38 protein-coding genes are annotated in these 40,836 nt (G+C 43.6%); 33 read left to right on the top strand and 5 right to left on the bottom strand.

Annotation, left to right across the window (positions count from 1 at the left end):
• Window positions 1-265: 265 nt before the first annotated feature.
• Complete coding sequence (locus LQ777_RS30190) at window positions 266-565, top strand: putative quinol monooxygenase (RefSeq protein ID WP_255720964.1); 300 nt, start codon at window positions 266-268, stop codon at window positions 563-565.
• A gap of 984 nt (window positions 566-1,549) precedes the next feature.
• On the opposite strand, the gene LQ777_RS30185 is transcribed toward LQ777_RS30190, so the two are convergent.
• On the bottom strand, window positions 1,550-1,993 hold the full coding sequence (locus LQ777_RS30185) for a hypothetical protein (protein ID WP_232564066.1): 444 nt from the start codon (window positions 1,991-1,993) through the stop codon (window positions 1,550-1,552).
• Between the two features lie 438 nt (window positions 1,994-2,431).
• Between LQ777_RS30185 and LQ777_RS30180 the strand changes: the two genes are divergently transcribed.
• Complete coding sequence (locus tag LQ777_RS30180; RefSeq protein ID WP_232564065.1) at window positions 2,432-2,968, top strand: hypothetical protein; 537 nt, start codon at window positions 2,432-2,434, stop codon at window positions 2,966-2,968.
• 340 nt (window positions 2,969-3,308) lie between these two features.
• On the opposite strand, the gene LQ777_RS30175 is transcribed toward LQ777_RS30180, so the two are convergent.
• Both LQ777_RS30175 and LQ777_RS30170 read right to left on the bottom strand, forming a co-directional pair.
• On the bottom strand, window positions 3,309-4,421 hold the full coding sequence (locus LQ777_RS30175) for an FAD-dependent monooxygenase (RefSeq protein WP_232564064.1): 1,113 nt from the start codon (window positions 4,419-4,421) through the stop codon (window positions 3,309-3,311).
• Window positions 4,422-4,500: 79 nt separating this feature from the next.
• Window positions 4,501-5,376 (bottom strand): helix-turn-helix domain-containing protein, encoded by an 876-nt coding sequence (locus LQ777_RS30170; protein ID WP_232564063.1) that lies wholly within the window; start codon window positions 5,374-5,376, stop codon window positions 4,501-4,503.
• Window positions 5,377-6,206: 830 nt separating this feature from the next.
• On the opposite strand from LQ777_RS30170, the gene LQ777_RS30165 reads away from it, so the two are divergent.
• Entirely contained in the window at window positions 6,207-6,404 is a 198-nt protein-coding gene (locus tag LQ777_RS30165) for a hypothetical protein (protein ID WP_232564062.1), read from the top strand.
• A gap of 530 nt (window positions 6,405-6,934) precedes the next feature.
• Window positions 6,935-7,399 carry a cold-shock protein gene (locus tag LQ777_RS30160; protein WP_232564061.1) on the top strand — a complete coding sequence of 155 codons (465 nt, stop codon included), beginning with the start codon at window positions 6,935-6,937 and terminating at the stop codon, window positions 7,397-7,399.
• 554 nt (window positions 7,400-7,953) lie between these two features.
• Here the strand turns inward: LQ777_RS30160 and LQ777_RS30155 are convergent.
• Window positions 7,954-8,196: a helix-turn-helix domain-containing protein gene (locus LQ777_RS30155; protein ID WP_232564060.1), complete on the bottom strand. Its 243-nt coding sequence runs from the start codon at window positions 8,194-8,196 to the stop codon at window positions 7,954-7,956.
• Window positions 8,197-8,367: 171 nt separating this feature from the next.
• Here LQ777_RS30155 and LQ777_RS30150 point away from each other — a divergent pair, with 171 nt between their 5' ends.
• The 29 genes from LQ777_RS30150 (at window position 8,368) to LQ777_RS30010 (ending at window position 38,984) form a co-directional block, all read left to right on the top strand.
• Window positions 8,368-9,180, top strand: coding sequence for a LytR/AlgR family response regulator transcription factor (locus LQ777_RS30150; RefSeq protein ID WP_232564059.1), 813 nt, complete (start codon window positions 8,368-8,370; stop codon window positions 9,178-9,180).
• 263 nt (window positions 9,181-9,443) lie between these two features.
• Window positions 9,444-10,355 carry a sensor histidine kinase gene (locus LQ777_RS30145; RefSeq protein WP_232564058.1) on the top strand — a complete coding sequence of 304 codons (912 nt, stop codon included), beginning with the start codon at window positions 9,444-9,446 and terminating at the stop codon, window positions 10,353-10,355.
• A gap of 283 nt (window positions 10,356-10,638) precedes the next feature.
• Window positions 10,639-11,004 carry a hypothetical protein gene (locus LQ777_RS30140; RefSeq protein ID WP_232564057.1) on the top strand — a complete coding sequence of 122 codons (366 nt, stop codon included), beginning with the start codon at window positions 10,639-10,641 and terminating at the stop codon, window positions 11,002-11,004.
• A 268-nt stretch (window positions 11,005-11,272) separates the two neighbouring features.
• A complete protein-coding gene (locus tag LQ777_RS30135; protein ID WP_232564056.1) occupies window positions 11,273-14,296 on the top strand; it encodes a lantibiotic dehydratase in 3,024 nt (1,007 codons plus the stop codon).
• Window positions 14,297-14,562: 266 nt separating this feature from the next.
• Window positions 14,563-14,724: a hypothetical protein gene (locus LQ777_RS30130; RefSeq protein WP_232564055.1), complete on the top strand. Its 162-nt coding sequence runs from the start codon at window positions 14,563-14,565 to the stop codon at window positions 14,722-14,724.
• 411 nt (window positions 14,725-15,135) lie between these two features.
• Window positions 15,136-15,303 carry a hypothetical protein gene (locus LQ777_RS30125; protein WP_232564054.1) on the top strand — a complete coding sequence of 56 codons (168 nt, stop codon included), beginning with the start codon at window positions 15,136-15,138 and terminating at the stop codon, window positions 15,301-15,303.
• Window positions 15,304-15,434: 131 nt separating this feature from the next.
• The gene (locus LQ777_RS30120) at window positions 15,435-17,288 is read left to right on the top strand and encodes an adenylate/guanylate cyclase domain-containing protein (protein WP_232564053.1); all 1,854 of its coding nucleotides are present in this window, start codon (window positions 15,435-15,437) and stop codon (window positions 17,286-17,288) included.
• A 28-nt stretch (window positions 17,289-17,316) separates the two neighbouring features.
• Entirely contained in the window at window positions 17,317-17,574 is a 258-nt protein-coding gene (locus LQ777_RS30115; protein ID WP_232564052.1) for a hypothetical protein, read from the top strand.
• 400 nt (window positions 17,575-17,974) lie between these two features.
• Window positions 17,975-18,304 (top strand): NHLP leader peptide family RiPP precursor, encoded by a 330-nt coding sequence (locus LQ777_RS30110; RefSeq protein WP_232564051.1) that lies wholly within the window; start codon window positions 17,975-17,977, stop codon window positions 18,302-18,304.
• A 29-nt stretch (window positions 18,305-18,333) separates the two neighbouring features.
• Entirely contained in the window at window positions 18,334-18,702 is a 369-nt protein-coding gene (locus tag LQ777_RS30105) for an NHLP leader peptide family RiPP precursor (protein WP_232564050.1), read from the top strand.
• A 58-nt stretch (window positions 18,703-18,760) separates the two neighbouring features.
• Window positions 18,761-18,997, top strand: coding sequence for a hypothetical protein (locus tag LQ777_RS30100; RefSeq protein WP_232564049.1), 237 nt, complete (start codon window positions 18,761-18,763; stop codon window positions 18,995-18,997).
• Window positions 18,998-19,169: 172 nt separating this feature from the next.
• Window positions 19,170-19,505 (top strand): NHLP leader peptide family RiPP precursor, encoded by a 336-nt coding sequence (locus tag LQ777_RS30095; RefSeq protein WP_232564048.1) that lies wholly within the window; start codon window positions 19,170-19,172, stop codon window positions 19,503-19,505.
• 38 nt (window positions 19,506-19,543) lie between these two features.
• The gene (locus tag LQ777_RS30090; RefSeq protein ID WP_232564047.1) at window positions 19,544-19,897 is read left to right on the top strand and encodes a TOMM propeptide domain-containing protein; all 354 of its coding nucleotides are present in this window, start codon (window positions 19,544-19,546) and stop codon (window positions 19,895-19,897) included.
• 552 nt (window positions 19,898-20,449) lie between these two features.
• A complete protein-coding gene (locus LQ777_RS30085) occupies window positions 20,450-21,640 on the top strand; it encodes a glycosyltransferase family protein (RefSeq protein WP_232564046.1) in 1,191 nt (396 codons plus the stop codon).
• Window positions 21,641-21,705: 65 nt separating this feature from the next.
• Entirely contained in the window at window positions 21,706-22,317 is a 612-nt protein-coding gene (locus LQ777_RS30080; RefSeq protein WP_232564045.1) for a class I SAM-dependent methyltransferase, read from the top strand.
• Between the two features lie 45 nt (window positions 22,318-22,362).
• The gene (locus tag LQ777_RS30075; RefSeq protein ID WP_232564044.1) at window positions 22,363-23,898 is read left to right on the top strand and encodes a type 2 lanthipeptide synthetase LanM; all 1,536 of its coding nucleotides are present in this window, start codon (window positions 22,363-22,365) and stop codon (window positions 23,896-23,898) included.
• A 175-nt stretch (window positions 23,899-24,073) separates the two neighbouring features.
• On the top strand, window positions 24,074-24,325 hold the full coding sequence (locus LQ777_RS30070) for a redox-active disulfide protein 2 (protein ID WP_232564043.1): 252 nt from the start codon (window positions 24,074-24,076) through the stop codon (window positions 24,323-24,325).
• Between the two features lie 210 nt (window positions 24,326-24,535).
• The gene (locus LQ777_RS30065; RefSeq protein ID WP_232564042.1) at window positions 24,536-25,189 is read left to right on the top strand and encodes a helix-turn-helix transcriptional regulator; all 654 of its coding nucleotides are present in this window, start codon (window positions 24,536-24,538) and stop codon (window positions 25,187-25,189) included.
• A 119-nt stretch (window positions 25,190-25,308) separates the two neighbouring features.
• On the top strand, window positions 25,309-25,830 hold the full coding sequence (locus LQ777_RS30060; RefSeq protein ID WP_232564041.1) for a cyclic nucleotide-binding domain-containing protein: 522 nt from the start codon (window positions 25,309-25,311) through the stop codon (window positions 25,828-25,830).
• 20 nt (window positions 25,831-25,850) lie between these two features.
• The gene (locus tag LQ777_RS30055; protein ID WP_232564040.1) at window positions 25,851-27,422 is read left to right on the top strand and encodes a TolC family protein; all 1,572 of its coding nucleotides are present in this window, start codon (window positions 25,851-25,853) and stop codon (window positions 27,420-27,422) included.
• Window positions 27,423-27,426: 4 nt separating this feature from the next.
• Window positions 27,427-28,689 (top strand): NHLP bacteriocin system secretion protein, encoded by a 1,263-nt coding sequence (locus LQ777_RS30050; protein WP_232564039.1) that lies wholly within the window; start codon window positions 27,427-27,429, stop codon window positions 28,687-28,689.
• Window positions 28,690-28,703: 14 nt separating this feature from the next.
• Complete coding sequence (locus LQ777_RS30045) at window positions 28,704-30,893, top strand: NHLP family bacteriocin export ABC transporter peptidase/permease/ATPase subunit (RefSeq protein WP_232564038.1); 2,190 nt, start codon at window positions 28,704-28,706, stop codon at window positions 30,891-30,893.
• 14 nt (window positions 30,894-30,907) lie between these two features.
• Entirely contained in the window at window positions 30,908-33,823 is a 2,916-nt protein-coding gene (locus tag LQ777_RS30040; protein ID WP_232564037.1) for an NHLP bacteriocin export ABC transporter permease/ATPase subunit, read from the top strand.
• Between the two features lie 3 nt (window positions 33,824-33,826).
• The gene (locus LQ777_RS30035; RefSeq protein WP_232564036.1) at window positions 33,827-34,981 is read left to right on the top strand and encodes a DUF7005 family protein; all 1,155 of its coding nucleotides are present in this window, start codon (window positions 33,827-33,829) and stop codon (window positions 34,979-34,981) included.
• A gap of 100 nt (window positions 34,982-35,081) precedes the next feature.
• On the top strand, window positions 35,082-35,312 hold the full coding sequence (locus LQ777_RS30030) for a hypothetical protein (RefSeq protein WP_232564035.1): 231 nt from the start codon (window positions 35,082-35,084) through the stop codon (window positions 35,310-35,312).
• Between the two features lie 40 nt (window positions 35,313-35,352).
• A complete protein-coding gene (locus tag LQ777_RS30025; protein ID WP_232564034.1) occupies window positions 35,353-35,748 on the top strand; it encodes a hypothetical protein in 396 nt (131 codons plus the stop codon).
• Between the two features lie 755 nt (window positions 35,749-36,503).
• Window positions 36,504-37,214 carry a glycosyltransferase family 2 protein gene (locus tag LQ777_RS30020; RefSeq protein ID WP_232564033.1) on the top strand — a complete coding sequence of 237 codons (711 nt, stop codon included), beginning with the start codon at window positions 36,504-36,506 and terminating at the stop codon, window positions 37,212-37,214.
• A 13-nt stretch (window positions 37,215-37,227) separates the two neighbouring features.
• Window positions 37,228-38,052 carry a glycosyltransferase gene (locus LQ777_RS30015; RefSeq protein WP_232564032.1) on the top strand — a complete coding sequence of 275 codons (825 nt, stop codon included), beginning with the start codon at window positions 37,228-37,230 and terminating at the stop codon, window positions 38,050-38,052.
• Between the two features lie 41 nt (window positions 38,053-38,093).
• Window positions 38,094-38,984 carry an SDR family oxidoreductase gene (locus LQ777_RS30010; RefSeq protein ID WP_232564031.1) on the top strand — a complete coding sequence of 297 codons (891 nt, stop codon included), beginning with the start codon at window positions 38,094-38,096 and terminating at the stop codon, window positions 38,982-38,984.
• Between the two features lie 929 nt (window positions 38,985-39,913).
• Here LQ777_RS30010 and LQ777_RS30005 read toward each other — a convergent pair.
• A complete protein-coding gene (locus LQ777_RS30005; protein WP_232564030.1) occupies window positions 39,914-40,783 on the bottom strand; it encodes a 3-keto-disaccharide hydrolase in 870 nt (289 codons plus the stop codon).
• Between the last annotated feature and the right edge of the window lie 53 nt (window positions 40,784-40,836).

Raw genomic sequence — 40,836 nt, 5'->3', positions numbered from 1 at the left:
TGGTTTATTCACACTCGTTAAACTTACAAGCTCAAATGGCGTAACAATTTTAAGTAGCTTAACATATTGTTTGGTTAGAAAATATGGAAGCTGCTTGAACCAACAGGCACAATTCTGTCTATGCTTTAAAATTGTCACTAGCCTAGAAACCTTGATCAGTTAGATAAAAACACGTATGATAGGGTCACTACCAACTAAAGCTGCTGCACTACTGTTGCTGTTAATCTGTTATAGCAATTCGTTTGCCCAGGACAAGAAACAGATTGTGCGATTAGCCAGGTTGGTCATTGATTCAACTCAATTGGAAAACTACAAAGCGTTGTTAAAAGAGGGAGCTGAAACAGCGGTACGTGTTGAGTCAGGTGTTTTGACCTTATATGCTGTTTCGGAAAAAGAACATCCTACTCACTTTACTATTTTAGAGATTTATGCTGATTCAACAGCGTACCGCGCACACCTACAAACACCCCATTTTATCAAATACAAAACGGCCACAAAAAACATGGTCAAATCGCTCGAACTAGTCGAAACCAATCCACTTATACCTTTTATGAAAATAAAATAATTCGGTGTTCTATGGCTTTACTTAATAGTACTGATATACCAGAATGGACATGAAAATTTTGCCTAATAAGCCGTATCTTATCAGCTGGTTGGCTATTCCTTTACTCGTCTTGGTTGGTCTCTTATTTAGAGAGCATACTTTGAATGTCCAGTTCTATGATACTTATTTCGTGATTGCTAACCTGCACGTTGCTTTAGCAGGATCAATATTATTGCTAGTCGTTGGAATGGGCTACTGGTTAATAGGCTTGAGTGGCAAAACGACCGACCCATTTGTTGCACGAAGTCATCTTTCTCTGACTATAGGTGGATTAGTTCTAGTTACTTCACCTCTATTCAGCAGTGATCGCTTGGCATGTACAGAGTGGCTTTTTTTAGTGCTATTAACACTTCTCCTGGCTCAGTGTGCCTATATAGTCAATAGTGTAGCGACTCTGTTACGAAAGTAAATTAGCGAGTCGCTACACTATATTCTAATCACACAATTCTTCCCGAAGACAGGCAAAATCTGAAGTTGTCTAAGCCTTATACTTGATGAAAAGCTCATTTATTTTGCGGTGTCATCTATGGTAAAGCTTAGCACTGTCTTGATTGCATTTACCATCATCTTCGGCTAGCATAACTTAATCCTAAAAACTCTTCCCGAATAACTACTGGCTGGGGTTATGCTTAGGAAAAAGCCAGTACCCCAGTGGTATGATCGCTCTGGGTTACGAGTTTATGAACAAACCAACTCTTGTCCCTGCCAGTTACAGCTTTAACGGTCAAATTCTTTCAGATGATGTGCTTGGTGTCATGGTAAGCGAGTTCGGTCTGCTGTATGGGCTTAAAAGTGGAAAATTCAGATTGTTGGTCGGTTTAAGTGGTGTTAGGGTCATTTGGAAAAGTCGATCTCAACGTGAGATAAAGGTCAGTTGAACATCTCATCCTGTGTAAAGAGACTTGTCTTAGAACCGTCCAAAGTGAATGCTATTCTATATACCGGCTACATACAAGAGAGAGAATCGATCAGGCTTACTGAATAGCCTTTTATGAGGTTGGTTCTGGTTCGGGTGGATGGTTTATTTTTGAATGTGCTCTCTCGAGCAACCATTGATAAAATAAATTGCTTTTGTGTCTTCAGATCGTCAATCACTAATTCGTCTCCGTGCTTACCAACCAAGTAGATATTCGCTCTGTCAATGTTGTGAGTGAGCAGTTTCTGCTGAGACTCCCGATCTAAAATGAATTCATATTGTAACGCTTGGCCTTGAAATACTTTGGCCCGAATACTACCGTGAGGTTCCAGCTTGATAATTACCTTTCCTCGTAGAGTCGTTACTACAACTTCGCGGTCAGCGCTGGAAGCTTTCTGATAGGAAGCCAGCAGTAAAAACGTAAGAAATGACAGAAAGAAAAATATATCGTTACGCAATCTTAATCGCTCCATGATTGATAGATTTAAGAAAATTAAGTTTCTGGACGTAAGATAAGCAACTCAGGTGTATAAACTACGTTTATAGTTAAAAGTTGTGTAAGTGGCTTCTGTTAGTCGGTTTTACCTGGAAACCACGTGTCTTCATGAGTTGCTCACCGTGACGAAATGTACAAAAGTGAACCACGTATTTCCTTCGTATTTCTGTTAGTTTGATTCGGTCATTGTAATTCTAATTCCCATGTGTACGGACGGTCTTTCTGATAACATAAGCCGTATCCTGAGTAGGTATTGATGGAAAAGCAATAGCTTTAAGATCACAATTCAACGTGTATTGACCCTGAGAGATTGAATTATCCAGAGCATGGATTCCACTAGTACAATGTATAGTCAATGCATGACGATCTACATAAAATAAACCTACACCTTCAACCAACCCAATGCCTTCAGCAGATGAAAAACAACTATAGCTTGATAACCGCTTTACTTTGTGGCTTGTATTCGACCAGCTTTGCCCAAACGGAAGACAAAAACAGCGACTGGCAGAAAATTTCTGTCTCTTATCACCAGCAGGGGAGATGGCTAGCTGGGGGAGGGCTAACTTTACTTGGATTTACCGCTAAAGTAGGCAAGTTTGTAGCCAACCGTAGCTGGGTTGGTGTAGAGAGCGAGGTGCATAATTTCTTTTCGCAACGGCAGGAAGCAGGACTTTTTGGCCGTTATTATTTGTGGAATGGCGGTTTTATATCCGGTTTTTCGGAGGCCGGACTTTCCTACGGTCGTTTCAAGGACTGGGTTTGGGAGGTTGAGCAGGGTCAGCAGCCACCTCAGCCCTTCTATAGTGCTAAGCTGAATGCGGGCTTCGGTCTTGAGTATCCCCTTCGAAAGCAACTGTCAATAGAAGGAGTCGTTAAAGTAGGTAAATTAACACAGGTCAACTGGTTTCAACCAAGTTTTCAAGGATCGGTTAACTTTTACTTTGGGCACTGAAGAAGACCAGTTTAAATGCCATAATACCGTACTATTGGCGGTTACTGCTTTGTTTATCAAGTCATAATCAGGCTGAACATAGCTAGTTTAACTAGCATCTTTCAGCCTTCCTGCAACAGCCATCGGCACCACATTAAGTTAAACGACTTGTAAAACAAAAAGCCCCTTCTTGCTTATGTTCTGATCGGGCTTACCAGATAAGTAAACTCCCCACCCCGGTTTAGACAACGATTATCTGAACCGGGGTTGGGGGGGTGCCCAGGAGGATGAACCGATGGTTATTAACAATTAGCTGTCTTTATGGGGAATAGAACGACCGAACCGATTGCTACATCAACTCCTAAAAAGGGTTTGTTTGGGCGTTACTTTGCTGAACACCTTCTTCGGTTTCGGGCAGGAACACCGTTTTTAGGTTTTGCCGGGCTTCGGCCTGTACGCGTTCGATAAACGGACGAAAGGTGTCATTATATTCCTCAAACGCCACCTCGAAGTTTCCAGCGTGTTTTTGTAACGCATCGGCCAGGGCCGCAGCCCCGCTCACCGCCAGGGAGCCACCCATACCCGCAGCCGGAGAAGCACAATAGCCCGCATCGCCTACCAGCGCCACCCGGCCTTTGGTCCAAGACGGCATATGGATCTGATAAAATTCAACCAGGTAAAAATTATCTGACTGCTGCATTTCGGCCAGGAGCTCGGCAGTTCGCCAGCCCTGCCCGGCAAACTGGTCAAGAATCAGCTGTCGTTGCTGCCCCTTGTTGCGATAATCATAATCGATTTCCGTGTCTGAAACAAAGCTGAAAATAACGTCTGTCTTAGTGCGATAGGCATTTAGGGTAATTGACTTGCCCGGCACCCGGAACAACTGCATCGTGCCTGGCCTGATCAGTAGTTTATCCAGAATGGTGAGCGAGCCGTAGGCGTTCATAAAGTGGGCGTACTCAGCCTCGTCCCCGAACCAAAGCCGTCTGACGCCCGAGTGTACCCCATCGCAGCCCAGCACCAGATGAAACAAGCGCTGGGCACCCTGCTTGAATTCAACAGCCATTCCGTCTTCGGTCGGATGAAGGGCGGTGATGCTGTCGTTAAACTGAAAAGTAACCTTGTCGATCAGGTTCTCCAGCAGGATATAAATAAAGGCTTCCCGTTCGATTTCCAGTTCGTCTGACTCGTTGTCCGCTGTCTGTACCGAACCAACCGTCAGATCATCCGTATTCTTAAATTCGACGCGGTCAACGTGTAAGCGGTGCTTTGTCAACTCGTCAAACAGACCCATGCGTTTAATAACCGCTATTGTATCGCCTTTCAAATCGATGGCGGCCCCATTGACACGCGGTTGCGGAGCCATCTCTACTACCGTTACCCGATAGCCCAATTGATTCATCCACCAGGCGGTGCTAAGCCCGGCAATGCTGGCCCCCGAAATCAGTACTTCTTTTCCTGTGATTGTGTCCATTGTGCAGGTGATTTTTTGCTGGCACAAAGCAACGTTGACGGATCGAAGCCGGAAAGGCCGGGGCAGGGTAGGTATTGGACTAATCGCGGTTTTTTGTTCGAAAGGCTAGTGCAGTCATGCCTGTCACTTTTGCAAAGAGCCGGGAAAAATACGGGTAATCGTCATAGCCTAGCTGAGCGGCAATTTCTTTCACCGAATGATTAGAGTGATACAGTAACCGTTTGGCTTCCAGAATAATGCGGTGCTGGATATGCCCGGAAACAGACTGACCGGTTGTGTGTTTGACGCATTCGTTGAGGTAAGGCGTTGACAAGTGTAGTTTCCGGGCGTAGTCTGCCGGACGTTTAATCGTTGCATAATGACGGTCCAGCTGTTCCCGAAAGGCTTTGGTTACCAGATCGAACCGTGAAAGTCGGCCCGTCGATTTTGTTTGCTCTACATAGGCCGAAAGAATCAAGGCAACCAGGGTGTTGCAGGCATCTTTCAGCAAGGAGTGATGTAATCTGTTTTCCCGGCGTTCGGACACATTTAGGCAAAGCGATACGGCATCGTCAAGGAGTGTCAGCGCGTCGGGCGCGACTGCCAGGGGTTTCACGGGAGTGAGGTTCTCCAGTAGGTTCAGGTATTCCGGATTTAGGTTTTCGTTGGTAATGGCCAGGCTGACAACGGTTACCTGATCAATGGCCGTTGTGCGATGCACTTGATCGGGATGAACGTAAATGACCGACGGCGACTCCATCGTGTAGTGTTCAAAATCGATGTCAATGTGAACGATTCCTTTCTGTAGCAGGTGAAATGTATGGGTGTTGTGGCGGTGTACCTCTCGATTGGCTTCGACGGTATTTCCGCTGCCAGGTGGCGGCAAACGGGAAAAAACGACTTTCTCTATGGCAATCCCGGCGTCCCGGTCGTCAGTCATGGTGTTGACCGGTATAGATGTTTTCTTTTTGCCCATTGGATGCGCTGTAGTTGCCGGGAGATTCAGCCGGGGAAGGTACTTACTTAATAGCGGTTGTTTCAGTACGGTGTGGAAACGCGTGTATATTCAGTGTTGAACTGAAAAGACAAAGTTGAGGATAAAAATCACACCCTGACCGCTTAGGGAGATTAATGTAGAAGAACAATTTGCTGATTATCAATTGATTATTGAATTGAGTTTAAATTGGCACGTTTTGGGTAAGGTATATCTATACAGACATTACTTTCCATCAGTTGTTCGCTACCCCGAGTAGCTTTGCTATAGATAGATTACTCATACTCAACGTTCAATCATTAAAAGTCCGGACACATGATGGCCCGGACTTTGCTTTTTATTGGCTGGCCTGATTGCTAAAACAGCGCGCAATGGCCATAGTTGATAATAGTAAGTTTTCACTGGTGTAAAAGCTGCTCTCTACGGTCAGAAGCTAGCGGTTAGGCTTCTTTGGATCGAATCCAAGTGTACGGGATCAAATAAGCCCGGGCGCAGGGCATCCGGGCTTACCAGTTCGATCATAACACATTAAACTAACTACGTGGCTCTATAACCCGCCGGGACAACCGGGGCGGTTAAGAGTGAGGCAGTGGCATAAAAAACGCAGTAAAGATCGTTGAGCGAACACCCGATCAGTAGTAAAAGCAGTATGGCTAGCTAACCGGAATCGATGGGGGACGAACCAGCGTGTTCTAAGCCGTTCTTCAAAATACAGCCAACAAACGCTACTAATCAACGTTATAAATAAATTCGTGTACTCGAACAATTAATAGGGGCGGTTACCGTTTAATAAAGAATAACAGAATAAGTCTATGGATTATCAGGTCCGTAAGAAGCTGTATCGACGTAAGTACATGCTTAAGAGTCAGTTATTGGAACATGATGCGGTGCTGGGGGCAATGAATAAAAGCCCGCTGCTGTTCATCGGTTTACTTAGTAGCCATTATCTGGTAGGTAGAGCTTTATCGGCTGAATACAATTTTGTCATTGATCAACTGAGCCAGCCATAACATCGGTTAGACCCATCTTTTTCGAAATGATGGGTCTGCTACGCGGGTTGGTTTAGATATGTTTGTCGTTCAGTCCTTGTCTGCACTATCGGATCTGCAAATTGGCGTTAAGGGCAGTGGAACAGGCACTAAAAATGAACAAGGGTACGTTGACAAGAAAAACCATTTCAGGCGCTCATCTGTCGGTGTGTTCGCGCAAAACAAATAATGCTTGGTAAACGCGGTTGCTCCGCATTCCATCCCAAGAAGCAGGCAAAACATAGCCATCCTCCCGGCCTGATAACCCACAACCCTCGTTTAGTAGAACTAAAGAATTAATTTGCCGGTTGTCGTTAAAGCGCTCATCCGGTAGTTCCTTCCTGATTTGTCCCAGTCGATGATCATAGGTCTTCATGCAGTCTACCGACGATAATCGTATCACTCCAGATTGTTTTTCGGAAACAGCCAAGAGCGACTGGTTGGCATGGAGTCGTACAAGCGTGCTGTCGGTTCGAACAGCTATTATTCACTACTAAACTAATTGACGGGCCATGGGAGCATCCAACGAAACCTTCAGTAAACGGGAAAAAGAAAAAGCCCGGCAAAAAAAGAAACAGGACAAGCAGGGAAAGCGCGACGATCGAAAAGCTAACCTCACGAAGGGGCAGAGCCTGGATCAGATGTTAGCGTATGTCGACGAAAATGGCAATCTGTCCACGACGCCACCCGACCCTAAAGGGTATAAATCTGTCGACCAGGAGGAAATTGTGATTGGGGTTGCCAAACGTGAGCCTGAACTGGTAGAGGTAGTCAGACGTGGCACCGTAACCATGTTCAATTCGGCAAAAGGCTTTGGTTTCATCCGGGATCAGCAAAATCAGCAAAGCGTTTTTGTGCATCAGAACGAACTAATCGATCCGATTCAAGAGAATGACCGGGTTACGTTCGAAATCAAAAATACGCCCAAAGGAGCCAGTGCCGTACAGGTCAGAAAGCTGGTCAAGACTTCAAATTAAGCGCCGATAGCCCCTGCCCCGTGTACAAGTTGACAAAAACGAGAGGTCTGACCCCGTTCATGTCAACTTTTTTGATTTGATGCCGTCAGCCCGATTAAAGATTCAATTATGGTGAAGGCCACCGTGGTGCGGGTATTATACTATGCGTTGATGACCTTCAGAATTAAGCTACCGCTTTCGGATTGATTTTGGAACTTAAGTCGCTTGACGCTTACATAAGCAAAGAGTCCGGTCAAAACAGGATTACCTCAGAATTAACAACTGGTACTGGAAGAAGACAACGATTGCTGCACATCGGCGAAGGTTGCGTTGGTCGACCTCTTAACGGTCTCTTACTTCTCATTATGGTCAGACTGAGCTATGCTTTGCGTTCGCCGGGTATTGGCATTGACTCTCGGAATGATCAACCGGGGGCAGTCAAGATAACTCAGCCTTTGGATGGGATAGCTACTCCTAGCTTAACTATTTACCCGTGGAGGGTGAACGGGAGTGCCTACTACCTACAATGGGTCTAAAACTGGTCAAGCTTTCTAGGAATATACGATCAATAAGCTCTACGAAACCTGCTGCTTCACGGCATGAACAATAAGATCCTGTAGTGTCAGACCAATGAGGTCTACAAGGCTGATACCGTAGAGGGTGGCCACCTGCTGTAAAACAGTTAGCGACAGTTCGGTGCGACCCGTTTCTTTTTTGCTGTAGGCGGCTTGGCTTACTCCCAACTGAAACGCAACATATTCTTGTGGGTAGTTGTGAATTTCGCGAAGCTTACGGATTTTGAGCGCAATTGGATTCATGTGAGTACAGCGTTTGGTTGTTTAATTTTGGGTTGCTTGGTGAATCGAAGTAAATGCTGTCAATGACATCGATCAACTTATTTCGGTCAACTGCGCATCCGTTTCGGTGAATCCATGTATTATTACGGTGTTTGAACTCATCGTTTACCTCCCTGTGATACAACCTTACCTATGCAGCCCATTATCCGTTGCTTTATTATAGACGATGAAGCTCCCGCTCATGTCTTGCTCGAAAGATACATTAAGCGCGTACCTTATCTGCTGGTCGTAGGGCAGACCTACAATGCTGTTGATGCCCTGTTTGAGATTGAACAGGCTAAACCCGACCTGATTTTTCTGGATATTGAGATGCCTGAGATGACGGGAATCGAATTTCTAAAAGCTTTACCGGCGAGTCGGCCCAATTTTCCACGTCCGGCGGTAGTAATGGTAACGGCCTACTCTGAATATGCCGTGCAGGGATACGAGCACGACGTACTAGACTATCTGCTCAAGCCGACTCCTTTTGAGCGGTTTATGCAAACGATTAACAAGTACAAAGCCCGTCAGGGAGTAAGTACCGCACCCGTAACCACTCCCGATAGCACACCCAACATACCGACCGCTGAGCCAGTGCCGGCACCTATCGCAGAATCAGAACTGACAGAGCCAGCGGGGCAAAAAGGGAATTTCTTTCTGGTAAAAGAAGATAAGAAGTTAATCCGGGTGGCTCCTTCCGATATACTCTTCGTGGAGAGCGACAGCGATTATCTGACCATTCATTTATCAGAACGTTCGATTCTGACCTACATGACAATGGGCAAGCTGGAGTCGATGCTGCCCGCGGATGAATTTCTACGGGTCAATCGCTCGTACCTAATCCGGTTGGGCGCTATAAAGGAAATAGATGGAAACCTGATTACAACATTAAACGGAAAGCGCGTACCCATTGGCGTTACGTACCGGGAGCGAGTAATGGACGTGTTGAAACGGATGATGCGGTAGGGAGCATGAAACAGCTAACAAAGAAGAAGTGCTTAAGAGTAGGATTGCATGTAGGATTGTGGATACTGTTTTATTTCTGCGTGGGGCGAGTAGTGACAAAGGCAGTCTACAGAGACAACGCATTGGTTATTAATGTTGTTAGTCTGATAGATTTGTTAATAAATATTACTCTATTTTATCTTACTTGTTATTTCATTTTTCCTAAATTTCTTTACAAAAAAAAGTTACTTGTTACACTAGGGTATCTGATAGGCGTTTTTTATGTGACTTACGCGATCAATTATTTGATGTTCAAGAGTTTATTGGATGTTACGGATGGATACATAGGTAAAGAAAAGACGTATATAACAATAGCCTGGGAGTTGTTTTTGAAGGACGGAGGCTGGTTGGGTTGTTTCAAGAGTGCACGCATAGCCACTTGGAATTACACCCTTGCCTTGTTTATACCAACCATAACCATATCGGTCAAATCAATACGTGATATCATTTTCATCCAAAAAAAGAACGCCAAGTTAGAGTTAGACAGGATCGTCTTGGAGCGGGATAAACTGACGCTGGAACGAGATAAACTGGCTTTAGAGCAGGAAAATCTTCAGCTTGAAATCAACTTTCTTAAATCGCAGATCAACCCACACTTTCTGTTCAATACGCTGAACAGTGTCTATGTCGATATCATGGATACGAATGAGCAAGCGGCTGAGCAGGTTTTGAAACTCGCCAGCTTAATGCGGTACGGGCTTTACGAGTCGAATCAAGGCCAGGCTGATTTAGCAAAAGAACTGGCTTACATTCAGAATTATCTGGATCTCGAACGTATCCGACATGGGCACCAAGTAACCATTACGTTTGACCAAAGGGGAAATCTCGCAGGGTATAAGATCGCCCCACTATTGCTAATTTCCTTTGTGGAGAACGCCTTCAAACATGGCGTGCGCAAAAGCAAGCAAGCAGCTTTTATTTATATACATGCCTCTATGCAGGACGGACTATTCACATTTATTGTCAAAAACAGCCTCGGCATCTCCGAGATAGATAAAACCGGGACAGAGCCGGGGGGGGTTGGTCTGGTGAATACGCGAAAGCGTCTGCAAATTCTGTATCCTGACCGGCACGAACTGGCTGTTAATACCGTAGCTGATACGTACCAGGTGACGCTCCAACTAAAGCTCGCCTAGATTCGGCGAATACATTCGCCGTGGTTTACCTGTTGTTTACCGAGCGTATCGGTCCTATTGAACGAAATACTTTTTTTATCGCTTTTCGCAGCCCTAGGTTTGTTTCATCAATCGCACAAAGAAACCCCGTAAACTGTGTTCTTCATGCAAACGCAACCCCAACCCCAACGTCTTGTTCTTGCTAAGGAGCGTATCTATAACCTCACCACGGATAACATCCAGAGTAAAACGCAAAAATCTAGCATTCCCTGTTTGATGACAATCTTTACTGTCCAGTAATCGAATGATTCCCAGTCTTCTCCTTTCTCATTATGGAGCTGGCGAATGTCTGCTCACTAAGTTTGTGAACCGCACCGGTTTCCTGGATATTGTCTGGACCGGTGCGTTCACGGATAAAGCAATTGAGCAACTTCTGAACACGGAAATTAAACTAACCTTGGCCTGTCTGCCGCCCCCCAATCAAGAAATCGAGAGTTCAGTGCTGGATGCGTTACGGAGGCAGGAAAAACTATTATTGACCTCAGTGTACCCCTTTCATCTGTACAGTAACTATAAACTTCACCCGACGGCTTTTATTAATGAGCCTTATTCGTTTGGTCAATTCCAAGTGGCCTTAGAGTCGTGCTTATCAGGGGAATTGAATGAATAAAACGGGAACTATTTTCGTGAGGGAAAAGACCTTTTTGGGTTGTCCACGGAATCCCTTACGCATTACTGTCTGGATGTGAAGCACAGGTCATCGAGAAACTCTACACTAGTTGCAACCTTCTGTTCACCCCTTAATAAAATTAGTTAGGTACACTGTGAATATATCGCAAAATTGGAAATAAGTGTCCTTCCCGTTTTGTAATATGTTCACATTGTACCCGTTTCTTGTTATACGTCGCCCGGTTTTCTCAATAAGTAAACTTAATGAGATGCAGGCCCGCCTACTTCATCATCCTCTGGACGGACTCCTCCACGAGTGGTACAGCGATCCGTTTGCTCAGGAAGCGATCTATCTGGCTTCGCCCACCCTTTATGAACGTTTCATGCGGTGGTTATCGGGAGAGCAGCTCTCCGACGTTCATAAACTGCTGCAAACGCTTTACAAATACGCCATCCGAATGAGTACCCGGTGTACGCCATACGGACTTTTCGCTGGCTGCTCGCTGGCTCTCCCTGCGGATTACACACGGCTGAGAAGGAAAAATCCCCAGCCCGTTCGTCGCCATAGTCGGCTTGATATCGAATGTCTGATGGCCGTCCGGGACTGGCTGCTGGCACAGCCGATCATCCGTAATCAGGTCTTATTTTACACGAACAACTCTTTGTATGCCGTTGGTGGCAATTTCCGGTATGTGGAAATGCAGCAAACCACAGCTAGCCGCCACTACTTTATTACAGCGCTTACGGGTGATCAGTTTCTGAAACGGTTGTTCGAGCAGGCCAGAACGGGCGCAACGGTACCCCAACTGGTCAACTACCTTGTGGAGATGAACATCGAAGAAGATGAAGCATGCGCTTTTGTCGAACAACTCATCGACGAGCAGTTGCTTAGTTGCGATCTTGACCCAGTGCTTATCGGTGAGTCCTATCTCGATGTACTAATTGCTAAAGTGGCTGCTCTGTCGGACACCGAGTTGATAACCCAGGATCTGATTCAATTAAAAGAATTGGTTGCTACGACCCCAAACGTTGTTGACCTTGGCAATCATATCGGCTCCTGGCTGGATGGGCGACAGCTTGACGCACCCATAGACCGGCTTCAGGTCGATTCGTTCTACGAGGAAGGGTCATTAACCGTCGGCCAGTCGGCAATGGAACACCTGCGTCAACAGATCGAACAGTTAGCCGTCCTCAATCAGCCCCACCATTGCCCGGACATGGACGATTTGAAGCGCCGTTTCTATGACCGCTACGAGCAGGAGGAAATTCCGCTGGCACTGGCGCTGGATAGTGAATACGGTATTGGCTACGGCGTTCAGTCGGGGTTGGGCGTTGGTTACGCGCCCATGATTGACGATCTGTCTTTACCTAACATCGAGGGCGTTTTGCAACCACCAACCTGGAACTGGTGGCAATCATTTGTCTTGAACAAGTACTCAGAGAGTCTTTATAGTCACCAGGCCGAGATTGAATTAAGCCAGGCCGACCTAGAGCACATTGCTAAACAGCGTCGCGATGGGCAGGCCTTACCCGAAAGCTTTTATGTATTTGGAAACTGGCTAGCAAAATCGGGGGAGGCTATCGACAAAAATGAGTATCGGTTTGTGATGCAAGCTTGCAAAGGACCGTCAGCCGCTACATTACTGAGCCGATTTTGTGAAGGTAGCTCTCCGTTGACCGAAGCGGTACAGAGCTGTGTCCGGGCTACGGAGCAACACCATCCTGATGTTATTTTTGCCGAAGTAGTTCACTTTCCAGAAAACCGGGCTGGCAATATACTGACCCGCCCCACGCTCTACCAGTACGAAATTCCTTATCTGGCGCAATCGTCGGTCGATCAGGAATACCAGATTCCTATAGATGATCTACTGATCTCGGTGCGAAATGGTCGGGTAGTGCTGCGCTCCCGTCGACTAAACAAACGGGTTATACCACGCCTGACCAACGCTCATAACTACCATCAGGGATTACCCACGTATCGTTTTCTGTGCGATCTGCAACATCAGGATAGTCATCTGGATGTGAAATGGAACTGGGGTGTATTGGCCGAACAGGCTTATTTGCCACGCGTTCGTTATAAAAATATTATTCTGAGCCGGGCTACCTGGCAGTTGCAGGCCAAGGATCTGCAGTTGGGAAATTTGTTTCAGCTGGCAATCCAGTTGAATGAGAAGGGCCTTCCCCAGGAGTTCGTCGTCGGTATGCACGACCACGAGTTGCTCGTGTGCCTACACAATCCGCAGTCGTTAAGCCTTTTGGTTGCTGAATTGCAGAAGCGAAACAGCGTCAGGATTTATGAGTACCTCGCCACCGCCGACAACTGCCCGGTATCGGTAGGAGGGCAGCCCTTTACAAATGAGGTAGTTATTCCGTTCCATAATCCGTCGGCTCCGAAATTATTCGGCCTGATGCCCAGTTTGAAAACCCTGCCTCAACGTCGTTTTTCGGTAGGTAGCGAATGGCTGTACCTGAAAATATATACTGGCGAAAAAACGTCGGACGACTTGCTGGCCACTGTATTATACCCGGTTGTGGAGCAACTGCTGGCGAAAGGAGTCATCAATCAGTTCTTTTTCATTCGGTATAAAGATGTTGACCCCCATCTCCGGTTGCGGTTCCGGGGAAACCCATACCTTGATTTTCACCATGTAGTCATGCGGAAGGTGGAAGAGGCTCTGCGCGACCGGGTCCACGAGGGCGTTGTTCACCGGGTTCAGATGGATACCTACGTCCGCGAAATCGAACGGTATGGCCATGAGCAAATCGAACTTTGTGAGGCCATTTTTCATTACGATAGTCTGTCAACACTTGCGTTTCTGGCCCAGCACAAAGCGGTTTTCGATGAGAGCAGTCGCTTTGCCTTTGCAGTCGCTAAGATCGATTGTCTGCTAACGGGGGTGGGGCTGCTTACTGGCGAGCGGAGCCAGCTAATGAATCAGATGAAAGACGGATTTTTCGCTGAGTTCAACGGCGACGTAAATCTGCGTCGGCAACAGAATGAAAAGTTCAGACATTACCGTCCGTTAATCGACCACGCGCTGAGCACAGCTTATCAAGGTGTTCCAAACCAAACTGTGCCGGATTGCATGACAGCGGAGCTAACGAACAAACTTCGCCTGGCATTTCCGGGACCACCGCAGCTTATGCCTATTCTGCAAAGCTTGATCCACATGATTATCAATCGTCTTTTCCCGGCTAAACAACGGGCCTACGAACTGGTGATCTATCACTGTTTGGCTAAGCATTATGATGCTCAGAAGGCTCGACAACCCGTTTGTGTAGAGGTAGATTAATATTTTTAAACGGCAGCGCTCGATTCAGTGAGCGCTGCTTTTAGTTGATGAAGCACTGGGTTGGGCGTTGCAATTTCAGGAGCATTACTCCACTGTAGCTGGCAATTTGCCGGCTTTTTTGCTTTATAACCTAACGGAATAATCTATACCCAAACAGATTACGATATAACCGATGATTATTGAAAACGGGGGGAAATACGACCAATTTTGAATCATCAAACGAAGACAAAAACAACCCGATAATGACTCTTTAAACAGACACGCTCATGAAAAAGCACATTGATACGGAGTTCTCTTTTGATAGCTGGATCAACAACGATGTGGACTCGACATCTGATGATTTTGGTCAGTTCGATGACAATTGGCTTATCTCAGCCGATGATTTGTTTAGCCATTTAGAGCAGACGCTTGATGAACCGGCTGGCTAAAATCAGAAAGTCACCTAAGGGTTTATAACCTAGGGGAATAAACTATAACCAGACGTTTTTGATCGCTTAGTAGTAAATACCCAACTTTGTAATACCAGAACGAAACAAAGAGCAGAGAATATAAAAAATATTCATATGCATTCTTTGAATAGATATAGCCGTAAGAGTCCCGTGTGTAGCGCCTTCGCTACGCCGGAAATCATAAAAAATGGTCTATACAAGTGGTATAAGCAGGCATAGAAACTCCCCCGAGCATAAAGGGGGAGTGTTATTGCCCGATTGAAACAGATCGTTAGTGCAAGTAGATTGTGATGTTGGTGCGTGTGTTCGTTTTGTCGGCTCTTTTGTCAGTTTTGTCATAAAATATGCGAGCAACTTTGCTCTGTAAAACGTATTTAAACAGACAAAGTCATGGAATTACAGAACGACAAGAAGACGATCATCGCAGCCCAAACGGAAGCTACTATCGGTCATACCAACCTGCCCACAGAGCCAGTGGAGGATATGGAACTGAACGATGAACAGCTGGATATAATATCTGGAGGAGGAGATGGCTCGGGTATAGTTGTCAGGTTATGATGAGACAGTGGATGTGCATGTGGCTGATACTTTGTCTGACAAACAGTCTAATAGGAAAGCTACATGCACATACCCCCTCAAGACAAAGGGTAGTATTGGCCGAGAACAAAGCATCAATCCATACTAGAAAGTTGGCCGATAGTCTTTTTAACTTAGGTATTCACTATCAGGATACTCAGGTCTATCAGCCGTCTTTGGTGCTGTTTGAAAGAAGCCAAAAACTTTATCGGCAGATCGGCGATTGGAAGAAAGTAGGTGATTGTTTCAACTGTAAAGCCATAACCTACTATTATATCAGTGATTTTTCGAAAGCAGTAGTTGCTTTTGAAGATGGCGCCGAAATCTTCAAAAAGATACACTATAAAAAAGGAGTAGCTTCAACGCTGAACAATGTAGGTAACATCTATAATAGTCAGGGAAACTATGCCAAGGCATTAGCGTATTTTCAGCAGGCTACGCTCATTTTTAAAGAGATTGGTGATATAGAGAACTGGGCTGCTGCAACCAACAATGTTGGTTTAATTTATGGTAAGGTAAAAGATTACAGCAATGCAATGAAGTATTTTACGCAGGCGTATGCTGTTTTTAAAAAAGAAAATAAACAGGAAAGGATTGCTCAGACACAAGATGCTATCGGCAATATTTATGTGAAACTGGGTAAGTACGATAAAGCATTTCAAAGTTTTAATGAATCACTACAGATTGCTGACAGAAGACAGGATAAGCAATTGCAAATAATGGCGCTAAATAGCCTCGGTGATTTATTCAATGAACAGTCAGCTTACGCACGAGCGTTACCTTATTATACTCGCTGTCTGACCTATGCCAACCAAATAGGAAGCCTTCATAGCCAAGCAGAAGCACAGATTGCGATAGGTACTATTATGTACCGGCTGGGGAAGAGCAAAGACGCAGTAAAAAAATGCCGGAATGGTTTGCAATTAGCCGAAAAAGTAGGGTCAGTTTCGATGAAGAAACGGGGGTGCGATTGCCTGTACCAGTCTTATAAAGCGTTCGGAAACACCGGCCAGGCCCTATACTACTTTGAGCAGGCTAACACGCTTGAAGACAGTTTAAATTTATCCGAAACGGCTAACCGGGTCATGAATATCGAGTTCCAGAAGCAGCAGTTGGTCGATAGTATTGCCTATGTGCAGAAAGAACACATCATTCAGCTGAAACATAAAGAGGAGGTAGAGCGGCAGGAAAAGCAGCGGAATATGAGTATCCTTTCGTTAGGCTTTATCCTTCTGGTAGCGGTAGGCTTATGGGCTCAACTCAACTACGTCAAGAAATCAAGAGCGGCTCTTAAAGTTGAAAAAGACCGCTCTGAAGCCCTACTGCTAAACATATTACCCGAAGAAATTGCTGAAGAACTAAAAGAAAAAGGGCATGTCGATGCCAGAGTGTTTAACCTAGTCTCGATCTTATTTACCGATTTTAAGTCTTTCACACAAACGGCCGAGCAGATGTCTCCGCAAAGCCTCGTAGAAGAAATACATACCTGCTTCAAGGCGTTTGATCTGATTGTAGAAAAGTACCAGATTGAAAAAATTAAAACGATTGGCGATGCATTTATGGCTGTTGGAGGTCTCTCGTATACAGATGACCGTTCGCTGAAAAATATTGTGCTGGCAGGTCTGGAAATGCAGGAATTCATGGTGAAACGGGCCGTTGAAAAACGAGTGGAGGGGTATCCCGCCTTCGAAATGCGCCTGGGCATACATACTGGGCCTATTGTGGCCGGCATCGTCGGTGTGAAAAAGTTTCAGTACGATGTATGGGGTGATACCGTAAACACCGCTAGTCGAATGGAAAGTAGTGGTATGGTCGGCAAAGTGAATATCAGTGAAACCCTATATGAATTCATAAAGCAGGAAGAGTGCTTTTCGTTCGAATACAGAGGTCAGGTTCACGCAAAAGGAAAAGGAAAGATGGGTATGTACTTCGTCAAGAAAAGTAATGTAGTTCAGTTAGTTGCTTAGTTAGCTAATACTTTAACCAAATTATATCATGACAAAAGATGAAGATTACTCAAAAATGACACTCGATGAGTTGGTGTCAGCGGAGAAAAAAGCGAACTCACAGAAAATCATAACTGCCGTACTGATAGGATTATTTGTTGGGGTAGCTATTTGGTCGGCTACACATGGGAGAGGTTTTATTCTTACTGTTGGGTTGCTAATTTTTTCTCTGGTGATAGGAAGTAGCTATGATAAAAAGAGAAAGATTATTCAGGCAGAAATTAACCGCCGAAACACTGGTGCCTGATTAATCTAAAGTCACAGAAGAAATATTGATAAGCAAAATCAAAAAGTAAAGAAAGAATACAAAGTCGAAGCACTGGTTTATTAAACGAAATTAATACTCGGCTCATATTGTGAAGAAATTCTGTCAAAGTCTCGACCGATATAAGATTTAGGGTTAGAGATTAACATCGACAGCATCTAACTAATTTGGGGGACGCTCTTGTTTATTGAAAAATAACCTGTGTAAACTATAATAACCTTCACACACAAGCTTCATTGAGCAGATAGTTTAAATAGTTTCGTCCCATTAAAACCACCGAGGTTGACTTACCACCTAATAAACATAATATAAAATTTGTATCAGTTGTTCTAGAAATTCACAAAAGAGGAGTAATCTGACTTTGTATTATATAAGTAAGGGAATGGAACAGAAAAAGCAAGAAATTATAGAAGCTGTTATATCAAAAGCTTGGGAGGACACGAGTTTTAGAACAGAGCTAATAGCTGACCCTGTAAAGTCAATCGAAAAACTGACTGGCATAAAAATAGTACTGCCGGAGGGAAAGAGTTTAGTGTTTTTAGACCAAACTGATAAGTCTAAGATTTACGTAAACATTCCCTCTGAACCTGAAGTCGAGAATATGGAACTGACTGAAGATCAACTTGAGGCTGTTGCAGGCGGTGGGCAAAGAATCTGGAGTGATTTTGTCAGCAATTTATTTCCTACGCTGAAAGACTGCATAACTCTGTAACCCTAATAAATATAAATAATAAAAAGTATATGGAATTCACAAAAGAGCAAAATCTATACGCTGAGATTGTACAAAAAGCTTGGGAGGATGACCAGTTTAAAAGCGAGTTGTTAGCCAATCCTATCCCGGCCATTGAGAAACTGACTGGTCAAAAACCTAGCCTTCCTCAAGGCAAAACGCTGGTAGTAAGAGATCAAACTGATGAATCTATAGTGTACATAAATATCCCGGCTAAATTTAACACAGAAGATGTAGAACTAAACGAAGACCAACTCGAAACAGTGGCAGGAGGGGCAAAAGGTATTTTTGGACCTAGTGACTGGACTGCGGGACCATTTATTGAACCACTGATTTTGCCTGGAAATACCCGCCCGGTAAATCCATCCAATTCCTTTTAAAGCAGCATTTCAATTACTTATACAATAATTTAGTTTAACTATTACACAATCAAACTACATGAATTTTCTACAAGATCAAAAGCTGTACGCAGAAATCGTACAAAAAGCCTGGGAAGATACCCAATTCAAAAGTGAGTTGATAGCTAACCCTACAGTAGCTATCGAAAAACTGACGGGTCAGAAGCTAAATCTGCCTCAAGGCAAAACGCTGGTGGTACGTGACCAGACCGACGAGTCTGCGGTGTACATTAACCTTCCAAGCAAGCCTAAAATGGAAGATGTAGAATTAAACTAAAATTAGCTAGGAGCTATAGGGATGATACTATCTGGCCTTTTATTGGCATAGACGTTTCTGGATGATATAATTCAGTAACGCACCCCCTACCTATTTCAGAGTCTCAAAAAGAATGTTTTACTAAAAGAGTTTAAGACAACTAGAATAGTTATAAATTAAATAACCAGAACAAATGGAATTTATACAAGAACAAAATTTGAATGCTCAAGTCATTCAGAAGGCTTGGGAAGATACTCAGTTTAAGAGTGAATTGATGACAAATCCAGTGGGAGCGATGGAAAGGCTCACGGGTCATAAAATTAATTTGCCCGAAGGTAAAAAACTGGTAGTAGTGGACCAAACAGACAATTCTACGGTTTACTTTAACATTCCTACCCAAGTAGATACTAATAATTTAGAATTAAATGAAGAGCAACTGGAAATGGTTGCAGGTGGCTCGACCCCCTTTTGTGCGATAGGTTACGGGTTTGTAGTTGGGATAGCTCTTTGGTCAGCAACTCACGAATAACTCACGAATAACTAAAATAATATAAAAAATTAAAAATTATGAATAATACAATAGAACAACAAGAAACAGGTATAGAGCTAATGAAAACTTTGGCTCAGAAAGCTTGGGAAAGTTCAGCTTTCAAAGAGCAATTAATAAAAAATCCTGTGGCGACAATCGAGCAAGTTACTGGGAAAAACGTAACGATGCTTGTTGATAAAAGAATTGTCGTAGAAGATCAAACGGATGAGTCTCTGGTTTATTTCAACATTCCAGCAAAACCCAACTTTGATGATCTAGTATTAACTGAAGAGCAGTTAGAAACAATTTCTGGAGGAACTTCTATGGTGTGTGGTGCATATGTGCTTGGCGTTGCCATTGGGTATGCAGTATGTTGGGCTCTTTCTGATTAATCTTATAGCTACAAAAAGCCTTGAATTATCAAACAGCCATTCTTTATGAATGGCTGTTTGATGTCTTATTACAGAAATGTTAATAAGTATAAACGATGAAACTGGAAGCTAAACAAAATTTAGTTTTTATTTAGTATAGATAATGAATATTTATCAATAGTTCAGTTATTTATATATTTCAATTAATAATTTAAATTCGAAAAGTCTTATCTGAATATTTATATTTCATGGTTTTTGTATATTCCAATTATAGTTCATTACGATTGAAATGATTATCTGACGCAAAAATAGAAGAAATCGTATTAAAAGTTTCTTATAATAAATAGCTTTATAAAGTTATTTATTATGTTTATTATTCTTAATATTTACTTAGTACGTATGCTTAAACTATATATTTGATTAAAGATACTTTGTAAAATGTTTAGCTTTTAAAAGTAGTTCTGACGCGTATTAAACGCTTCTTGTACGAAACTGAAAAAAGAATGTGACAATAAGTTTATTAGATGAGACAGCTTTATTTTAATTTTTAGCTCCTAAAATAATTTTATCTTGATGAATATTTTAACTATTCCTTATGTTGTTGGTGGGCTTTCACACTTTATTCCTTTGTATGTTCTTCAGCAGAGGTATATGAGGAGAAATGCCGAATTTAAAAACGTTTTTTTAGTTAATAGTAGTATACAAAAGTTTCTCATGATGCAGGGAGTGCAGTCTGTGCCAATAAATTATGATTATGCTATTGAAGATACTTCCCTCTCCTTTGAAAATGTTTCAAATATGAGGGAGTGTCTTATAGAAATGGAAAAGGAAGCTTACGATAAAGTTAAGCCATCTCTTATAATTGAGGATAATTCTTTTTTATCTCCGCTGATTGCTGAAAAAAATGACATACCTCGAATTTCAATTCAACGAACTGGTACTTTTAGATCGATTGATGAACGTTTTAGAAAAAGTAATCATGTTCATTCAATTCAAAAAGGGCATTATAATGAAAAGTCTAGATTTATATTAAATCTAAGTGATGTAGGATTATCTAATATCAATGATAATCCTGATTTCTACTTTTTGCAACAATACGTGAAACCGAAAGTCAAGATTATCCCCGGGATACCAACAATTGAGAGTTTACCGGAAAACGTAGCAGACAGAGATTCATATTTTTATTCTGGACCACTTCTTATAATGGATAAACCCTCAAAAGATTTATCCAGCAGATTGGATGAATTTTTGAGTAACAATAAAGAAAAACCTGTAGTTTTTATCACAACTGGTACAATAGATAGAACTCCCATAGAAAATTTCCTGAAGTTCTTTGTAGACCGCAACTACGCTGTTATAACTACTTGTGATTGTAAATTAAATGAGGTATACAAACAAGAGATTTTCTATAATAAACTACTTCCCTTAAATCACATCTGTGGAATCTCAAACTTAGTGATCCATCAATGCGGTTCAGGTATGTACCATTATCCAATTATGAACAAAGTACCTTCTCTTACAATGGGTACTCTCTGCTATGATCGAGAAGATATTGCGCAAAGATTACAAGAACTTGGCGTTTCAGGTCATATACCTCACCCAGACGATAACCCCAACTATTGGGATATCTTTCTTGAAATGATCAACAGGTTCGAAAAAAATACGTTGATAGATTTCGACATGATGAATAGACTGAGGCTTGAAATTAATGAGACATCATTAAATTTTCAAATGGAGGAAGTTGTTCAATATGCATTAGCTTGAAAGAACGCGTTTCCAAATAATTATAAAAGTTGTCATAAATATTATATAATTAATTTTAAAAGAATATGTTACAAGAAACAGCTGTAAATATACCCGTTTCAAGTACACACATGCCTATCTATAAGCCAGTTAGTAAGAAGAAACCTGAAAGAATGATAAATATTATGTCTGCTTGGAGAGGATTGGAATTAATAATTGAAGATATACTAATTCGGTTCAATTTGAATAGAACATCTTGTATTGAATTTGGCGTTGAGTTTGGTTATTCAACAGTGGCTTTGTCTAATTATTTTGATAAAGTTATAGGTGTGGATACCTTTGAGGGTGATAAGCATACATTTAACAAAAAAGAGCATTTTGATAAAACAAGAGCCAGGCTTTCCGTTTATGAAAATATAGATTTAATTAAGTCGGATTATCAAAGTTGGATACCAAATGATAAAAACTATTATGATTTCGCCCATGTTGATATTGTTCATAGTTATAAAGAAACTTATGAATGCGGACTCTGGGCAGCTCAAAATAGTGATTGTGTGATTTTTCACGATACTGAAAGTTTTCTAGAGGTTAGACGTGCTGTCATAGATATTTCAAAGGATACAGGCTATGATATGTATAATTATCCCTATCACTTTGGTCTTGGGATTTTAGTGAATCCTAATGTAAAAAATCGATAGTAAGGTTAGTTTTGTCTGTGTTTATTCTAAATAAGTAAATAGAAAATGATTAGACAATCTTTTTATATTGTTAAAGAAAGTTTTAAAACAATTCCATTTGTTGAGGTTATTTTTCATTATACAGAAAACTTTACAAATAGTTTTGATTTAGGATTAACACAGCTTGTAAAAGATAAATTAGAGTATAAATTATTAGAAGAGTTAAGCTCTGTCGCTGAGGTTACACTACAATCAGAATTAGATGATTTTATCGATAAAGGGGGTTCTGATTTTGATGAGTTTATAGAGAGAATAAATTTGTCTTTAGCAATAATTTATCCTGTTTTAGATAAATTATTGAAACTGAAGGTTACTAATTTTTTAAATCATATTTGTAATATTATTAGCCGTTTTAAAGAAGATTCTGAAAGTATAAAAGCAACATTTAATATAGATAGTAGTAAAATTATAGATATTGATGTATGCCTTGGTGATGGCCATAATGGTGAAGGTACAGCCTTAGTATATTTATCAAATGGTACAAAATTAATATATAAACCAAGAAATATAGGTATAACAAATTCTTATAATTTTTTTATTGAATGGGTTAATTTTAAGCTAAAAACAAACATAAAAACTTTTAAAGTATTAGATTGTAAAAGTTATGGTTGGATAGAATTCGTTAATTATGAACAAGTAAATTCGGAAGATGATTTACAAGAATACTATTATAAAGCAGGGATATTATTAGCGGTTACTTTGCTGTTGGGTAGTAAGGATTGCCATCATGAAAATGTAATCGCATCAGGGAGTAATCCTTTCATGATTGATCATGAAACTATTATTCAACCTTTTTTCAATGACCAATCTTTTCGGACGTGGGACGTTCAACATCAAATACCTCCTTTTTCTGTGTTAGAAAGTTTTTTGATCGTAAACCAAAACACTGGGTTACCTTCAGACATTGTAGGGTATGGAGTAAATGGAAATATTGAAGTCATAGATTTAGAAAAAAAAGTAATAAATCCTAATACCATAAATTCTAAAAGAACTACTCGTTTTGCTACGAGAAAAATAGTGGATAAAAATATTCCAAAATTAAATGGCACGTATACTTTCGCAAATGATTACAAAGAGCATTTTATTTGCGGCTTTACTAAAGCGTATGATATGTTTTTAGGTTCGAAGAATGAGTTAAAATCTGATAGCTCTCCTCTTCAACTATTTAAGAAGAATGAAGTGCGATATGTATGGAGGCCCACTTTTGTGTATTTTAAAATTTTGAAATATATGAGATCAGCTTCTTTTATGTCAAGCCATGAAGTATATCAGTCTAAGCTATACGACTTGTTGTCAAAGGCCTTTAAAGGAGAAAATAGACAAGATTTTAAGTTTATACTGGATTTTGAAATAAGTCAAATGCTCAATGGAGAGATACCTATTTTTAGTTTACAATGCATGGATAATTTTTTGGAAGGTAACGAATCGTTAAGATTATTTCAGTACAATTGTTTACAAAATATACTTCACCGAGTCGACTTATTATCATCTGCACATAAAAATGAACAGTTAACTTATATTAATCGGTGGTTAGAGTCGTAAAGCACAGTTCATGTGCAAGTTATAACTTTTGTAAAGCGTAGTTTCTCTACTAATTGTACTCTGTTAAATTCTTTGTTGGTACAACTCTGTGAAACAGATGGTATACTATCATAGAGAATACTCTGTAATTGATATACACGAGATCTAATAAATCAGTAAATTGAAAATTACCACAATGAAGATCAATACTTATAAAGATAAAAGCATAGAGAGCTTGATGAAGATGGAAAAGACAACCATAGCCGCTACATCTGTATTTGCGGGTATACTCACTGTCCTTTTCGTTGTGACAATTCTTTTGACGATCAAAAAAGGTTTTACGCCTTTTCTCGTCATTCCCTTCTCCTTGTTGCCACTCCTTGGTTTAAACTTTGTAAGTCTTAAGGAAATCAGAAAGGAACTCAGCATCCGAAAAACTGCCCTTTGATCCGTGTGCTTCTTGGTAGTCCATTGTATACTTTGACGCTATAAGCGGGGGTCCAAAACTATAGAATGGTTCAATTCAAATGTACACCGGGACGAATTCCAGTAAAATTGATACTTGTATTACCTGCAAAGGAATTGATGCATGCGGGTTAGAAAGTGCATGGTACCGTTTTCTGTTCTTTACCCATCGCTAATCACCATCCTATTTACGATGCATACAGCAAAGAAAAATGCCATTGACTGGAATTCGCCTAATGCATTGGAGCAACTTGCTCAACACATCAGAAATCCGTTGGAGACTATCATGAATGTGAGCAAAAATGGGAGCATGTATGATAAGCAACGTATTGAGCAGATTCTTTTTTCCAGTAGCAAAGAAATAAGCGATATAGTAGAAGACATTTTGGTCAAAGCGAAAACAAATGCATTGAGCCTGACCTACCATGATCGCCCGGATATATTCCATATTTATGAATCCAATGAAAACGTCAGAAAGATGTGTCTGGGGGAGTTGCAGCCCCAGAAAGTAGCCAAAAAAGACCAGGATTGGCTGGTAAATCTGGAGCGGGAAGTATACGGCAGCATAAGGCAGGAATATCTGGACTTAAACGAACTATCATATAAGATGGCGATAAGCGAGCGACAGTTACACCGCAAGATTCTTAACCTAATTTTGTTGACTCCCAATAAATACGTAAGAATACTTCGCCTGCATAAAGCCCGGCAACTGATCGACAGCTACGTACAGCAGTCTGTTTCACAAATTGCCTATACGGTTGGCTACAGAGACGTACATTATTTTTCAAAACTTTTCGCCGAGCAATACAGCATTTCGCCTAAGCAACTTTTAGGCTCTTCCCGCTAAATACGAACGTGTTGCAACATACCGTATCGGTTGTGACGGCCTTTTTGGTGTGACCATCTGAGTGGAGTATTAGACAGTATTTAAAGACAATAATCATATACTATAAATCAATAAATTCTATGAAGCGGGTACTGTATTTCTTAGGCCATCTTAGTGATAGAGATGTAGAATGGATGCTCCAGAATGGTAATAAACTAACACTGGAAACAGGAGATCGACTGATTAATAAAGGGCAAGCTATCGATAGTTTGTTTATTGTTTTATCGGGTCAGTTAGCTGTCTGCGCCAATGACAATTTCAATGAGTGCATTGCCAAGCTGGAAGCTGGCGAAGTGGTGGGTGAAATGTCTTTTCTGGAATCGACTCCACCATCTGTTTCGGTGATTGTTACGGCCCCGTCTGTCATTTATCAAATTGCCCGGGAAACAATCAATCTGCGGCTGTTGACCAACGCTGAGTTCAGAGCCAACTTTTACTACGCCCTGGCCTTGTTTCTGTCGAACCGGCTACGGAAAACTACGGAGCAACTCGGTTTTGGTAACCCTGGTGACGAGGATTTGGTAGACGCTAAAGTACTGGATGGTGTGGCCCAGGCCGGATCGCGCTTTGTCAAGCTGTTGCATCGATTCTCGGAAGTTTAATAACTGAAAATCGACTGGCAATGAGACACTGTCTATATGGCATTCTGATAGGCGTAATGGCATTGACCAGCGACGTATGCGCCCAGGTCAAGTGCGACTTACTTGAGATTTCCCGAAAAGCGTTTGATAAGAACCCTACCCTCGTACGGAGCGGATTGGCTATCCGTAGTGCCGAAGCGGACCTACGGATTCAGCGAAGCACGTTTGACCTTAACTCGTTCTCCGAGTTGGTGTTTCAAAACAATCAATACAGGCTTTTGGGGGCTGATCCCCGAAACGCTTTTTTGGAAAACAGCATCTTACTAAACAACACGCTGAATATGTCGGCCGGTTTACGGAAGCGGCTACGTACCGGGCAGTTAACGGAGTTTAGCTTCAACTACGGGTTCGCTAACAACAATTATCCGATCAACAGCTTTAACCAGCCAATAAGTCTGTATCTGGGAAGTAATACTAGCACACTGAATGTTTCGTTGACCCAGCCGTTGCTGAGAGGCAAAGGAAGGCCAATTGTCACAGCCTTGGAGCGAGCCAACTCACTCTACGTGCTCAATGCAAAGAGTGGTAACGAGTTTACCACCTCATCGGAGATCTGGCAAATTGGACTGGCTTACTGGAATTACTACACCGCGTTTAAGAGCCTGGAAATCTATAAACAGAGTGAAAACAGGATCAGGAACGTACTGTCTGTAACTGAAGAGCTGGTAAAAGGCGATAAAAAGCCAGCTGGCGACCTGATACAGGTCAAGTCGGATTTAGCTAATCAGGAAAAGCTAACCATCATGGCTCAGCAAGACCTGTATAACGCCCGGATACAGTTGGGAAAAGTGATCGGCTTAAGCACGGAGGAAAGCCTGTCGATCGATATCCCTGAAAATGATTTCCCGACAATTTCCGAATCAGCGTTCAAAAGAGGGCTTGCCGAAGCTGATTTTATCCGAATTGCCAAAGAGCGACGAGCCGATCTAATGGCAGCCCGGCATGGCCACGAGGCTCTGCAACAGCAGTATGTACTGGCACAAAACAACGTAAAACCTCAGCTGGATCTGGTTGGGTTTGTGTCGTACGGAAGCGCCAGTACGGGCAATCGAATGAGCGATGTGATGGCGTCCTTCTCGAACAACGAAGGCAGAAACATTGGAGCTGGTGCCAAATTAACGTTCACTATGCCGGTCAATAACAACTGGGCGAGAGGCAGTCTGACCAAGAGTCAAATGGCTGTCACCGACCAAAACGTAGTGGTCAACAACATCCAGCGGATTATTGAGCTAGACGTCAGTAACGACCTGAACTATCTGGACAACAGCGTTACAAACCTCCAGAAAGCCGAAGAAGTCCTTAACTATACGCGGGATGTGTTCAAAGACGAACAGGTCAAATTCCAGTCGGGCCTGACGACCATCCTGAGTTTGATCCTGTTTCAGGAACGACTTACTTCTGCACAGCTCCGGTACCTACAGGCTTACCAGCAATTTGCCCGAGCAATCATCAATCTCAGACACGACACCGGAACGCTGGTAGCCCCAGACAACAAAGGCTTTGTGATCGACAGAAACGCATTTTATACCATCCCTGATATAAACAATAATTAACGTCATGGCAGCAGGATTTTTTAGACAGTCGGCGTTGGAAAAACTGTCGACTCCCGAGAAGCTCGATCAATTGATTAAGGTAACCAGTCCTAAAGCCTGGATTACGCTTTCGGTGGTCTTTGCCGCGCTGGCTACGGGTATTGGCTGGTCGGTCTTCGGGCGGGTAAGCACCAAACTGAATGTAACCGGGGTCGTACTGGGTGGCGAAGTCCATGAAGTGGTAGCTACCTCGCAGGGCCAGCTTGTAAAACTACAGGTCAGAATCGGCGATAACGTGGCGAAAGATGCCGTAGTGGCTACGGTGCAGCAGCCGGAGCTGGTTCAGCAGATTGAGAATGCCAAAGCCACCCTGTCGGAACGCAAACACGAACTGACCAAAATAATCTCGTACGGCAACAGAGGCACTTTGCTGGAAGGGGAGCTGATGAGTCAGAACCGGCTAAGTATTCAGGGCGAAATTGAAGCCGAGAAAAAGAAGCTGGCTTTTCTGGCGAATCAGCTTGAATCGGAGGTTAACCTGGTCGAAAAGGGGTTGATTGTGAAAGCGCAGGTGGCTGGTACCAAACAGCAGATCGATGCGTCGAAGAATACAATCGAACGCCTGAAAGTACAGCTGGCCGAAGTCTCCAACCGGCAGCACGATGCGGGGTATTCGCTGCAACAACGCATTGCGACCCAGAAACAACAGATTGCCGAAGCCGAACGGAGTCTTCAGTTCCTGACCGAGCGCTACGATATACAGTCGAACATTAAAAGCCCCTACGGTGGCGAAGTTGTCGAAGTGCTCACTGATGCGGGCGTAATGGTTGGGCCAGGGACCCCGCTGTTCAAACTCAAAAATCAGGAAGAAGGTCAATTGGCCAGCCTGAAGGGTGTTCTTTACATTCCGTCGCAGGATGGCAAGAAGATTAAGCGCGATATGGAGGCTTTCGTGGTGCCATCGACCGTACAGCCACAGGAGTATGGATTTATCAAGGGCCGGGTCACGTACGTTTCTGACTTCCCGATCACCCAGCAGGGCATGATGACGTCGGTTAAAAATGATCAGCTAGCCAAAGGTTTGTTGGCAATAGGCCCGCTCTTCGAAGTACATGTCGTCTTTGAGAAAGATAATGAGTCATACAGCGGCTTCAAGTGGACATCGGCTAAAGGACCCGACATTGCCATTAAAGAAGGTACCTCCTGCATGGGCCAGATTACCATTAAACAGGAGAATCCAATTTCGATTGTCGTTCCTGCATTTAAGAAATTCTTCAATCTATACTGATACTGGTTTTCGAGATGGCAACCCATACAACTTTTCCTATTGGGAAACAGGCGCGGCCTGTTAAGGTGCCCACCGTTCTACAGATGGAAAGTGTAGAATGTGGAGCAGCCGCTTTAAGCATCATCCTGGGCCATTTCGGCAAATTTGTACCCCTCGAAAAGCTGCGAATTGCCTGTGGTGTCTCCCGAGACGGCTTAAAGGCGACCAACATCATTAAAGCGGCCCGTGAATTTGGCCTGGACGCTAAAGGCTACGCCAAGTCGGTTGAGAAACTGATGCAAATTGAAACGCCAGCCATTATCTTCTGGAATTTCAACCACTTTCTGGTTTTAGAGGGCTTCTCAAAAGATAAAGTCTACCTGAGCGATCCTGCTCAGGGACGGTACGCAGTTACCTATGAAGAGTTCAACGAAGCCTACACGGGTGTGGTGCTGACGTTTAAACAGAATGAACGCTTCGAAAAAGGGAATGAAAAACGGGGCCTGGCTGCGTCATTGGCTACCCGAGTCTCTAATTCAAAGCTGAGTATCACGTATATTTTTCTGGCGAGCCTCTTCCTGGTCATTCCGGGCCTGGTGATTCCATCGTTCATCCAGGTATTTATCGACAAATACCTGGTCAACGGCCATGCCGACTTTGTGATGCCCCTGTTGCTAATTATGGGTGGGGTGCTGACGGTCAACGCGGTTCTGGTGTACCTCCAGCAATATTACCTGCTGAAACTGGAAACCAAACTCGCCCTGACCACGTCCAGCAAATTCCTATGGCACGTCTTTCATTTGCCCATTTCGTTTTTCACGCAACGATACAGTGGAGAGATTGGCAACCGGGTTTCGCTCAACGATAAAGTGGCCCGTTTACTCAGTGGCGATCTGGCCAATGCGGTCCTGAACGTCATTATCGTGCTGTTCTACGCCTTTCTGATGTTTTCGTATGACGTACCCTTAACACTTATCGGTATCGGCATGGCGGGGCTGAATGTGTTGGCACTCCGGTACGTGTCCAGAGCCCGGAAAGACGGAAGCCGTCTGTTGAGCAACGAAACAGGAAAGCTGCTCGGAACCACCACTTCGGGCATCAGCATGATCGAAACCCTGAAAGCATCGGGTCGTGAAAACGACTTCTTCACGAACTGGATTGGCTACCTGGCCAAGGTAATGAATTCGCAGCAGCAACTAGGCTGGCTCACCATCCGGCTCAACGTGTTGCCCCCGCTGATTATGTCGCTGACCACAACGCTGATTCTGGGTCTGGGGGCATTACGGATCATGGATGGCGAAATGACACTCGGTGCGCTGGTATCCTTCACCTACCTGATGGGCAACTTCATCGGGCCAGTCAACCAATTAATTGCTGTCGGAACGATGCTGCACGAAACCGAAAGCGATATGGGCCGTATCGACGACGTGCTGAACTACGAACTGGATGAGCAATTCAGGCCGGGGGCTGTTGCTGCTGCGCAGTCAGACGGCATCTGTACGAAACTGACCGGCTATTTCGAATTGAAAAACGTAACGTTTGGGTATAACACAACCATGCCCCCGCTCATCGAAAATTTCAGCCTGAAGCTAAAGCCGGGGAGCCGGGTGGCGCTGGTTGGCGGCTCGGGTAGCGGCAAATCGACCGTGGCCAAAATAGCGTCCGGCTTGTATCCGATCTGGGGCGGTGAAGTACTCTTCGATGGTAAATCGAAAAGCGTCATTCCGCGGCATGTCGTCACGAACTCGCTGGCCGTCATCGATCAGGAAGTGTTGGTCTTCAAGGGTACGGTGAAAGAAAACATCAGCTTCTGGGATTCAACCATTTCCGACAAACACATCATTCAGTCGGCCCGCGATGCCGCCATTCACGACATCATATCCGTCCGGAAAGATGGCTACGACAGTGCCGTCTCAGAAGGCGGGTCCAACTTTAGTGGCGGGCAGCGGCAACGGCTGGAGATCGCGCGGGCGCTGGCTACCAACCCTTCTATCCTGATTATGGACGAAGCCACCAGCGCGCTGGACCCCACGGCCGAAAAGATTGTCATGGATAATATCAAGAAGCGGGGCTGTACGTGCCTGATTGTCGCGCACCGGCTCAGCACCATTATCGACTGCGATGAAATTATTGTGATGGAATATGGCAAAGTCGTAGAGCGGGGCACCCATCAGGAGCTGGTAAAGAAAAATGGAGTGTACGCCCACCTGATCGAAACGAAATAAACGATACTACGTCTATGTCAGCTATAAAAGAAAAACTAGCTATCTGTGCCGAAAACCCATTGGTTCTGGACAGCACGGACCGGTTCTGGATGGTGCTCTCCGGAGAGGTAAACGTTTTCTATACCCGAATTGATGACCAAGGAAATTATACGAATCGACTAAAATTTCTGTATACGGCCAAAAAGGGGGAGGTATTGTTTAGCCTGTTGGCCCCGGCAGTTGCCGACACTACCCGACTCATTGCTTTTTCCGGCGAGGCTACGTTGCTGGCAATTGATAAAGTCGATCTGCTGAACGTCGATCATTTCTTTTTGAAGAACATGATTGATAAATGGATCGTAAAGACATCCTCCGCCATCAGCGCGGCCAACGCGCCCAGGGTCTATAAACCACTCGACGAGTATCAGGAAGTATCCTTGGACGCCAATACCATCGCATTCCCGTCGATGGGTATTAGCTGGATTCAATTGCTTCGGGGCGAGGTTAGTTTGTTCGCGCAAAGTACAGAAGTGAGTCACGCGCAGTATCCTGATTTTCTGGCACCAGTCTCCAACAAACTGTGGCTGAAATCGCTGACGGATAATACGACTGTGCGCGTATTGAGCACCCGTGAGATGCTCTTACAGGAAGAAGTTTATTTTCTGCTGGCCCTGCGCAAGCTGGAAGCCCATTTCTACGCGCAAATCAACCAGATTATAGACGCGCAGCAACTGGAAGAAATTACGTATTTGTCCGAAAAGCGCGTTACGGACCAACTAGCTCTCGAAACGACCCTCGGCAAAATAAAGTCGGTTGTAGCGGGGAACGGCAGCGGGCAGGGACCGGAGGTTACGGGAAAGCGAACCCAACAGAATCTTCTTTTTCAGACGTGTCAGCTTATCGGCAATCAGATTGGCTTTACGCTGGAAGAGCCAAAATACGTTGAGTCACATCAGAACAACGTCACGAACCAACTCCACCTGATCGCCAAAAGCTCGAAGCTGCGCATTCGTAAAATCATTCTCAGGGATACCTGGTGGAAGGAAGAGTGCGGGCCGTTGCTGGCTTTTACCAAAAAAGACAAAACCCCCGTTGCACTCCTGCAAAAAACACCCACCAGTTACCTGATCAAAAACTTGATAACGGGACAGGAAGCGGTAATCAATCACGAGATTGCGCAGTCTTTAGAACCCATTAGCTACATGTTTTTTTCGGGGTTCGACGGCAAAATGAGTTCCGTAAAAAAGGTACTCTCGTTTGCCATCAAAGGCGTCGAAAGAGACGCAAAATGGTTGATGCTGTCGGCCCTGGCGGGTAGTTTGATTGGGCTGCTGGTGCCGATACTATCAGGTATTATGTACGACGAAGTGGTGCCGACGGCAGACCGATCGCTGCATCTGGAAGTCTTCCTGATCCTGATTATGATCGCTTTCGTAAAAGCGGGTTTACAATTAGTCGAGGGGGCACTTCAGCTGCGGGTCGAATCGAAGTCGAGCATCAACTTACAAGCCGGGATGATGGATCACATGCTTCGGTTGCCGGTGACGTTCTATAAAAAATATACCGCTGGCGACCTGACTAACCGAGTGTTGAGTATCAATACCATCCGTCAGATTGTTTCCAGCACCCTGATGACCGCCGTTTTGAGCGGAGCCTTTTCGTCGGTTAACCTCATCCTGCTGTTCTATTACGACACGAAGCTGGCCTGGGTGGGTGTTGGACTGGGCTTACTGGCGGGGGCATTTATGGTGGGTATTGGCTGGCTCAAGCTGAAATATGACCGACAGATATCAACCTATCAGGGCGAAATTCAGGGTTTTCTCTTCGAGTTTCTGTCGGGGATAACCAAAATCAGAATAACCGGTGGCGAACGACGCGTTTTTGCGCTGTGGGCTGATAAATTTTCGACCCTCAAGAAGCTTGGTTTCAATTCGGGTACCTACCAGAATTTTGTGGAAGTCTTCAACGCGTCTTACCCGCTGCTGACCAATATTTTCTTTTTCTCATTCCTTTATTACACCGTCTCAAATGCCGATTCGGCAACAGCGATGCTCTCGGTAGGGGTGTTCATGGCCTTTATTACGTCGTTCAACCAGTTTTTGAATGACAGCCTGCGGCTTAGCATGGCGCTAATCACGTCGCTGAACGTAGTTACGCTGTACGAACGAGTAAAGCCTATTTTGGAGGCAGAAACGGAATCCGTTGAGCAGAGTGTCGACCCCGGTGAGTTGGCGGGTGAGATCGAGATGAACTCGGTTTCGTTCCGCTACAAGCAAGACCAGCCCCTGGTGCTGAACAACATCACGTTTAAAATTAAGCCGGGCGAAATGGTTGCGTTTGTGGGCGCTTCGGGTTCGGGCAAGTCAACTATTATGCGGCTGCTGCTGGGCTTCGAACAGGCCGAGGCCGGGTCAATCTATTATGACGGCAACTCGTACGAGCTGATGAATAAGGAACTGGTGCGTCGTCAGATTGGGGTTGTGCTACAAAACGGGGCGCTGATGTCGGGCAGCATCTTCCAGAACATTATTGGCAATTCGGAGCTGACCCTGGACGATGCCTGGGAAGCAGCCCGCATGGCGGGAATGCAAGAAGACATCAAGCACATGCCAATGGAAATGCATACAGTGGTCAGCGAAGGAGCCGGTACATTCTCGGGTGGTCAGCGGCAACGACTTATGATTGCGCGGGCTATCGCTCACAAACCCCGACTGCTCTTTATGGACGAAGCCACGAGTGCTTTGGACAACCGAACGCAAAATACCGTGTCGCAAAGTCTGGATAAACTCCAGGCAACCCGAATTATCATTGCCCACCGGCTTAGTACGATCAAAAATGCTGATCGTATTTACGTCCTGGACAAGGGGACCATTGTCGAGTCGGGTACGTACGACGAATTGATGGAAAACGACAACCTATTTGCTCAACTCGCCAAACGCCAAATCGCCTAAGTTATGGGAGCAACTGCATCAACATGGGCCGTACAGAGCAATGGGATTGGGGTACCAGAGGAACTGCGCGACTATTTTACCAACAAGTTTTGTTCGCCTGAAAACGGCTCACGGATCGTCTCCGGCGACGAACCCTACCTTGATTTCTGGGAAAGTCGCGGGAGAGAATGGGCCGGAGAAAAAGCTTTTGCGTTCCTGCAAACGTGCTATCCGCAGCTACATTTCCCCATTGAGGACGGCATCAACAAAACGCAGGCATACGTCGATGCCGTGCTGAAAGGCAAACCGGCGGGTGTAGACGTTAGGCATTCGCTTGTTCTCAACCAGCCCGAATCACTACAACTTACGCTCCACGAGAGCCTCGCTGGTCTGATTCCTGTTCTGGTTGTGCCCGACGATGACGATTTTATAAAGCTCGTTCAATGCCTCCTACACAAAAACAACCCGGTGGCGATTCCGCCGTCGATGGGTGCGCTGCTGGCCAATGGCATCAACAATTGGGAGCGGATTCGCGAGTTAAAAGCTCAATGGATAGTAAACAATTCATTGCAAAGCTGGAATGAACAGTTTGCGCGCTGTGTGCTGCCGAACCCCAGCTTGTACAAGGATAAATTGGTTATCCTGAGTAACAAACCCTACAGCAACGTATCGGCGAAACAGCTGGGGTTAGATTCGAAGGAATGGGTAGCTTATTCGATGTCGATACGGCTTGAGCATGAATGCACGCATCTCTACACCCTCAACCGGTTTGGCTCGGCATCCAACAATCTGCACGACGAACTCGTGGCTGATTACATGGGCATCTGCAAAGCGCTGGGCCATTTCAAGGAGGAGTGGATGCTGGCGTTTTTCGGTCTGGAAGACTACCCAGCTTACCGAACAGGAGCCCGGTTAGAGAACTACGTGAGCAATTCCCGATTATCGACAGCGGGTTTTCACCAGCTCACTGGCCTGATCAAACGAGCCGTCAACTCCATTGCCCAATTTGACGCCAGGGTAGGAAAAATGTTTTCAGTCAACGATCAGGCGTGTCGAATGGATGCACTGTGTTTAACGGATATGGCCGTGCTGGCTTCGGCGAACGGTTCGGAACGACTTTTTCAGAACTATACCGACCGGATGACGGCCCTTCCGCTAAATGATGCCGTTGCGGTATAACCAGATTGACTAGAGTACAACCTGTTGTTATAGCTTCCGGGCGGTTAACGACCGACTTTTGATTCGTAATTAAACATATACCCAATAACTATTAGCAATCGTGGAAAAACCAATTAACAACAAGATCGACGCGCTGCGTAACGAAGCCGAAAATCAGGAGGAACTGATGAAATCGCTGGCTCAAATCGATGAAGATGGGCAGTTAACCGACGACGCATTGGACGCCGTCAGTGGGGGAGTTGGAGGGGATAAACCTAATATATCTCCTATTATTACAGGTCCCATCGGCTTTATAAATAATCCCACCGATTTCAGTTCCTTGAGTGAATAGATCAATCATCTGGTAACAAACTTATAACTGTCCTGCAACGATGGCTTCTCTGCTCTGTCCCAGTACGGTGGCTAAACCCGGTGCCGAATTATTTGGCGTGCAGAACGGGTCGGGCCGGATTGAATACCTTGATGAATCTATTGTCATCGACCAGACCTTTGTCGACGTAGCGCGGCAGGGGCGAGCGCCCGAAGAACGGTTCCGGTTTGCGAGCAACTGCGCTAAAAACGGTTGTAGTCACTGGACGAAAGAGAGTACCAGCTGCGGATTGGTCGGCAAAATCGTGGACGCGATGAACCGCAAAGCTGAAGCTACACTGGTGACCTGCGCCATTCGCGACCGTTGCCGGTGGTTCCATCAGCAGGGGGCTACTGCCTGCGCCAACTGTGACGAGATCGTCCGAAATCTGCGTACACGGGAAGTCACGTCGATGTAAACCAAATCAGGTAACGGATTACACACAAAGATGGGCGATGTGAACACGAAGTTCACATCGCCCATCTTTGTGTGTGTCTCATCCTAAAATCGCCGATTGCATGGGTTCTTCCGATGTAATTGTTGGATTTATTGGCGATGTCTTTTTTTGATCCCGTTCCGAAACCCAGTCGCTAACAAAGAACCTGTTATCGACAAAATTATATTGACAGCATAGGTAATAAAAAAGCTAACGCATAAACACGCGTTAGCTTTTTTATTACCTGTGCTGAAAAAATCACCTAATTTCGTTGTTCTGAACAACCCAGACATTACTATAGCCAGTACCACCGGGTAGGTGTCTCTCGGTTACGTTCCCCTTCAGGTTAAATGAGGAGTAATATACAAGGTAGCCGCTAACACCTATCAAATCTACCTTGGCGGTACACAGGATACTAACGGTTATCTCCTTACTGCGTAATGAGTTAAGTAGCATCTGGTCAAGAGTAGTTTATTTTGACTCGTTTCTCTCCTGTAAGTGCTTATCTAATATGGTAAACTCTGTACTCCAAGTTGGGCCAATTCATCACGAATGCTAACCTGATACCTCTGAATTACACAACTGGGCACCAGGCGGCTGTCTACTAAATGTGGTTGGATTACCAGTGTCCTAGAATAGAGGTAATCGTGCAACCTTACTGACCTGGTTAAGCATTAGTGACACGTTCAGTAAAAAAGTTAACTTTGGGCGTAACAGAACAGTTAGATAACTTTTCAATGAAGCGATTAAGTGTATGTATGGCTACGTACAATGGAGCCCTATTTATAGAAGAGCAAGTCAAGTCAATTCTTAGCCAGTTAAGTTTGGATGATGAATTAATAGTATCCGACGATGGGTCATCGGATACAACTCTTGCAATAATAGAAAGTTTTAATGATTCAAGAATACGCATAGTGCCTAGCCGGCGTTACAAATCGACTGCGAAAAATTTTGAGAATTCGCTCCGATATGCGGAAGGAAATTTTATCATTTTGTCGGATCAAGACGATATCTGGTACCCGAATAAAATAGATGCTGTATTAGGAATCTTAGTAGATTACGATCTAGTACTAACAGATTGTAGAGTTGTTGATAACAAAGGAAAGACAATGTATGATTCCTTCTTTAACATTCGAAAAAGCCAGCTAGGCTTTTGTAAAAATCTTTGGAAAAATTCATATATGGGATGCTGTATGGCATTCAAGCGAAACGTGCTAAATTATGTTTTACCATTTCCCGAACACATTTATTACCACGATTGGTGGATCGGGCTGATGGTAGAACTAAAAGGTAAACCTTATTTGTATAATCAGCCTCTTATTTACTACCGTCGACATGGGGCTAACATGACGCCTACCGGTGAAGGGTCTCATCAATGGAGTCTACGTTTAAAACATCGTTTTTGGCTTTCTTGGTATATATTAAAACGTATGATGGTTTCGTATTAAGTCGTGATTTCTTATGAAAGTTGCAGGTGTAGTTGTGCTATATAATAGTCCCGTTTCTTGTGTAGAAAATATTGACACTTATCTAGTTCAACTTAGTAAGCTTTTCGTAGTCGATAATTCTGATTGTGTAAATGAAACGTTAGTCGAGCAAATTAATAAACTAACGAACGTACAGTATATTTACAACTTTGGTAACAAAGGAATCGCTAATGCCTTAAACCGTGCTGCTGAATACGCAATAATGGAGGGAAATGACTACCTCTTGACTATGGATGACGATAGTAGTGTACCAGACAATATGATTCTGGAGATGAAACACTTTATAAGTGGATATTCAGATCCAAATCAGATTGGAATTGTATCGGTGGCTCATTCGCCAGCTACGTTGCGGGTTAAAAAGCCAAATCCTGTCCTTTACACTATGACATGTGGTAATATTATAAACTTAAAGGCTCACAAAGTTATTGGCGGTTTTAGGGAAGATTTGTTTGTTGATCATGTTGACCATGAATACTGTTTACACTTATCTAGTGCTGGATATACTATTATCGAACTGCCTATATCGCTCAATAGCCATGTTTTAGGAGAAAGAAAACATAAGTGGGGAATGCCTTTTGTATCACGTCAACCTGTGCGGCAGTATTACATGGTCCGAAATGGTATAATTACGGCACATAGTTATTTCAATAAATACCCGATATTTACCTATAAAATAGCGAAGCTATTGGTCAAAGAGTTTTTGAAAATAGTTTTTGCTCAAGGCAATAAAAAACAACGTATGTGGCTTATGGTTAGAGGGATACAAGATGCATTGCTTGGGAAAATAGGAAAAATATAATCTTTGCTGTTTTCAAAAATTTTTACGTTTAGTTGTTTCTTATGAAGCGGATTCTAATAACTGGGGCTAATGGTTTTTTAGGGCAAAAACTAGTCGAATTATTAATAAAAAAAACGGATCTATTTATAATAGCAACAGGAATAGGGGTTAACCGGATTTCTTTTTCAGGAGAGTATATCTATCAATCGATGGATATAACAAACCGTCAAGTGGTTCTTGAGACTATCAGGCACTTACGTCCAGACATAGTCATCCATGGTGCTGCAATGACAGATGCAGACAGATGTGAAGTGGAAAAGACAAGGTGTTGGAAACATAATGTACACGCGGTTGAATACATTGTAGAAGCTTGTGATACCATAAATGCCTTTCTGCTTTACATCTCAACTGATTTTATATTTGATGGGCTTACCGGTCCATATGATGAAAATAGCCAACCTAATCCAATTAATTTCTATGGTGAGAGTAAACAGGCAGGTGAGTTAGTAGTTCGAAAATCAAATTTACGCTGGTCTATTGTCCGTACAATGCTTTTATATGGTACCCCGCATTATGACGGCCGAAGTAACATCGTTACTTGGATTAAACAAACGTTAGAAGAAGGAAAAAAAATTAAAGTTGTGGATGACCAATGGCGAACCCCGACATTAATTGATGATTTGGCTGTAGGATGTTATATGATCATTGACAAAGTAGTTACAGGGATTTTTAATATCTCAGGTTATGAAATTTTTACGCCATATGATTTGGCTACTAGAATAGCTAGATACTTTGGCTTAGATAAGTCATTAATTACTCGCGTTGACACCACAAAACTTATTCAAGTGGCGCGCCGTCCACAAAGTACTATACTTTTAATAGACAAAGCGAGAAATGAATTGCAATATAATCCCAAGACCTTTGATGAAGGATTAGCTATGTTGTCTAGCTAATAAAAATAAAGTTATATCGAAAATATTTATTTATTCTGATTTCTGTTTTCTGTTTTTTTATACTGGGTTTATAATTACTGTTAACAAAAATATTTTGCTTTTATAATAATAAAAAAACAAAATAAAGTTGATTATGTAGATAGTGAAATCGTTAATTTTAACTGGTAATTTTTCTGCGTATTCAATGATATATTGCTTAATTGCTCTATTCTTTTGGATAATTATTTCTTAAGAATGAGTTTTTATTAACGATAAATATTTTGATTGTCGTATATGGTATTAGTAAGTATAAGTAATACTTATGGAAGTAAGTGTTGTAATATGATCAAGCTTCGAGTATGTAAAAATTAGAGATAAGGCAGTAACTAGAAGAAAAATAGAACAAGTAAATAGACAAATAATAATCTTGTAAGCTTGTCTGTATATTTGAATGTGAATAATTCGAAAGCAGCTGTAAGTAAAAATAGAAGTTAAAAAGACAAGTAAGTTATTTTACTACTTTAAGGGACTATCGCAGAATGGTGTGACTTCAAAAATTCTACATACGGTTCATATTCACCTGTTCTGTAAGTTTTGGTATCAGGTAAGCAAATAAATCCATTGAGAACAGTTTTGCTTTTAGTCTCATTGATCAACTGGTGGCTGTGTAGGGCGATAGACCGTCGACGGACAATTGCCCCAATCCCCGATACTGATCACTATTATAATGGATGTTGTGACATCGAACGTCGTTGCCTACTGAATTGATTACCTAAGGAAGTGAGACTTTACTTTTAGTTATTCATTCGCCTTGCTAAAAAGTAAAGTCTCATCGAAGGGCTAATAAAGATAACCCAATCTCAATACGTAACAATCCCGTGTTGAACGAACCATCGTCTGGTTTGATATTTATGGTCTGCTTGGCCGTCGGTCTGTAAGAAAAGCCCACTTTAAAACAGTCCTGCGTACGCCTGGGGCATGGCCGTCAGCGGTTTTATGCGAATGTCCCGGTAAAAGACTTCGGCTGCTTCACTTTGCAGTTGAAGTTTTCCTTTTCCCATGGCAACATCCTGCCCATCGGGTTTTGTATAGCGCGAATCTTTGAGGACCATTACCACGTGACCGTTGACGATGTGCAGGCTTTTACCTTCGAAACAGATCAGTTCGAGCGTCGTCCATTCGCCCGCCGGACTTTCGTAATTGGCTGATCGGAGGCAGAAAAAATCACTCCCTTTTTTGAAGGGGGCAAATGGTTGCTTTTCATCCGCTACCCGGTTCATGATGCCTTCTGACTGGAAAGAACGGATGTCGATAGCGGAGTTGGCCTGGCACCAGAAGTCGCCCATGTGCCCTTCCATGATCTGAAACTCTTGGGAAAGCATCCAGGAGCGCCAGTATTCGGCACCCGCTTCGCCCGTGGAATGATACAGAATGCCGGAGTCGCGCAGCATATTTTTTCGGGGATCGTGTTTTTGCGTTCCCCACTTGACCTGGAGTGTCAGGTGATAGTTTTCGTAGTCCTGGCGGGTGAATAAGCACCCGTAAATCGTTCCACTTACCCGCAGCACGGGGCCACCCGGTTCGCTGCTAACCGAAAATACGTGCGTGCTGTCTTTGTTATATCCGATAGGCTGAATCGGGTTGCCTGCGGCATCGGTTGGTATTTTTCCATTATAACCCGTCTTGTGCGAATAACTTAGGTAGGTTTCCCACTGCGACAGGTTTTTATCCAGTAACGGGGTCCAGCCTGGAGGGACACCCGCATTTTTTGGTGCAAATAGGCCCGTTAGCCAAATAAATAAGCTAGTAACAAAAATCATCCGATGGAATAGGTTGGGTGGAAAGCCGTTTATCGAAGGCAAATGTAGCGGAG

The sequence above is a fragment of the Spirosoma oryzicola genome, assembly GCF_021233055.1.
In the GTDB taxonomy this organism is placed as follows: domain Bacteria; phylum Bacteroidota; class Bacteroidia; order Cytophagales; family Spirosomataceae; genus Spirosoma; species Spirosoma oryzicola.
This window is presented reverse-complemented; position numbering and strand designations above follow the sequence as displayed.

Bases quoted from the DNA above. Each gene is read 5' to 3' on its own strand.
- LQ777_RS30185 (WP_232564066.1), bottom strand. From the start codon at position 1,993: ATGGAGCGATTAAGATTGCGTAACGATATATTTTTCTTTCTGTCATTT.
- LQ777_RS30180 (WP_232564065.1), top strand. From the start codon at position 2,432: ATGAAAAACAACTATAGCTTGATAACCGCTTTACTTTGTGGCTTGTAT.
- LQ777_RS30175 (WP_232564064.1), bottom strand. From the start codon at position 4,421: ATGGACACAATCACAGGAAAAGAAGTACTGATTTCGGGGGCCAGCATT.
- LQ777_RS30170 (WP_232564063.1), bottom strand. From the start codon at position 5,376: ATGGGCAAAAAGAAAACATCTATACCGGTCAACACCATGACTGACGAC.
- LQ777_RS30165 (WP_232564062.1), top strand. From the start codon at position 6,207: ATGGATTATCAGGTCCGTAAGAAGCTGTATCGACGTAAGTACATGCTT.
- LQ777_RS30160 (WP_232564061.1), top strand. From the start codon at position 6,935: ATGGGAGCATCCAACGAAACCTTCAGTAAACGGGAAAAAGAAAAAGCC.
- LQ777_RS30155 (WP_232564060.1), bottom strand. From the start codon at position 8,196: ATGAATCCAATTGCGCTCAAAATCCGTAAGCTTCGCGAAATTCACAAC.
- LQ777_RS30150 (WP_232564059.1), top strand. From the start codon at position 8,368: ATGCAGCCCATTATCCGTTGCTTTATTATAGACGATGAAGCTCCCGCT.
- LQ777_RS30140 (WP_232564057.1), top strand. From the start codon at position 10,639: ATGATTCCCAGTCTTCTCCTTTCTCATTATGGAGCTGGCGAATGTCTG.
- LQ777_RS30135 (WP_232564056.1), top strand. From the start codon at position 11,273: ATGCAGGCCCGCCTACTTCATCATCCTCTGGACGGACTCCTCCACGAG.
- LQ777_RS30130 (WP_232564055.1), top strand. From the start codon at position 14,563: ATGAAAAAGCACATTGATACGGAGTTCTCTTTTGATAGCTGGATCAAC.
- LQ777_RS30125 (WP_232564054.1), top strand. From the start codon at position 15,136: ATGGAATTACAGAACGACAAGAAGACGATCATCGCAGCCCAAACGGAA.
- LQ777_RS30115 (WP_232564052.1), top strand. From the start codon at position 17,317: ATGACAAAAGATGAAGATTACTCAAAAATGACACTCGATGAGTTGGTG.
- LQ777_RS30110 (WP_232564051.1), top strand. From the start codon at position 17,975: ATGGAACAGAAAAAGCAAGAAATTATAGAAGCTGTTATATCAAAAGCT.
- LQ777_RS30105 (WP_232564050.1), top strand. From the start codon at position 18,334: ATGGAATTCACAAAAGAGCAAAATCTATACGCTGAGATTGTACAAAAA.
- LQ777_RS30100 (WP_232564049.1), top strand. From the start codon at position 18,761: ATGAATTTTCTACAAGATCAAAAGCTGTACGCAGAAATCGTACAAAAA.
- LQ777_RS30095 (WP_232564048.1), top strand. From the start codon at position 19,170: ATGGAATTTATACAAGAACAAAATTTGAATGCTCAAGTCATTCAGAAG.
- LQ777_RS30090 (WP_232564047.1), top strand. From the start codon at position 19,544: ATGAATAATACAATAGAACAACAAGAAACAGGTATAGAGCTAATGAAA.
- LQ777_RS30085 (WP_232564046.1), top strand. From the start codon at position 20,450: ATGAATATTTTAACTATTCCTTATGTTGTTGGTGGGCTTTCACACTTT.
- LQ777_RS30080 (WP_232564045.1), top strand. From the start codon at position 21,706: ATGTTACAAGAAACAGCTGTAAATATACCCGTTTCAAGTACACACATG.
- LQ777_RS30075 (WP_232564044.1), top strand. From the start codon at position 22,363: ATGATTAGACAATCTTTTTATATTGTTAAAGAAAGTTTTAAAACAATT.
- LQ777_RS30070 (WP_232564043.1), top strand. From the start codon at position 24,074: ATGAAGATCAATACTTATAAAGATAAAAGCATAGAGAGCTTGATGAAG.
- LQ777_RS30065 (WP_232564042.1), top strand. From the start codon at position 24,536: ATGCATACAGCAAAGAAAAATGCCATTGACTGGAATTCGCCTAATGCA.
- LQ777_RS30060 (WP_232564041.1), top strand. From the start codon at position 25,309: ATGAAGCGGGTACTGTATTTCTTAGGCCATCTTAGTGATAGAGATGTA.
- LQ777_RS30055 (WP_232564040.1), top strand. From the start codon at position 25,851: ATGAGACACTGTCTATATGGCATTCTGATAGGCGTAATGGCATTGACC.
- LQ777_RS30050 (WP_232564039.1), top strand. From the start codon at position 27,427: ATGGCAGCAGGATTTTTTAGACAGTCGGCGTTGGAAAAACTGTCGACT.
- LQ777_RS30045 (WP_232564038.1), top strand. From the start codon at position 28,704: ATGGCAACCCATACAACTTTTCCTATTGGGAAACAGGCGCGGCCTGTT.
- LQ777_RS30040 (WP_232564037.1), top strand. From the start codon at position 30,908: ATGTCAGCTATAAAAGAAAAACTAGCTATCTGTGCCGAAAACCCATTG.
- LQ777_RS30035 (WP_232564036.1), top strand. From the start codon at position 33,827: ATGGGAGCAACTGCATCAACATGGGCCGTACAGAGCAATGGGATTGGG.
- LQ777_RS30025 (WP_232564034.1), top strand. From the start codon at position 35,353: ATGGCTTCTCTGCTCTGTCCCAGTACGGTGGCTAAACCCGGTGCCGAA.
- LQ777_RS30020 (WP_232564033.1), top strand. From the start codon at position 36,504: ATGAAGCGATTAAGTGTATGTATGGCTACGTACAATGGAGCCCTATTT.
- LQ777_RS30015 (WP_232564032.1), top strand. From the start codon at position 37,228: ATGAAAGTTGCAGGTGTAGTTGTGCTATATAATAGTCCCGTTTCTTGT.
- LQ777_RS30010 (WP_232564031.1), top strand. From the start codon at position 38,094: ATGAAGCGGATTCTAATAACTGGGGCTAATGGTTTTTTAGGGCAAAAA.
- LQ777_RS30005 (WP_232564030.1), bottom strand. From the start codon at position 40,783: ATGATTTTTGTTACTAGCTTATTTATTTGGCTAACGGGCCTATTTGCA.